This is a genomic window from Geomonas sp. Red32 (assembly GCF_023652955.1).
Lineage (GTDB): Bacteria > Desulfobacterota > Desulfuromonadia > Geobacterales > Geobacteraceae > Geomonas.
On the sequence record NZ_JAKLOY010000004.1, the window covers coordinates 284,196 to 341,866 of the forward strand.

The 57,671-nt window shown below is 62.4% G+C and carries 50 protein-coding genes (1 of these 50 only partly in view); 20 read left to right on the plus strand and 30 right to left on the minus strand.

The genetic code is table 11. The features are described 5' to 3' along the window. Positions 1–18 precede the first annotated feature (18 nt). On the minus strand, positions 19–1,932 hold the full coding sequence (locus tag L4X63_RS12920; RefSeq protein WP_250679052.1) for a fumarate reductase/succinate dehydrogenase flavoprotein subunit: 1,914 nt from the start codon (positions 1,930–1,932) through the stop codon (positions 19–21). A 10-nt stretch (positions 1,933–1,942) separates the two neighbouring features. Next, positions 1,943–2,599: a succinate dehydrogenase cytochrome b subunit gene (locus L4X63_RS12925; protein WP_250679053.1), complete on the minus strand. Its 657-nt coding sequence runs from the start codon at positions 2,597–2,599 to the stop codon at positions 1,943–1,945. Between the two features lie 437 nt (positions 2,600–3,036). On the opposite strand from L4X63_RS12925, the gene tgt reads away from it, so the two are divergent. The 3 genes from tgt (at position 3,037) to mazG (ending at position 5,460) form a co-directional block, all read left to right on the plus strand. After that, positions 3,037–4,143 (plus strand): tRNA guanosine(34) transglycosylase Tgt, encoded by a 1,107-nt coding sequence (gene tgt / locus L4X63_RS12930; protein ID WP_250679054.1) that lies wholly within the window; start codon positions 3,037–3,039, stop codon positions 4,141–4,143. A gap of 19 nt (positions 4,144–4,162) precedes the next feature. Continuing rightward, the gene (locus L4X63_RS12935) at positions 4,163–4,516 is read left to right on the plus strand and encodes a c-type cytochrome (protein ID WP_250679055.1); all 354 of its coding nucleotides are present in this window, start codon (positions 4,163–4,165) and stop codon (positions 4,514–4,516) included. A gap of 152 nt (positions 4,517–4,668) precedes the next feature. Further along, entirely contained in the window at positions 4,669–5,460 is a 792-nt protein-coding gene (mazG, locus tag L4X63_RS12940) for a nucleoside triphosphate pyrophosphohydrolase (RefSeq protein ID WP_250679056.1), read from the plus strand. A 249-nt stretch (positions 5,461–5,709) separates the two neighbouring features. Here mazG and L4X63_RS12945 read toward each other — a convergent pair whose 3' ends face one another. Continuing rightward, complete coding sequence (locus L4X63_RS12945) at positions 5,710–6,279, minus strand: methylated-DNA--[protein]-cysteine S-methyltransferase (RefSeq protein WP_250679057.1); 570 nt, start codon at positions 6,277–6,279, stop codon at positions 5,710–5,712. A 183-nt stretch (positions 6,280–6,462) separates the two neighbouring features. After that, positions 6,463–8,037 carry a murein biosynthesis integral membrane protein MurJ gene (murJ, locus tag L4X63_RS12950; protein WP_250679058.1) on the minus strand — a complete coding sequence of 525 codons (1,575 nt, stop codon included), beginning with the start codon at positions 8,035–8,037 and terminating at the stop codon, positions 6,463–6,465. A 407-nt stretch (positions 8,038–8,444) separates the two neighbouring features. Between murJ and L4X63_RS12955 the strand changes: the two genes are divergently transcribed. Then, entirely contained in the window at positions 8,445–9,935 is a 1,491-nt protein-coding gene (locus tag L4X63_RS12955) for an oligosaccharide flippase family protein (protein WP_250679059.1), read from the plus strand. Positions 9,936–10,504: 569 nt separating this feature from the next. Here L4X63_RS12955 and L4X63_RS12960 read toward each other — a convergent pair. From L4X63_RS12960 to L4X63_RS13035, 16 genes are all read right to left on the minus strand, one after another. Further along, positions 10,505–10,822: a hypothetical protein gene (locus L4X63_RS12960; RefSeq protein WP_250679060.1), complete on the minus strand. Its 318-nt coding sequence runs from the start codon at positions 10,820–10,822 to the stop codon at positions 10,505–10,507. Between the two features lie 698 nt (positions 10,823–11,520). Then, positions 11,521–11,898, minus strand: a complete 378-nt coding sequence (locus L4X63_RS12965; protein WP_250679061.1) for a hypothetical protein — start codon at positions 11,896–11,898, stop codon at positions 11,521–11,523. A gap of 231 nt (positions 11,899–12,129) precedes the next feature. Beyond that, positions 12,130–13,299, minus strand: a complete 1,170-nt coding sequence (locus tag L4X63_RS12970) for a class II aldolase/adducin family protein (protein WP_250679062.1) — start codon at positions 13,297–13,299, stop codon at positions 12,130–12,132. 31 nt (positions 13,300–13,330) lie between these two features. Further along, positions 13,331–15,070, minus strand: a complete 1,740-nt coding sequence (locus tag L4X63_RS12975; RefSeq protein ID WP_250679063.1) for an aldehyde ferredoxin oxidoreductase family protein — start codon at positions 15,068–15,070, stop codon at positions 13,331–13,333. 99 nt (positions 15,071–15,169) lie between these two features. Beyond that, a complete protein-coding gene (locus tag L4X63_RS12980; RefSeq protein ID WP_250679064.1) occupies positions 15,170–16,243 on the minus strand; it encodes a mannose-1-phosphate guanylyltransferase in 1,074 nt (357 codons plus the stop codon). 63 nt (positions 16,244–16,306) lie between these two features. Further along, positions 16,307–16,672: a cupin domain-containing protein gene (locus tag L4X63_RS12985; protein WP_250679065.1), complete on the minus strand. Its 366-nt coding sequence runs from the start codon at positions 16,670–16,672 to the stop codon at positions 16,307–16,309. Positions 16,673–16,686: 14 nt separating this feature from the next. Further along, on the minus strand, positions 16,687–17,520 hold the full coding sequence (gene rfbD, locus L4X63_RS12990; protein WP_250679066.1) for a dTDP-4-dehydrorhamnose reductase: 834 nt from the start codon (positions 17,518–17,520) through the stop codon (positions 16,687–16,689). Positions 17,521–17,629: 109 nt separating this feature from the next. Further along, positions 17,630–19,849 carry an LPS-assembly protein LptD gene (locus L4X63_RS12995; protein WP_250679067.1) on the minus strand — a complete coding sequence of 740 codons (2,220 nt, stop codon included), beginning with the start codon at positions 19,847–19,849 and terminating at the stop codon, positions 17,630–17,632. A 53-nt stretch (positions 19,850–19,902) separates the two neighbouring features. Continuing rightward, complete coding sequence (locus L4X63_RS13000; RefSeq protein WP_250679068.1) at positions 19,903–21,177, minus strand: bifunctional folylpolyglutamate synthase/dihydrofolate synthase; 1,275 nt, start codon at positions 21,175–21,177, stop codon at positions 19,903–19,905. Between the two features lie 93 nt (positions 21,178–21,270). Next, positions 21,271–21,606 carry a cupin domain-containing protein gene (locus L4X63_RS13005; protein ID WP_250679069.1) on the minus strand — a complete coding sequence of 112 codons (336 nt, stop codon included), beginning with the start codon at positions 21,604–21,606 and terminating at the stop codon, positions 21,271–21,273. Positions 21,607–21,628: 22 nt separating this feature from the next. Continuing rightward, a complete protein-coding gene (locus L4X63_RS13010; RefSeq protein ID WP_250679070.1) occupies positions 21,629–22,258 on the minus strand; it encodes a LysE family translocator in 630 nt (209 codons plus the stop codon). Between the two features lie 307 nt (positions 22,259–22,565). Then, positions 22,566–23,414 carry an acetyl-CoA carboxylase, carboxyltransferase subunit beta gene (gene accD / locus L4X63_RS13015; RefSeq protein ID WP_250679071.1) on the minus strand — a complete coding sequence of 283 codons (849 nt, stop codon included), beginning with the start codon at positions 23,412–23,414 and terminating at the stop codon, positions 22,566–22,568. 135 nt (positions 23,415–23,549) lie between these two features. Continuing rightward, positions 23,550–24,353, minus strand: coding sequence for a tryptophan synthase subunit alpha (gene trpA, locus L4X63_RS13020; protein ID WP_250679072.1), 804 nt, complete (start codon positions 24,351–24,353; stop codon positions 23,550–23,552). Positions 24,354–24,520: 167 nt separating this feature from the next. After that, entirely contained in the window at positions 24,521–26,695 is a 2,175-nt protein-coding gene (locus L4X63_RS13025) for a methyl-accepting chemotaxis protein (protein WP_250679073.1), read from the minus strand. 4 nt (positions 26,696–26,699) lie between these two features. Further along, complete coding sequence (locus L4X63_RS13030; RefSeq protein ID WP_250679074.1) at positions 26,700–27,059, minus strand: cytochrome C; 360 nt, start codon at positions 27,057–27,059, stop codon at positions 26,700–26,702. A 38-nt stretch (positions 27,060–27,097) separates the two neighbouring features. Continuing rightward, positions 27,098–28,399: a cytochrome C gene (locus L4X63_RS13035; protein WP_250679075.1), complete on the minus strand. Its 1,302-nt coding sequence runs from the start codon at positions 28,397–28,399 to the stop codon at positions 27,098–27,100. A 271-nt stretch (positions 28,400–28,670) separates the two neighbouring features. On the opposite strand from L4X63_RS13035, the gene L4X63_RS13040 reads away from it, so the two are divergent. Genes L4X63_RS13040 through L4X63_RS13050 form a run of 3 tightly spaced genes read left to right on the plus strand, consistent with a single transcriptional unit; the run spans position 28,671 to position 31,126 of the window. Next, positions 28,671–30,371, plus strand: a complete 1,701-nt coding sequence (locus tag L4X63_RS13040) for a cytochrome C (protein ID WP_250679076.1) — start codon at positions 28,671–28,673, stop codon at positions 30,369–30,371. A 7-nt stretch (positions 30,372–30,378) separates the two neighbouring features. Continuing rightward, positions 30,379–30,909, plus strand: a complete 531-nt coding sequence (locus L4X63_RS13045; RefSeq protein ID WP_250679077.1) for an epoxyqueuosine reductase QueH — start codon at positions 30,379–30,381, stop codon at positions 30,907–30,909. 4 nt (positions 30,910–30,913) lie between these two features. Further along, the gene (locus L4X63_RS13050; RefSeq protein ID WP_250679078.1) at positions 30,914–31,126 is read left to right on the plus strand and encodes a DUF2905 domain-containing protein; all 213 of its coding nucleotides are present in this window, start codon (positions 30,914–30,916) and stop codon (positions 31,124–31,126) included. Positions 31,127–31,177: 51 nt separating this feature from the next. On the opposite strand, the gene hpnI is transcribed toward L4X63_RS13050, so the two are convergent. The 3 genes from hpnI to L4X63_RS13065 form a co-directional block, all read right to left on the minus strand. After that, entirely contained in the window at positions 31,178–32,317 is a 1,140-nt protein-coding gene (gene hpnI, locus L4X63_RS13055; protein ID WP_250679079.1) for a bacteriohopanetetrol glucosamine biosynthesis glycosyltransferase HpnI, read from the minus strand. 217 nt (positions 32,318–32,534) lie between these two features. Further along, positions 32,535–33,122: a tRNA 5-(aminomethyl)-2-thiouridylate-methyltransferase MnmM gene (gene mnmM / locus L4X63_RS13060; RefSeq protein ID WP_250679080.1), complete on the minus strand. Its 588-nt coding sequence runs from the start codon at positions 33,120–33,122 to the stop codon at positions 32,535–32,537. A 7-nt stretch (positions 33,123–33,129) separates the two neighbouring features. Beyond that, positions 33,130–35,781, minus strand: coding sequence for an MMPL family transporter (locus L4X63_RS13065; protein ID WP_250679081.1), 2,652 nt, complete (start codon positions 35,779–35,781; stop codon positions 33,130–33,132). A 230-nt stretch (positions 35,782–36,011) separates the two neighbouring features. Between L4X63_RS13065 and shc the strand changes: the two genes are divergently transcribed. The 4 genes from shc (at position 36,012) to hpnH (ending at position 42,297) form a co-directional block, all read left to right on the plus strand. Continuing rightward, the gene (gene shc / locus L4X63_RS13070; RefSeq protein ID WP_250679082.1) at positions 36,012–38,054 is read left to right on the plus strand and encodes a squalene--hopene cyclase; all 2,043 of its coding nucleotides are present in this window, start codon (positions 36,012–36,014) and stop codon (positions 38,052–38,054) included. A gap of 9 nt (positions 38,055–38,063) precedes the next feature. Further along, positions 38,064–39,050 carry a hopanoid-associated sugar epimerase gene (hpnA, locus tag L4X63_RS13075; RefSeq protein ID WP_250679083.1) on the plus strand — a complete coding sequence of 329 codons (987 nt, stop codon included), beginning with the start codon at positions 38,064–38,066 and terminating at the stop codon, positions 39,048–39,050. A 176-nt stretch (positions 39,051–39,226) separates the two neighbouring features. Beyond that, positions 39,227–41,137: a 1-deoxy-D-xylulose-5-phosphate synthase gene (gene dxs, locus L4X63_RS13080; protein ID WP_250679084.1), complete on the plus strand. Its 1,911-nt coding sequence runs from the start codon at positions 39,227–39,229 to the stop codon at positions 41,135–41,137. A gap of 161 nt (positions 41,138–41,298) precedes the next feature. Beyond that, complete coding sequence (gene hpnH, locus L4X63_RS13085; protein ID WP_250679085.1) at positions 41,299–42,297, plus strand: adenosyl-hopene transferase HpnH; 999 nt, start codon at positions 41,299–41,301, stop codon at positions 42,295–42,297. Between the two features lie 63 nt (positions 42,298–42,360). Here hpnH and L4X63_RS13090 read toward each other — a convergent pair whose 3' ends face one another. From L4X63_RS13090 to L4X63_RS13105, 4 genes are all read right to left on the minus strand, one after another. After that, entirely contained in the window at positions 42,361–42,864 is a 504-nt protein-coding gene (locus L4X63_RS13090) for a hypothetical protein (protein WP_250679086.1), read from the minus strand. Between the two features lie 91 nt (positions 42,865–42,955). After that, a complete protein-coding gene (locus L4X63_RS13095) occupies positions 42,956–44,224 on the minus strand; it encodes a LysM peptidoglycan-binding domain-containing protein (protein ID WP_250679087.1) in 1,269 nt (422 codons plus the stop codon). After that, positions 44,221–44,835 carry a PAAR domain-containing protein gene (locus L4X63_RS13100; RefSeq protein ID WP_250679088.1) on the minus strand — a complete coding sequence of 205 codons (615 nt, stop codon included), beginning with the start codon at positions 44,833–44,835 and terminating at the stop codon, positions 44,221–44,223. Before L4X63_RS13100 ends, L4X63_RS13095 begins: the two co-directional genes overlap by 4 nt. Before the next feature lie 186 nt (positions 44,836–45,021). Continuing rightward, complete coding sequence (locus L4X63_RS13105) at positions 45,022–45,741, minus strand: phosphatase PAP2 family protein (RefSeq protein WP_250679089.1); 720 nt, start codon at positions 45,739–45,741, stop codon at positions 45,022–45,024. Between the two features lie 611 nt (positions 45,742–46,352). On the opposite strand from L4X63_RS13105, the gene L4X63_RS13110 reads away from it, so the two are divergent. Continuing rightward, positions 46,353–46,991: a four helix bundle suffix domain-containing protein gene (locus L4X63_RS13110; protein WP_250679090.1), complete on the plus strand. Its 639-nt coding sequence runs from the start codon at positions 46,353–46,355 to the stop codon at positions 46,989–46,991. 6 nt (positions 46,992–46,997) lie between these two features. On the opposite strand, the gene L4X63_RS13115 is transcribed toward L4X63_RS13110, so the two are convergent. Then, positions 46,998–47,729, minus strand: a complete 732-nt coding sequence (locus L4X63_RS13115) for a C40 family peptidase (RefSeq protein ID WP_250679091.1) — start codon at positions 47,727–47,729, stop codon at positions 46,998–47,000. A gap of 352 nt (positions 47,730–48,081) precedes the next feature. On the opposite strand from L4X63_RS13115, the gene L4X63_RS13120 reads away from it, so the two are divergent. Next, on the plus strand, positions 48,082–48,468 hold the full coding sequence (locus tag L4X63_RS13120; RefSeq protein ID WP_250679092.1) for a hypothetical protein: 387 nt from the start codon (positions 48,082–48,084) through the stop codon (positions 48,466–48,468). A 1-nt stretch (position 48,469) separates the two neighbouring features. Next, positions 48,470–49,132 carry a hypothetical protein gene (locus tag L4X63_RS13125; RefSeq protein WP_250679093.1) on the plus strand — a complete coding sequence of 221 codons (663 nt, stop codon included), beginning with the start codon at positions 48,470–48,472 and terminating at the stop codon, positions 49,130–49,132. Between the two features lie 88 nt (positions 49,133–49,220). Here L4X63_RS13125 and L4X63_RS13130 read toward each other — a convergent pair whose 3' ends face one another. Beyond that, positions 49,221–49,427, minus strand: coding sequence for a hypothetical protein (locus L4X63_RS13130; protein WP_250679094.1), 207 nt, complete (start codon positions 49,425–49,427; stop codon positions 49,221–49,223). A gap of 235 nt (positions 49,428–49,662) precedes the next feature. On the opposite strand from L4X63_RS13130, the gene L4X63_RS13135 reads away from it, so the two are divergent. Then, positions 49,663–49,992: a hypothetical protein gene (locus tag L4X63_RS13135; protein WP_250679095.1), complete on the plus strand. Its 330-nt coding sequence runs from the start codon at positions 49,663–49,665 to the stop codon at positions 49,990–49,992. A 137-nt stretch (positions 49,993–50,129) separates the two neighbouring features. Next, positions 50,130–50,762, plus strand: a complete 633-nt coding sequence (locus tag L4X63_RS13140; RefSeq protein WP_250679096.1) for an OmpA family protein — start codon at positions 50,130–50,132, stop codon at positions 50,760–50,762. A 171-nt stretch (positions 50,763–50,933) separates the two neighbouring features. Here the strand turns inward: L4X63_RS13140 and L4X63_RS13145 are convergent, their stop codons facing one another. Further along, a complete protein-coding gene (locus L4X63_RS13145) occupies positions 50,934–51,146 on the minus strand; it encodes a GSU3473 family protein (protein WP_250679097.1) in 213 nt (70 codons plus the stop codon). A gap of 487 nt (positions 51,147–51,633) precedes the next feature. Here L4X63_RS13145 and L4X63_RS13150 point away from each other — a divergent pair, with 487 nt between their 5' ends. From L4X63_RS13150 to L4X63_RS13165, 4 genes are all read left to right on the plus strand, one after another. Further along, complete coding sequence (locus L4X63_RS13150; protein WP_250679098.1) at positions 51,634–52,848, plus strand: hypothetical protein; 1,215 nt, start codon at positions 51,634–51,636, stop codon at positions 52,846–52,848. A 16-nt stretch (positions 52,849–52,864) separates the two neighbouring features. Next, positions 52,865–53,554, plus strand: a complete 690-nt coding sequence (locus L4X63_RS13155) for a cytochrome C (RefSeq protein ID WP_250679099.1) — start codon at positions 52,865–52,867, stop codon at positions 53,552–53,554. Positions 53,555–53,588: 34 nt separating this feature from the next. Then, positions 53,589–55,478 (plus strand): NapC/NirT family cytochrome c, encoded by a 1,890-nt coding sequence (locus L4X63_RS13160; protein WP_250679100.1) that lies wholly within the window; start codon positions 53,589–53,591, stop codon positions 55,476–55,478. A gap of 191 nt (positions 55,479–55,669) precedes the next feature. Next, a protein-coding gene (locus L4X63_RS13165) for a hybrid sensor histidine kinase/response regulator (RefSeq protein ID WP_250679101.1) crosses the window boundary here: on the plus strand, positions 55,670–57,671 show its 5' portion. 119 nt of this gene lie beyond the right edge of the window; the window shows 2,002 of its 2,121 coding nt (coding positions 1–2,002); its start codon is at positions 55,670–55,672; the stop codon falls past the right edge of the window.

The following is a 57,671-nucleotide window of genomic DNA, read 5'->3' on the forward strand; positions in this document are numbered from 1 at the left end:
GGCTGTCGTGATGGCTCATTATTTGTAACTCCTTACCGCCAGATGGACGTTCTCGAACGTCAACGGCTCCTTGTGCAGTTCGGGTTCTTTGTCGACGCCTTTGAACTCCCAGGCGCCCACGTAGCAGTAGTTTTCGTCGTCACGCTTGGCCTCGCCGTCCGGCATCTGGTGCTCGACGCGGAAGTGGCCGCCGCAGGACTCGTTCCTGTGGAGGGCGTCGCGGGTCATGAGCTCGCCGAACTCGAGGAAGTCGGCGACGCGGCCGGCGTTCTCGAGCTGCTGGTTGAGCTCGGCACCGGAACCGGTGACCTTGACATTCTTCCAGAACTCTTCCCTGAGGACCGGGATCTTCTTGAGGGCGTCCTTGAGGGTCTCCTCGCTCCTGGCCATACCGACGTCCTCCCACATGATCTTGCCCAGCTCGCGGTGGAACTCGGAGACGGTCTTCTTCCCATTGATGGAGAGGAGCTTCTTCTGGTTGGCCAGCACGTCCTCGACGGACTTCTTGCACTCCGGATGGTCGGCAGTGACCGCACCCGGCTTGGTCTTGGCGAGGTAGTTCGCGATGGTGTAGGGAATCACGAAGTAGCCGTCGGCCAGCCCCTGCATGAGTGCGGAAGCGCCCAGGCGGTTAGCGCCGTGGACCGAGAAGTTGGCCTCGCCCAGGACGAAGAGCCCCGGGACGTTGCTCTCGCAGTTGTAGTCGACCCAGAGGCCGCCCATGGAGTAGTGCGGAGCCGGGTACATACGCATCGGCTGCTTGTAGGCGTTCTCGTCGGTGATCTTCTCGTACATCTCGAAGAGGTTGCCGTAACGCTCGCGGATGGTGTTCTCGCCCACGCGCTTGATGGCGGCGGAGAAGTCGAGGTTGACACCGCGGCCGCCCGGTCCGACGCCACGGCCGTCGTCGCACTGCTCTTTGGCGGCGCGGGAGGCGATGTCACGCGGAGCGAGGTTACCGAAGGAGGGGTATTTCCTCTCCAGGTAGTAGTCGCGTTCTTCTTCCGGGATGTCGTTCGGGTGGCGGTTGTCACCTTTCTTCTTGGGAGCCCAGCAGCGGCCGTCGTTACGGAGCGACTCCGACATGAGGGTCAGCTTGGACTGGTGATCGCCGGACTGCGGGATGCAGGTCGGGTGGATCTGGGTGTAGCAGGGGTTGGCGAAGAAGGCGCCCTTCTTGTGGGCCTTCCAGGCGGCGGTGACCGAGCAACCCATGGCGTTGGTGGAGAGGTAGAAGACGTTGACGTAGCCGCCGGTGGCGAGCACCACGGCGTCGGCGGTGTGAACGCGAACCTCGCCGGTGATCAGGTCACGGACGGTGATCCCTTTAGCCTCGCCGTCGACCACGACCAGGTCGAGCATCTCGCAGCGCGGGAACATCTTGACGGTCCCGGCGTTCACCTGGCGGGAAAGAGCGGAGTAGGCGCCGAGCAGCAGCTGCTGACCCGTCTGCCCCCTGGCGAAGAAGGTACGGGAAACCTGGGCGCCGCCGAAGGAGCGGTTGTCCAGGTAGCCGGCGTAGTCGCGGGCGAACGGAACGCCCTGGGCAACGCACTGGTCGATGATGTTGTTGGACACCTGGGCCAGACGCCAGACGTCTGCCTCACGGGCGCGGAAGTCGCCACCCTTGATGGTGTCGTAGAACAGACGGTAGATGGAGTCGCCGTCGTTCGGGTAGTTCTTAGCGGCGTTGATACCGCCCTGAGCGGCGATGGAGTGGGCGCGGCGGGCGGAATCCTGGTAGCAGAAGGCTTCCACGTTGTAGCCGAGCTCGCCCAAGGAAGCGGCGCCGGCGCCACCGGCCAGGCCGGTACCGACCATGATGATCTTGTATTTACGCTTGTTGGCGGGGTTGACCAGCTTCAGGTCGAAGCGATGCCTGTCCCACGAGGTCTGAATCGGTCCTTTCGGACATTTTCCGTCGAGTATCACTTGAAACCCCCTATTTCAGTGCGCCGACAAGAATGGCGGCAGGAATCGAAATGTAAACCAGCATCAGGAAGGCAGAAACGACCTTGCCGCCGGTGCCGAAGACCGGGATGGTCTTGTCGTTGTTCCAACCCATGGTCTGCAGGAAGCTCGGGATACCGTGGGAGAGGTGCAGGAACAGCATGATCATCGCGAAGAAGTAGACGACGGCGATGCCGGCGTTGGCGAAGCTGGTGGAGACCATCTTGAAGACGTCCGGGCGGTTGATGGCGTCGAGACCGACCACCACGTCCGGGGTGAGGTGCATGGTGAACTGGGCCAGGTGGTAGAGGATGAACAGGGCCAAGAGCAGACCGGTCCAGATCATGTTCTCGGAGGCGAAGTTGGCCTTGAGCTGCTTCTTCACGGCATAGGCGCCGGGGTTGGCAGCCTTGTTCTCCAGGGTGACCTGGACGCCGTAGCAGATGTGGACGGCAATGGCCGACAGCATCACCAGGCGGAAGATCCAGACCAGCGGCGGAAGGCTGTGGAGGTGTTCGGCATACGCATTGAGCGCGCCGAAGAAAATGGTGGTGTTGCCGATCATGTGGATCAGTACGAACAGGATCAGCAACTGGCCCGTGATCGACATCAGGATCTTTCTACCTACGGTGCTAGTAAGTATTCGCATGTTTTTGGTCCCTTTGCGTTTTGTGAATCGAGTGGGTTTGAGTCTTCGGTTTGCCTTGCTATGCAGTGGCAAAACCTGCGGTCCTCGAGGACTCGCCGTTCCGCTCTAACTGGGTGGGGGGGCCCGCCAGGGGCTCAATGCCTGCATGCCATATCTCTCCTTATTCACTTATGAATTCAACACCATGTTGAGCGCGATTGTGCATATGAACCGGAGACCGATACTCGGCGCATATTAAATGCCGTTATAGCAAAATGCAACTGTTTTTTGTATACAGTACACATTTAATGTACCCCCCTGAACCATACCTCCCCCGCCGGCACCTGTAACACCGTTCTGAAATAGCGGAGGGGCCGTGGCGGTTGCATTTTATGCCTTCCTCTGTTAAGAAAGTCGGTGGCAATGGCAAAAATTTACCCTGCACAGACGGAAGGTTCATGATATTCAGACTGCTCAAGAAGGACGCTAAGACCCAGGCCCGCCGCGGCACCGTGTACACCCCCCACGGCGAGATCCAGACCCCCATCTTCATGCCGGTGGCGACCCACGCCGCCATGAAGGCGATGACCCCGCTCCAGGTCCAGGAGACCGGCGCCCAGATCATCCTCTCCAACACCTACCATCTCCACCTGCACCCAGGCGAGGCGCTGGTCGAAAAGGCCGGGGGACTGCACCGCTTCATGGGGTGGGACGGCCCGATCCTGACCGACTCCGGCGGGTTCCAGGTCTTCTCGCTCCCCAAGAAGCGGATCACCGAGGAGGGGGTCTTCTTCAAACACGAGGACACCGGCGAGGAGATCTTCCTCGACCCGGCCCGCGCCATCGGGATCCAGGAGGCGCTCGGGGCCGACATCATCATGAACTTCGACGAGTGCATCCCCTACCCTTGCGACAAGTCCTACGCGGAGCGCTCCACCGAGAAGACCCTGCGCTGGGCCAAGCAGTGCAAGGAGGCCCATACCAGGAAGGACCAGTACCTGTTCGGCATCGTGCAGGGAAGCGTCTTCGAGGACCTGAGGAAGCGCTGCGCTAAAGAGCTCGTGAAGATGGATTTCCCCGGCTACGCCATCGGCGGCGTATCGGTCGGCGAAGGGCTCGAGCTCTTGAAGCAGGTGGTGGGCTACACCGCACCCCACCTCCCCGAGGATAAGCCCCGTTACCTCATGGGAGTCGGGCTTCCCGAGGACATCCTGGAGAGCGTCGAGCGCGGCGTCGACATGTTCGACTGCGTGATACCGACCCGCTACGCCCGCAGCGCCACCCTCTTCACCAACCGCGGCAGGATCCGGCTCACCAACAAGAACTACCGCCGCGACTTCTATCCCATAGAGCCCAACTGCGACTGCTACACCTGCAGAAACTTCACCCGTGCCTACCTGCACCATCTCTTCACCGCCAACGAGGTGCTTTCCGCCATCCTGGCCAGCATCCACAACGTCCATTTCTACCTCAACATGATGGCCGAGATCAGGCGCGCCATCGAGGACGGGAAGTTCAAGGAGTACAAGGAGAACTTCCTCGCCTCCTATCTTAAGGGGAAGTAGGGGTGGGATCGACGACCCGATGAAGCGGCTATCGCGAGCCATACTGCTGGCCGCCCTGGTGGCGCTGGCGGCAAGCGGCTGTTCGAAGCGCGAGGAGAAGGCGCCGGAAGCCCCTCCCCAGGTGCGCGAGCACGAGCAGACCGGCGAGGAGATCTTCAACGAACGCTGCCGGGACTGTCACAAGGCGGGGGACCAGGGAGGAACCGCCGGTCCCGACCTCTCCAAGATCGGCGCCACCCGCGACCGCGACTACCTCCTCACCGTGATCAAGGAACCGGCCAGGATTTTCCCCGGCACCGTCATGCCCCCCGGCGACCGCCTGACCGCAAAACAGATCGACCTCCTGACCGACTACCTTCTAGGATTAAAGTAGCCTTCCGCTCCCCTCCCCCCTCCCCTCCCCTTGAGGGAGGGGGCAAGGGGGTGGGGTAGGTTGCCACGGAGTGCCGGCGCCCGGCCTCCCCCCCACCCTGGCCCTCCCCCTCATGGGGGGAGGGAACTTTTATTTTGCCTTTGGAGCCCGCCATGGAAACGACCACCCAGCTGAGATTCGACCGCCTGATGGAGATCATGCGCAAGCTGCGCGCACCGGGGGGATGCCCCTGGGACGCCGAGCAGACCCACACCTCCTTGAAGCGCTACCTCATCGAAGAAGCCTACGAGGTGATCGAGGCGATCGACAACGGCGACACCGCGCTTTTGAAGGAAGAGCTCGGCGACCTCCTCCTCCAGCCGGTCTTCCACGCCGCCATCGCCGAGGAAAACGGCGCTTTCACGATGGACGAGGTGCTGGACGCCATCAACGACAAGCTGGTCCGCCGCCATCCCCACGTTTTCGGCGAGGAGGTAATCGAGAGCAGCGAGGCCCAGGTGGCCAACTGGGAGAAGATCAAGAAGCAGGAAAAAGGGGTGGAGAGGAAATCGGCCCTGTCGGGCATCCCTCCCGAGCTTCCGGCGCTGATGAAGGCGCAGAAGATCACCGAGAAGGCCGCACGGGTGGGCTTTGACTGGGAACACACCGACCAGGTGTATGCCAAGGTGATGGAGGAACTGCACGAATTCGAAGAAGCGATGCTGTCAGGGGACCAGCAGGAGATGGAAGCCGAGCTGGGAGATCTCCTCTTCGCCATCGTCAACCTTGGGCGCTTCGTTTCCGTGGATCCCGAGGAGGCCTTGAGGAAGACCATCGCCCGGTTCACCAAGCGCTTCGGCCACGTCGAAGAGAGCCTCCACGCCCAGGGGAAGGCGATGCAGAATTCGACGCTGGAGGAGATGGATGTCTTGTGGGAAGAGGCGAAGAGGCTGGAAAAAGACTGAAAAAACTAATATTTTCCCGGTACCAAATTCTTATCCACACCTTCTGTTGAAAAGGTGTGGATAACCATGTTGAGAAATAGAGAAACTTCCGCTTTTTAAGCACTTTCCACGTTCTGCATAATTATTGGCCACGCAATTTATCTTATGTATTTTCAACAACTTACACCTCACGTCTCCCACCGGCCCCTCCGCAGGCGCGTAAACAATTAACGCAGACCAATGAGGCAAAGGGGCCAGTGGAAAAACTGTTTATAACCTGCCTGAAAACAGCGGTTTCAAAGCGCCCCGCGCGTTAAAATCCGCCCCCTCCATTACCAGAAGATCTTTCTTGGAGGCAACCCCTCCCGGAGCGGTGAACCCGGTGAGCTGACCGTTGCCGGCGAGCACCCGGTGGCAGGGAATGATAACCGGCAGACGGTTCCTGGCCATCGCTCCTCCGATGGCCCGTGCCCCCTTCGGGGAGCCGCAGGCGGCCGCCACTTCTCCGTAGCTCATCACCTTGCCGTACCCGATCCCGAAGACCCGGTGGTAGACCTCTTTCTGAAAGCTCGTGAAGCCGCCGAGATCGAGCGGCAAGTCGAAACTAACCGGCTCGCCCGCGAAGTATGCCTCGAGAAGCTTCACGCCGGTCCGGGTGAGAGCACTCTCGCCCGTGGCGAAAGGATAGCATTCCGCCGCCCAGGCTCGTGCCTCCTCTACCGTTGAGGTACCGAACGGCAGCCGGTGGTCCACCAGCCCGCTCTCGCTCGCCGCCAGCACACCGAATCCCGCCGCAGTCCTGTATATAGAATATGAAGTTACCAGCTTGCTTACTGTCATCTCGTTTTCCTCTCTTCTGAGATCGTTCCGATCTTCCGTGATCTGGCCCAGATCGAAACCTTTGCGCACCCGGCCTTCGGCCATCCTCTCACCTAAAGGGTTTCGGTCTATCCACACCATTATACTTCATTTGAGGGAGGCAACGGAAGGAAAGTTGTCGGGTAAACCCGCGGAATCGTGGAGTCAGGCAGCGGTTCTCAGCAGTTTCTTGCGCGCGAGCCCCAGCACGTCCCGGGCCTCCTCGCACGCAAGCAGGTGGGCAATGGCGAGGAAGATCCCGATGCCGGTCACGACGGCGCCCCCGAGCACCCCGGCCTTCAACAACCGCCCGCCGGTATGCGACCAGTCGATGAGGCCCACGATCCAGCGGACGGCAAGAGCCATGGGAACGGTGGCGGCGATCCCCTTCACTGCCGAAAGGATGATGGCGCGCCCGCCGAAGTGCCCGACCTTCCTCCTGAGGAACCAGAGAAGCAGGAGCATGTTCCCCAAGGCCGAGAGCGACGAGGCCAGCGCGAGCCCGCCGTGCTTCATCGGCCCCATCAAGGCCAGGCTGAAGAGGAGGTTCAACACGAAGGCGGCCAGGGCAGTTATCACCGGGGTCCTGGTATCCTTCAGCGCGTAGAAGGCGGGAACCAGCACCCGGACGAGGGCGACGAAGCTCAGACCGAGCGAGTAATAGAGCAGCGCGACGCCGCAGTTCAGGGCCTTCTGGTAATCGAAGGCGCCTCCCATGAAGAGCAGGGAAAAGACCGGCGTCGCGCAGAACATCAGGCCGGCCATGGCCGGGATGGTGATGAACAGGGTGAGCCGGACGCCGTAGTTGAGGGATTCCTTGAGCGCATCCATGTCGCCCGCCGCGGCCTGCCGGCTCATGGAGGGGAGAACGGCCTGGGCGACGGAAACGGTGAAGATCCCCTGGGGGAATTCGAAGAGCCGTTGCGCGTAATAGAGGTAGGAGACGCTCCCCTCGGGAAGCATGGAGGCGATGATCGCGCCGACCGCGATGTTGAGGTAGTAGACGCCGACGCCGAAGACCGAGGGGCCCATCAGCAGGGCGATCCTCTTCACCGCCGGGTGCCGGTAGTTGAAGTTCGGACGGATCGGGAACCCCTTCCGGTAAAGGACCGGGAGCTGCAGCAAAAGCTGCACGACGCCGCCGATGAGGACGCCGACGGCGAGGGAGACGATGGGGACGTCGAAGCGGGTGTGCAGCACCAGCGCCGCCGTGATCATCGAGATGTTAAGGAAGACCGTGGAGATGGCGGGGGTGAAGAAATGGCGGACCGTGTTGAGGATCCCCATGCAGAGCGCCACCAGGCTCACGAAGAAGATATACGGGAACATGAGCCGGTTGAGGAGGATGGTTATCCTCAGCTTCTCCGGATTGCTCGCGAACCCCGGGAACATGGCGTGTACGATTTGCGGAGCGAAGACGATGCCGACGGCGGTGAGGACGGCCATCACCATGGTGAGGACGGTAAAGCAGACGTTGGCGAGCGCCCGGGCCTCCTCCTCCCCCTTATTCGTGTACCACTCGGAGAAGGTGGGGACGAAGGCGGAAGTCAGCGCCCCCTCGGCGAAGAAGCGCCGGAGCATGTTGGGGATCTGGAAGGCAGCGAAGAAGGCGTCCGTGTAGAACCCGGCGCCGAACAGGCGGGAGACGACCATATCGCGCACCATTCCCATGATGCGGGAGAGCATGGTAGCCGCACCGATTACCCCGGCGGCCCGCGCGATGTTTTTCTTTTCCGACACTAGCCCCCCGATCGGCAACAAGCTACAAGCCGGGGAATCTACCACAGAGAGCCCGAAATTGCCAACCCCAACGGCAAACGCAGTGCCGACGTGGGAAATCCGCCCCCCCCGTTGCGAAGGTTCACGGATAGCAGGTCCCCCCCTTTGAAAAAGGGGGGACAGGGGGGATTTGTGACGTTGGCAACAGGGAAAATCCCCCTAAATCCCCCTTTTGCAAAGGGGGACTTTGAGCTTCACCGAAGTTTCCCGAAGAACCGTTGCGAAGGGGGGACAGGGGGGATTGCAACCGCGGCGCGGCGCTCTCCCGCCGCTATGACTTTGACAGCCGGCACCCCGTGGTGATATTCTGCACCGTTCACCCGCGTCAGCCGCGGGTCCGACGGCATTCACACCCGGAAAAAGGCATCATGAATCCACTGAAAAGACTCGCCAAGCAGACCGCCATCTACGGCTTGAGCAGCATCGTCGGCCGCCTCATCAATTACTTCCTGGTCCCGCTCTATACGCGCATCTTCCTGCCGCAGGAGTACGGCATCGTCACCGAGCTCTACGCCTATGCGAGCTTCCTGATGATCCTCTGCACCTTCGGCATGGAGACCACCTTCTTCCGCTTCTCCGAGAGCGATCACGAGAGCGAAAAGGTCTACTCGACCTCGCTGCTGCCGGTCATCGCCGTCAACCTCGTCTTCATCGCCCTCGGCATCGCCGGCTCCTCGTTTATCTCCGACAGACTCCACTACAACAATCACCCGGAGTACATCGTCTACTTCGTGCTGATCGTGGGGCTCGACGCCATCGCCTCCATCCCCTTCGCCAGGCTGAGGCAGCAGCACCACGCCATGAAGTTCGCGACGCTGAAGCTCGTCAACATCATGATCAACATCGTCTGCAACTTCTTCTTCCTGCTGCTTTGCCCGTACCTGGTGCGGCACGGCTACCAGCTGCCGTCCGTGCTCTATCATCCCGGTGGCGGGGTGGGCTACGTCTTCCTGTCGAACATGATCGCCAGTGCCGTGACGCTGCTGATCCTGTACCGCGACGTGATCGCGGCCAAGTTCGGGTTCGACCGCCAGCTCTTCAAGGAGATGTTAGGGTACACCCTGCCGCTGCTTCTGGCCGGGCTTGCCGGGATGGTGAACGAGACGCTCGACCGGATCCTGCTCAGGTTCCTGATCGTGGTACCGGCAGGAGCGGGTGATGCGGCCAAGTACGTGATGGCGCAGATCGGCATCTACGGCGCGAACTACAAGGTCTCCATCCTGATGACGCTGTTCATCCAGACCTTCCGCTACGCCGCCGAACCGTTCTTCTTCGGCCACGCCAAGGAGCAGGGATCGCGCGAGACCTTCAGCAAGGTGATGACCTACTTCGTCCTTTTCGGGCTCGCCATCTTCCTAGGCGTCATGCTGAACATCGACATCATCAAGCATTTCATCGGCAGGAAGTTCTATCCCGGGATCGGCATCGTCCCGATCCTGCTGCTGGCGAACCTGTTCCTGGGCGTCATCTTCAACCTGTCGATCTGGTACAAGCTGAACAACAAGACCAGGTACGGGGCCTACGTCACCATCTTCGGCGCGATCGTCACCATCGCGTCCAACATCGTGCTCATTCCGCGGATGGGGTACGCCGGGGCGGCCTGGGCGACCTTCATCTGCTATTTCCTGATGATGCTCCTCTCCTACTTCTGGGGGCAGAAGTACTACCACATCGACTACGAGACCGGCAAGATCGGCTGCTACTTCGCCTTCGCGATGGTCCTCTTCTTGGTTACCAAGCTATGGCCGTTCCATGGAGGGGTGGCGATGCTGGCCGCCAACAACGCTCTTTTCGCGCTATTTGTGGGAGTGGTTTTGTACCGGGAGAATCTTTGGCAGCTGCTGGTGAGGAAGGGTTAACAGGTCAGCCACCAGGCGTTTTAGGTGCTTCCCTGGCACGATCACTGCTATAATGAGTCGGGTACATCCAAGGTAGTAAATAACACGCCTGGAGGTAAAACATGAGAAAAGTCCTGGCAAGTATCCTCAGTTGTCTCATTTCCCTCACCTTCTCAGGGCTGGTGTTTGCGTCGAGCAGCAATCGCTACGGCACAGAATCTGACCTTCCGAGTGCCGCCCCCGGTCAAGGGCTTTCAGTCGAACGTGGATCAACCGTGAGCCCGTCCAGGGTGGGGGCCGACCAATATAACAGCTCCGATACGACTACCCGGCATATGGAAAGCGGGACGGAGGGCGGTGCCGGCGGCAATGTGGGGAACAGCACCACTCCATGCTACAACGCGCCTGCACCGGGAGCCACCGTACCGTCAGGCGGGTACTACTACATTGCCCCCGCACCATCCGGGACCGGAAACTATAACATCACCCCTGCACCGTCCGGGACTGGGAGCGGCAGCTATTAATCAAAATTAGGCACAGTATCGACAACCTGGGGCCGCATCTTCGGATGCGGCGCTTGTTTTTGAAGGTCATTCAAGCCCGTGTTCTCGCCGCAGGTCATGGTACGACACCCGCTCGTCAGATTCAGCCAGCGCAGCCTTGGCAGCCTCAACGTCCAGACGATCCTCGATTGCCTCAAGAAGTTCCAGATCTTCAATAGGGATGATCGCCACCATTTTTTCCCCCGCCGTGTTAAGACGAACCCGCTCAATCAGTTCTCGATCATTTACGAAGGAAGGGTGCCCGTGATGTCCTCCGCCCCACCCGTTCCCCAAGAAGATGTCGATCGGTGTGGGCTGCTCGATTTTTTTGAAGGAGCGGTCGGTACCGACCGAGGGTCTGATCAAGATCCTCCCGGCGGGCTAAAAGGCCTGAACCAAGGGCACCGTCGGTATCGACGAACGGCCGGTCGGTATCGACCCAGGCCCCCCCGGTTCGACCAAGGGGCTGGCCGGTATAGACCAGCAGTCGGCGATACCGGCCAAGGGTACCGTCGGTACCGGCCAAGGGTACCGTCGGTAGCGGCCAAGGGTACCGTCGGTAGCGGCCAAGGTCTGTTCGGTGTCGGCCAAGGTCCGTTCGGTGTCGGCCAAGGGCCCAGCCGGTAGCGACCAAGGGTGGGCTCGTTATCGATCTCGGTCCAGTCGGAACCGATGGATGGTTCAGGTCGGTATCAGCCAAGCGTGCGGTCAGTCGGCCCAAGGGTCCAGTCGGTAGCGAGCCGTGACTGACCGGTACCATCAACGGTGCGGTCGGTATCGACGATGGCGCAGTCGGTATCGAGCTTGGGCCGGTCGGTATCGACGAGGAGGTGGTCGGAATCAACTATGGCTCTGACGAAACCAAGGTGGGGAGAAACGGTTTCGGCGGAAGTTTCGGTGGGTACGAGGGGGGGGCGGTACGATCATCGCTTTTACCTGAACCCAAATAGACCCCGGGGGATATCCCACCGGGGCCGCAAAAGACAGCCATCAGATCGGCGAGAAGAGTCCGAGATCGACGCGCAAGCCAGATCAATGGGCCCCTTCTCACGCCGTTACGCCTGCTACGTTGGAACGGGCTCAACTATGACGGGCTTGGCGGCTTTCCTCCAGGTAGACCGGCACAACTCGACACCCGCCTGCTGCAAAACCAACAGATCATCGTCATCGGCGACAGCTTCCAGATAGTGGATGATCCGCTTCAGCATCGCCTCCAGTTCCTTCTGCGCTTTGTCACGCAGAGCCTTCTGGACTCGGTCGCCGTTCATGGCCGAATCTATCAGGGACTGAAAGAGGATGAGAAGCGCGCTCAACTGTTCCACGGACGGAACCTTACCTGACCGGGTCTGAAAAAGCGCCAGGGAGCCTAAAGCCTTCAGGTACCTCTGGCCTAGCCCCAGCAGTTCACCAGGCCGTTTGGGCAAACTGCGTTTAAGACGCATACTGCCTCCTCTTACCCAAGTTGGATTTGACTGCCTCGCGTCGATCTCCCTAATCGTATCCCGAAGGGCCTCTTTTACAACTACCTGATTTTAAATAAGTTTGACACGGAAGACTCCTTCATGAGCAACCGATCCTGTTGGCTTTCAGATTGGCACCGCACGGGGGAGTTGTTGAAAATCCAAACGCTGCAGGGCTCTCCGGGGAGCGTTGGTTGCTGAGTGCAGAGCGGTTTAGCTGATGGGGGCGGGGAAGTCGAGCCTGCGGAAGAATTCGGAACGGCAGAAGTTTTCCACGTCGACCATGGCGGCGAAGGCGTCGCGGAAACCTTCGCCGATGGTGAAGACGCCGTGGCCGTAGACGATGGCGCTCCCGGTGCGGCCGATGACCGGGGGGACGCGCTTGGCGAGGCCGCCGGCACCGATCTCCCCGGCTACCACGGGAGTGCCGCCGAGAGTGCGGACGTGGGGGCAATCCTTCCAGCAGTCGGTGATGGTGCAGCCGCTGGTCTCGCAGAGCATGCTCATGATGACGGCGAACTTCGGATGCCCGTGGAGGATGACGGTGGCACCGGTCTCTTCGAAGATCTTGCGGTGGGCCAGCAGTTCGCTGGAGGCGGTGATGCCGGTGGTGGAGGTGTTGCCGGTGGGAACGGGATCGATGCAGCCGGCCAGCTCGTCGAGGCTCGCAGCGGTCTGGGAGATGTAGATGACCCCGCCTGCCTGCACCGAAATGTTGCCGAAGAAGGAATCGACCAGCCCCCGTTCCACGGTGTAGCGCCCTACCCGCTCGATCTCGTTCAGGATGTCGTCCCGATGGCCGGAAAGCTCCTCGCGGAACTCCAGCCCCTCGGCGGAAAGCGGACGCAGCCACTCGTTTCGGAAGCTGTCAAAGGACTCCTGTTCGCCGGGAAGCCGGAATCCTTCCGCCAGCAGGTCCTGGAGGTACTTCACGAAGGTGGAATGGAAAACGGAGGAATAGTTGATGTAGGCCTGTTCGACGGTGATGGCGCCTACCGCCACGATCCCCACCCCTTCCACGATGACCCCCTTGCGGCTTCCCAAAAGGCGGGCGATCTGGGCGGAGGGATCGGCGGCGAGTTCCTCGCGGCGCAGGAACGGGATATCGTGCAGGAAGGTCCTTGTCTCGGTGTCCTGGGGGAGGATGCAGGATTCGTCTGCCGATGCCCGGCCAATCAGGAACTCGGCGAAGGGAAGCGACGGGCGCGCGACCACCAAGGCCAGCGAGTTGAGCTTGGATAGGATAGCCCCGGCCAGGGCGGCAAGGTCGTCGGCCCCCGCGGTGAGAAGGACGTCGTCCTGCGCGGCGATGGCGATCCGCTCCGGCATGGCGGAGCGGTCGGAGACGAGCTTGGAGGTATATTTGGCGATCTGATCTTTCATGTCAAAGCTTCATGTCCGTTTCGTACGGCAATCACGGTTGGCGCTCCAGGAAGGAGGGGTCGGCGAAGGTGCCGTCTTCGTTGAGGCCGCGGATGCGGTAGTACTTCTGCAGCTCCTCTTCGAACCGCTCGCGGTCGATGGGGGGGACGTCGATCCCGTCCCCGGAGGTGCCCGGCTCGGTGAAGAAGCGCCCGGGGAGCTGGTCGTCGGCCAGGCTGAAGCCGTTCTCGCAGTTGTAGAAGCGCTCGGTGAGGTAGATGCGTTCGCCGATGGTCTTCAGCACTTCCGGTCCGTACTCAACGCCGGTCACCGCCGAGAGAAGCTCGCCGTACTCCTCGAGGGTGGCGCCGAAGAAGGCGAACTTGCAGGCGACCAGTGAGTCGACGGCGGCGTTCACGTCCTCGGCGATCTTGATGATGCGGGCCTTTCCGGAGAAGGAGAAACGGTCGGTGGGGACCGGTTTTCTCAGGATCTCGTGCGAGATGGGATAGGCCCTCAAGTGGCACCCGCCGCGGTTGGAGGTCGCGTAGGCGAGCGCCATCCCGTAGGCGCCGCGCGGATCGTAGGCGGGAAGCTCCAGGGACTTCACCGTCATGGAGAGCTCGGGGCGGTGCCGCTGCTCGGCGAACTTCCGCGACCCGAGGCTCAACAGGAGCCCTTCGGCCCGCCGGAAGGCGATGTCGTAGAGAAGCCCGGGGACCTCCTCGACGGCGGGGAACCTCCCCCGTTCCTCGCCGAAGGCGGACAGGGTGGCGGCGGCCGAAATGGTGTCCATCCCGAGCTCGTTGCAAAGCGAGTTGGCGCGGACGATCGAGTGGAGATCGGAGATCCCGTTAAGAGCGCCGAAATGGTTGACGGTCTCGTACTCGGGAAGCGGCTCGTGGTCGGGGGTGCTCTTCTTGCACTGGATCGGGCAGCCGTAGCACCCGTCCTTCTTGGCGTGGAATTCCTTGCGGATCGCGGGGCCGGAGTAGTTTCCGGAATCGGCGAAATAGGTGGACTGGAAGTTGTTGGTGGGCGCCATCCGGCGCTGGGCCATCAGGTCGACCAGGGCGGGAGTGCCGTACTCGGCGATTCCCAGCTCGCCGAAGATGACCGGCGAGGCACGGAACAGGCGCATGACATCGTTGCGGGCCTCGTTGAACCGTTCAGGGGCCGAGATAGCGACGGGAGCGGTGCCGTTGACCGTGATCGCCTTCAGCCCCTTTCCCCCCATGACGGCGCCGAGACCGCCGCGGCCGATGGAGTTCCCCTCCCCCATCATGATGTTGGCGAAGAGGACGCCGTTCTCGCCGGCCGGGCCGACGGCGGCGACACTTCCCTTACCCTGCAGAAGAAGGACCGTCTCCTTGATCCCCTTTCCCCAGAGCTCGCCCGCCGGGCAGAGGGAGGCGAGGTCGCCGTACACCGAGAGGTAGACGGGCTCCTTGCTCTTGCCGGTGATGAAGATGGCGTCGAGCCCGCACCCTTTCATGCGCCAGGCGAACCGTCCCCCCGCGGAGCAGTCGTAGATGGTGCCAGTCAAAGGGGAGCGGGAGACGCAGGCCATGCGGGCGGCGGTAGGCGAGGAAGTCCCGCAGAGGGGGCCCACCGCGAAGATGAGCGGCATCTCCGGGTCCATCGGATCGAGGCGGAACCGATCACGCATCAGGCGCACCCCGAGGCCGCGGCCACCGAGGTAGGCGTGCAGCAGATCGACGGGGATCTGCTCGCGATGACACTGCCCGGTGGTCAAGTCGACCCGCAGGATTTTTCCGGTCCAACCGTACATAACGATTCCCTACTGGTTAAGGCTTCCCTCGCGAGGGAGGGGGGAGGGAGGATTTAAATGGGGCGAGGGTATACTCTCCGGACCGGGGACGAAACGTTGCTAGAGGTACCCGGTCTCGCCGCGCTTTTCCAGCTCCTCTACTACTTTCTTCACATCCTGGGCGGCGGACTTGGAGCAGACCATGATGGCGTCGGGGGTGTCGACCAGGATGAGATCCTTGACCCCCACGAAGGCGACCAGCTTGCCGTTGCCGCTGGCCAGACAACCTTCGGAGCCGATGGAGACCGAGCCGTGGGAGTTGATGACCACGTGCCCTTCGGCATCCCCCTCCATGACTTCGGGGAGCGCACTCCAGGAACCGACATCGCTCCAGCCGAAAGAGGCGGGAATCACCTGGACGTCTTCCGCCTTTTCCATCACGCCGAAGTCGATCGATTCTCCCTTGATCCCCGCATAGATGGCTTCGATCTGCGGCTTAAGGTCGGAGATCTCCCAGACCTCCTCGCCGAAGGTGAGCTTGGCGAGTGCGGCGCAGAGCTCGGGCATGAAGGCGCCGATCTGGTCGAGGATGGTGCAGGCCCCCCAGACGAACATCCCGCTGTTCCAGAAGAAGCGGCCGGTGGCGAGAAACTCCATGGCCCGCTCCAGGTTCGGCTTCTCGACAAAGCGGCGCACGGCGATGGCGCGCCCTTCTCCCTTCCCCTCGGCCTCGATATACCCGTAGCCGGTCTCCGGCCTGGTGGGGGTGATGCCGAGGGTGACCAGGGTACCGCTCTCGGCGACGGAGCGGGCCTGGACGAGGGTGCCGCGGAAGACTTCCTCATCGAGGATGTAGTGGTCGGCCGGGAGCACCGCCATGATCCCGTCGGGGTCGAAGCGGGCAATGAGGGAGGCGGCAAGGCCGATGGCGGGGGCGGTATTGCGTCCCACCGGCTCCTCGATGACGTCGACCGGGACTCCCGTTATGTACTCGAGCTGCTTCCTGGTCTCGGCCGCCTGCAACACGTTGGTGACCACCATGATCCGCTTGGGATTCATCGGGAGCACGCGCTCTACGGTCCGCTGCAGCATCGACTTCCCGCCGAACACCGACATCAGCTGTTTCGGGGTGCTCTTGCGGGACAAGGGCCAAAACCTGGTGCCGGATCCGCCGGCAAGGATGACGATATACATGTTGCCCTCCTGGGATACCAATCGAAAGCGCCCACCCTACAGGAGGACTGGGGGAGTTATACGTTACGCGGTCTGCGACCCGGTCGGCTCCACACGATGGTAGTCGTCCTGGAACCGGACGATGTCATCCTCGCCGAGGTACTCGCCGCTTTGGACCTCGATGATGACCAGCGGGATCACGCCGGGGTTCTCCAGCCGGTGGCTGGCCCCGATCGGGATGAAGGTGGACTCGTTGACGTTGACGATCTTGACCTCGTCGCCGCAGGTGACCTTGGCACTTCCGGAGACCACGATCCAGTGCTCACTGCGGTGGTGATGTTTCTGCAGCGACAACCGCTGCCCCGGCATCACTTCGATCCGCTTGATCTTGTATCCGCTGTTTTCGTCGAGGACCGTGTACTTGCCCCAGGGGCGCTCTCCGCTCTCCATGCTTCCTCCGGATGTTATTTGTTGGGACGCAGCTCAAGGTAGCGCTTGAGCGCCTCCTGCCAGGGCTGCGGTGTGAAACCGGTGTCCTGGATAAGCCTGGCGCAGTCGAGGGTAGAGTAGAGGGGACGCGGCGCAGGACGGCCAAGTTGTTCCGTGCTCATGGCGTTGACGGTGACCTCGACGCCGGCCAGGCGGAAGATCTCCTTGGCGAAACCGTTCCAGGAAACGAACCCGGAGTTGGCGGCATGGTAGATCCCCGTGCAATTCTTCTCGATGAGGGCCTTGAGGGCCTGGGCGAGATCGTAGGTCCAGGTGGGGGACCCGATCTGGTCGTCGACCACGCTCAGCTCTTTGCGGTCGGTGGCGAGCTTCAGCATGGTCTCGACGAAATTCTTCCCGGCGTGGCCGTAGAGCCACTGGGTGCGGACGATCAGGTGGTCGTGGGCCAGCGCCGCGTTCATCTCGCCCGCCAGCTTGGATTCGCCATAGACGCTGAGCGGACTGGGGGGGTCGTACTCCTCGTAGGGAGCGCCCTTGCTCCCGTCGAAGACGTAGTCGGTGCTGACCTGCACCAGCTTGGCGCCGAGCTCGCGGCAGAGCATGGCGAGAAAGCCCACCCCCTCGCCGTTGACCTGCATGGCGGTCTCCGCCTTCGACTCGCACCCGTCGACGTCCGTGTAGGCGGCGGCGTTGATCACCACCCTCGGCTTCAGGGTCATCAGCACCCGCTGGACGGAAAGGAGGTCGGTGATGTCGATCTGGTCGACATCCACCCCGCGCGCGGCGTCCCCGTAGAGGGCCATCAACTCCTGTCCAAGCATGCCATTGCAACCGACTACCAGTATCATCAATCCTCCACAGAGAAACAGGTTCCAGGTTCTACGTTAAACGCCGCAGAACACAAAGTTATTAGATACACCGTTAAAAGCAGTTATGTCAACATCTTGTGCCCGCAGGCTAGAAGGTACGGATAGGGCCAGGAGAGCCGACACCGTACAGGGTGAAATTGACCGTGAACTCCTGGTTGCTGGAGACCAGGGTGCTTCCGACCCGGTCGGCATAGGCGGCGATCACGCTCCAGCACTGGCGCTTGTACTCGAGCGAATAGCGGGACTCGAGGAAGGCACCGCGGTCGAAGGAGTAACGCCCGAGGACCGAGGCGGTGATCTGCCTGGTGAGCGGGAAGGAGAGCCGCCCCTCCATGTACTCCAGCTGGTCGTGGCTGGAGCGGTAGGAGATCCCCGCCTGACTGGTCCCCTCCCCTTTCCAGTCCATGGAGAAGTCGAAGGAGGAGAAGTTGTTGTCGACCGGGTTGTACCGGGTATCCAGCCCGAAGGCGACCTCCTTGACCGGATTCACCCTTCCCTCCACCCAGAGATCCCCGAGATGGTGCCCGGGGTCCACCAGGGTGAGGAGGTCGCGGGGAACGCTCTGGGCGGGGATGGAGCCGGTGGCCGGGACCTCGCGGGCGAACTGGCCGCTGACCTGGTAGAGCTGGGAGAGGCGCAGCGAAGCGAGGTCGCGGTACTCGGGAGTGCCGTCGGCCGCGGTCGACTTCCCGGTCAGCACGTTGGAAAGCGACCACCCCACGCTGTTCTGGGCCAGCACCCGGTCCTCGTAATCGAAGAAGGGGAGGTCCTCGTCCCCGCGGCGCTGCACCCACCCGTACTCCAGGGAGGGAATCAAGAGGTGGCGGTAGGTGCCGCCGTAGACCCGCTCCAGGGGTAGGGAGAGGACAGCCCCGGCGTCCGCCTGGCCGAGCTCCTCGAAGCCGTCGGAGGCCTGGGCACCGTAGATGTTGTAGAGCCGCTGGCGGTAACCGCCGTAGAGGGAGAGATCGAGACCGGCGGGCTTCGCGTACCAGGTCGCTCTCGGGTGCAGGACCACCCGTTCGCCGGTGGTTCCGACGGAGCGCTGGAAGTTGATGAAGCTCGAGTCCATGGAGAGGAAGAAGGGACCGGCCTTTTCGCCGGCAGCCACAAACGACACCGCGGGGAAGCGCTGGATGGAGGCGTCGTTATTGGAGGCGACCAGGTCCTGGGTGTAGCGGACCTCGCCGCTCACCCCGTAACGCTCCCAGCGGTGGTCGAAGAAGATGCTCGACTCGAGGAGCTGCCGGTTGTAGTCGCCGGCGATCTCGCCGTAGTCGAGATAGTAGGAGCGATCGGTGATCAGGTGGATGCTGGAGGCGAACATGGTGTTGGGGGAGACTACCTCCAGGTGCCGCTGGTCGATCTCGCCGCGGGGGCGGTCGGCCTTGGTGTCGTAGATGCCGAAGGTCTGGAAGCGCCCTTCGCCCCCCTTGGGACGGGCATAGCGGTAATCGACGGCAAGCCCCGCGCCGCGCGAGCTCTCGAGGTCGAGGCCGAAGGTAACGTCCTGGCTCTCGCTGACGGCCCAGTAGTAGGGGATCTGGATGTAGTACCCCTTCTTGCTCGAATGGCCGGGCTTAGCCATCAGCAGGCCGGACTGGCGGTCGGTCTTGACCGGGAAGATGAGAAAAGGGCTGTAGAAGATGGGAATGTCGCCGGCATAGAACACGGCGTCCCGGGCGGTGGCGAAATCGTCGAGAGTGACGTCGATCTTCCTCGCCTGGAAATGCCAGCTTGGATCGTCGCCGTCGCAGGTGGTGAAGCTCCCCTTTTCCAACCGGTAGCTCTCTTCGCCGGTCTTCTCGAGCTTCTCTCCGCGCACGTAGAAATTGCCCCGCTTGATGAAGAGGTCGCCGGGGGTCATCTCCCCGGTGTCGGAAAGGAGGTTGAGCGAAAGGCGGTTCCCCTTCAGGGTGTCGCCGCTTTTTTCCAGGAGGATGTTTCCCTGCGCCAGCGCATCGCCGGAGTTGCGGTTATAGGTCACCTGGTCGGCCTGGAGGGAGACGCCGTCGCGAACCATATGGACGTTGCCGCTGGCGCGGTAGGTGTCGGATTTGGTGTCGAGTTGCAGGTCGTCGGCCTGGAGAGTCACCTGGCGCGGATCTACGGCGGCGGCAGGGGCGGCGGCAGGGGCGGCGGCAGGGGCGGCGGCAGGGGCGGCGGCAGGGGCGGCGGCAGGGGCGGCGGCAGGGGCGGCGGCAGCCCCTTTGGGGGACGGGGTGGTGCCCGCGGGTACATCGGCACCCCATACCGGCGCCGATACCAAAAGATAAAAAAGGAGCCAGGCGGCTCTTCGAACTAGCATCGCTCTCCTAAAAAATGCACACCCCGTTCGGGGTACACGGCGCTCCCGGAGTACTACCCCCGGAAGGCCTCAAAAGGCCGCGAAAGGAGATGACCGCGCGCTTCCCCGACGGTGAAGAGCGAGCCGCAGATGACGACCAGCCCGTCTGCGCCGGCCAGTTCCCGCGCGCGCTCGACTCCCCCGGCTACCGAACCGCCGATTTCCACGGCGGCGCCTTGCCTGCGGCAGCTTTCCGCCAGCTCAGCCGCCGGCAACGCGCGTTCCAGCGCCGGCGAGACGGTAACGACAAGATCGGCCAGCGGCAGCAAGGCGCTCAACAGCGGTTCACGATCCTTGTCGGCCATGACGCCGATGACCATGACGAGTTTACCACGGGGTATCTCGGCCAGCGCGTCGGCCAGGGCCTCGGCTCCCGCGGGGTTGTGGGCGCCATCGAGAAGAATCCGCGGCTCCCCGTCGAACATCTCCATCCGGCCGGGCCAGGACGCATTTTCCACGCCCCCCACGAGGGCTGCGCGTTCCAGGGGAAAGCCGATCCCCGAGAGCACCTCGGCGGCAGCCAGCGCGGTGGCGGCGTTGCAGCTCTGGTAGCGGCCATGGAGGCCGGGGACCACCTCGTGCAGGGTCACCCCCACCCCACGGTACTCGAGCTTCCCCGCTTTCCAGCAGGCATCGAAATCGGAGCCGCAGCGGTAGAGAGTGGCGCCTATCCCGGCGGCCTTGGCAGCGATGGCTTCCCCGGCACTGGATACCTGGCGGGCGGAAACCAGCGGCGTCCCGGGTTTGCAGATGGAAGCCTTCTCGGCCGCGATCTCGGGCACATCCGCCCCCAGGTACTCCACGTGATCGAGGGCGACCGGGGTGATGACGGTCAGCAAACCGTCCAGGATGTTGGTGGCATCCCGGCTCCCCCCCATCCCCGCCTCGAAGACCGCAATATCGACTCCCTCCTCGGCAAAATAGAGGACCGCCAGGGCGGTGATCATCTCGAAGAAGGTAGTGTCCGGCGGAGCGGCCGCCATCACCCTCTGGGCCAGGTGGACCACCGAATCCTCGGAAATCTCCCGGCCGTCGATGCGGATCCTCTCGGTGAAGGAGATCAGGTGGGGGGAGGTGAAGAGACCCGTGCGGTAGCCGGCGGTGGTGAGGATGGAAGAGAGGAAGGAGGCGGTGGACCCTTTGCCGTTGGTGCCTACCACGTGAACCGCGGGCAGGTTCTTCTGCGGATCGCCCAGCGCGGCCATCAGCCTGGAAATTCTCTCCAGCCCCGGCTTGATGCCGAATCGGCCGAGAGCGTATATGTGAGAGAGGATTTCGGCGTAGGTCATGACAGCGGGCGATTATAGGTAAAGACAGTGCAAATGTCTATAACGTCTTCCCCTTTCCGGGATGGCGCCGGTCTTCTAACGGAAGTTAGGCGCTCACGGCTGGTGAACGGTGAGATTGAGGGTGACCATGACGAGATCGTCCTCGCCGGTATTTCGGTAGGAGTGCAACTCCCCCGGCTCGATGCCGGTCACGGTCCCCGCCTCGAGAACGAGATCCTTACCCGCGACCTGTGCGGTTCCCTTTCCGCTCAACACGAGCATCAGGTGGCCGTAGCGGTCGGCGTGGGGGCGGAATTCGCCCCCCGGCTCTACCCGGGTGTACACCGCCTTGGTGTCCCCGTCCAGCAGCGTCCGCCCCCAGACCCCGGTGGTCAGGTTGGCCCGCACCGGCTCCCAGGGCAATTCGTCCAGCTTCGTATAAAAGCTCATTTTCTTCCCCCTATTTGATCGATTACCAGCGTTCGGGCCAGGCAAGCCTCAGGCCGAGGGCAATGAGGACGGTGCCGGCAACCTGGCCGATACGTCCCTGGGAGGCCGAGGAGCGCTTGATCCAGCGGCCGATTTCGCCGGAGAGCAGGGCCACGGAACCGAAGCTAAGCATGGTCAGCACCACGAAGGTGGTCCCGAGGGTCAGCATCTGCAGGGCGACGCCCCCCTTCTCGCGCTCGAGAAACTGCGGGAAGAAGGCGAGGAAGAACAGGGCGACCTTCGGGTTCATCACGTTGGCCAGGATGCTCTGGCGGAAGATGACCCGGCACTCGAGGCGGGCGAGGCTTGCGTCGGGAGAGAGGGCGGCGCCGCTTCTGAGCATCCTGACGCCAAGATAGATGAGATAGGCGGCGCCGGCCAGCTTGATGCAGGTAAAGGCGACTGCCGAAGAGGCGATCAGGGCCGAGAGTCCGACGATGGCGAAGAAGGTGTGGACGAAATTGCCGAGGGCGAAGCCGGCCGCGGCGGAAAGGGCGGCCTTCTTCCCCTGCGCCATCCCGCGGGTCATCACGTAGAGGATGTCGGGGCCGGGGGTGAAGGCGAGGATGACCGAGGTGGCGGAGAACATGGCGAGATGCGAGAGAGAAATCATGGCGATCCTTTTTACCCCATCCTTTGCGAAGGTTCATCGCGAAATTTCGGGGAAGCTCTCAAGTCCCCCTTTGGAAAAGGGGGATTTAGGGGGATTTTCCCTGCAGCCCACGTCGCAAATCCCCCCTGTCCCCCCTTTTTCAAAGGGGGGGACCTTTTATCCCGAGGGGGGAACCAGAGCTGACGCTCTTCCTGTGGCCTGACGGATACGGGTTCTAGGGAAAACCGCAAATGCAAGAGGGCGCCGCCGGTGTTACCGGGGCGCCCTCGCTGGTGCTTCAGCCGTGCGGCGTTCCGGCCACCTGCGGCTACTGACGGTACAGCATCTTCAGGATGCTGGAAAGCTGCTGCTTCATCTTGCTCCGCTCCACGATGACGTCCACCATGCCGTGGTCGAGCAGGTACTCGGCGCGCTGGAACCCTTCCGGGAGCTTCTGCCGGATGGTCTGCTCGATGACGCGGGGACCGGCGAAACCGATCAGCGCCTTCGGCTCGGCCATGTTGATGTCGCCCAGCATGGCGAAGCTGGCGGTGACCCCGCCGGTGGTCGGGTCGGTCAGGATGGAGACGAAGGGAAGCCCCTGCTCCTTGAGCTTGGCGAGCGCCGCGGAGGTCTTGGCCATCTGCATCAGCGAGAGGATGCTCTCCTGCATCCTCGCGCCGCCGGAAGCGGAAACGATGATGACCGGGGTGCGCTTCTCGAGCGCGCGCTCGATGCCGCGGGTGATCTTCTCGCCGACCACGCTCCCCATGCTCCCCCCCATGAAGGAGAAATCGAACACGCAGATCTCGGCCGGAGTGCCGTCGATGCGGCCGGAGCCGCAGATGATGGCATCCTTGCTCCCCCCCTTGGCCAACGCGGCGTCGATACGGTCCTGGTAGCTCTTGGAGTCCTTGAAGTCGAGGCAGTCGATCGACACCAGCCCGGCGTCCGACTCGACGAAGCTCCCGAGGTCCATCAGGAGCTCGATTCTCTTCCTGGCGGAGACCCGGTAGTGGTGGTTGCACTTCGGGCAGACGTTGAGGTTGTTCTCTATGTCCTTGGTGTAAACGGTGGCGTTGCAGCTGACGCATTTGGTCCACAGCCCCTCGGGTACCTTCACCCGGGGATCGGACGACTTCGCCTTCGGCGGATTGTCTCTTTTAAACCAAGCCATATTTTTGTCCTCTTAAGGGGAGATCCCCATCCTTTTCGTGTTTAAAACTGGCCGTGTTTTTTACCAGATAGAACAAGGCATGTCAAACAAAAGGGTACGCGCATTCCGCTAAGTTGCGGAAATCTCTATAGGTCACTAGGCGGAGGCCGAGCGGACCCCTTCTTTTAGCGCGGAAACGAAGGCCGCAAGCTCCTTGACGAGCTCGGCTCCCCGGTACTTCTCGAAGAGCTTCACGAGGGCGCTGCCGACCACGACGCCGTCGGCGTTCTTGGCCACCGCCCCCGCCTGCGAGGGGTCGGATATGCCGAAGCCGACCACGAGCGGCAAGGAAACGGCGGCACGGACCTCGCTCACGCGGGAGGCCAGGGTGTCGGCCACCGAGCTGCGGGCACCGGTGACCCCGGTCACCGAGACGTAGTAGATGAACCCGCTCCCCAGCCGGCAGACGGTGTCGATCCTCGTCTGGTCCGAGGTCGGGGTGAGGAGGAAGATGATGTCGAGGCCGTGGCGGTCGGTCGCCTCCTTCAGCTCGGCCGACTCTTCGGGGGGGAGATCCACCACCAGGAGGGCGTCTACCCCCGCCGCCTGCGCGTCGGCCGCGAAACGGTCTGCTCCGTAGGCGAAGATCGGGTTGTAGTACCCCATGAGGAGGATGGGGATCTGGGTCCGGGTCCTGAGCCTCTTGACGAGCTCCAGGATGGCCGGCAGGGTGGTCCCCCCGGCCAGCGCGCGCTCGGAGGAGAGCTGGATGGTGGGGCCGTCGGCCATGGGGTCGGAGAACGGCACACCGAGCTCGATGATGTCGGCTCCCGCCTTCTCCAGCTCCAGCACCGCCTGTTCGGTGGTGGCGAGGTCGGGGTCTCCGGCGGTGATGAAGGTCACTAGGGCCTTTTCCCCCTTCTGTTGCAAGGTCGTGAACGTATCGGCAATCCTGCCCATGGTTGCTCCTATTTGATCGCCGGCGCCTCACAGCGGAAGCGGCGTGATTCGGTGGAATGAAAAGCAAATCCCCCCTGTCCCCCCTTTGACAAGGGGGGGACGAATGGGGGGGATTGCCTTAACGACGGTGATGATGTGGTGGGCGTCCCGGGAGCGTTGCCCGCGGCTTAGATCTTGAAGCCGTCGATCTCTTTTCTCAGCATCTCGGTCTGGCGGAAGAGCTTGTTGACCCCCTCGTCCATGACGCGGGTGGCACCGAGGTTGGCGTCGGTAGCGGCCTGGATATCGTCGACCGAGCTCACGATCTGCTCCGAGCCGCGGGTTTGCTCGTCGCAGGCCCTTTTTATGTGGGAGATCATCTCGGTGATGCTCTCGGTGCTCTTGGCGATGAGGCCACCCACCTTGTTCTGCTCGCGGGTGGAGGAGAGCACCTGGGAGGTGAGGGTCTTCATGTTCTCCACCGCCCCCATGATCATCTCGCTCCCCTGCCCCTGCTCGCGGGTCGCCTTGGCGATCTGGGAGACCATCTCGGAGACCTGCTCCATGGCCTCGCGGATCATCTGGCTCCCTTTGGCCTGCTCGACGGTGGTGCGGGCGATCTCGGCCACCTGCGCGGTCGCCTCGTTGACCCCCAGCACGATCTTGTGGAGCGCCTCGCCCGACTTCTCGGAGAGGATCTCGCCGTCGCTGATGCTCTGCTCGGCCTGCTCGATGGCCTCGACGGCCCGGGCGGTCTCGTCCTGGACGCCGCGGATCACCTGGGCGATCTCGCGGGTGGAGGCCGAGGTCCTTTCCGAGAGCTCCTTGATCTCGTCGGCCACCACGGCAAAGCCCTTGCCGTGCTCGCCCGCCTGCGCCGCGATGATGGCGGCGTTCAAGGCCAAAAGGTTCGTCTGTTCGGCCACCTCGTCGATGACCGAGAGGATCTCGCCGATGTCGGTGGCCCGCTCGGAGAGGGTGGTGATGACCTCGCCGGTGATCTGGGAGGAGCGCTTGATCTCCTGCATCCCGTTGATCATCGCATCCACCGACTCGCGGCCGGTCTCGGCGTCCATGCGGACCGCGGCCGAGATGGAGGCGGTCTCGTTAGCGTTTCTCTCCACCTGCTTGATGGAGCTGTCCATCTGCATGACGGAGGAGGCGGTGGCGGTGGCGACTTCCATCAGGCTTACCACGCCGTTGCCGACTTCCTTGATGGAGACCCCCATCTCGACGATCGAGGAGGAGACCTCGTTCACCGACTGGGAGAGGTTCTCCATGCTCTGCACGACCTCCTCGACGCTGGAAGCCATCTCCAGGATGGAGGAGGAGCTCTCCGAGGCCGAGGCCGAGAGGGAATCGACCCCTTCCGCGACCCCCTTGATGGAGGTGTTGATCTGTACGATGGCCGCCGAGGTCTTGGCAACGCTATCCGCCTGGGTCTTGGCCGAAGCCACCACCGAGTGGGAGGCCTTGGACATGGTCTCCGAGATGGCGGCCAGCTCGGCCGACGAGCGGGAGACCTTCCCCATCATCCCCGAGAGCTTGCCGGTCATCTCGTTGAAGTCCGCCCCGAGGGTGCCGATCTCGTCGTAGGCATCCATCTCGACCTTGCAGGTCAGGTCCCCTTCCGACCCCTTGTTCACCGCGTCCAGCAGGGTCTTGACGCGGAGGACGATGTTGCGGGTGATGGAGAGCCCCAGCCCCACCGCCACCGCGATGGCGATCAGGATGACCAGCGCGAAGGCGATCACCGAGGTCTGCTGGATCTGGGTGACCTGGGCGTTGGCCTGGTTCATCTGGTTGCCGACTTCCAGCAGGATGTCGTCCAGATCGGCCTTCGCCTTGTCGTTGGCGTCGGAGATGTCCTCGTTGGCCAGCTGGTGGAGGGTATCGTCGGTGAGCGAGGAGCCGCTCCCGAGGATGGCACGCTTGTGCTCGACGAGCTTGTCGGCCACCTTCTCGAACTCGTCCCAGCTGGCGAGGAACTTCTTGGTCCGCTGCTCGATGGAACCACCCTTGACGGCGGGCCTGATGCCGAGCTTGACGTTGCCGTTCAAAAGCACCTGGGCCTGGCTCTGCAGCAGGTCACGCTTGGTGTGGTAATCCTCGACGTAATCCTCGAACTTGTCCTTCTCGGAACGCACCAGGGCGGCCTGCATCAGGCTCACGTGGCAGTACTTCTGGGTCACCGCCATCAGCAGAACCTGCTTCTGCTCCTTGGAGAGCTGCTCGAGGATGTTCTGGATCTGCCCCCCTACCCGTTTCACGGTGACGACCCCGAAGCTTCCGGTGATCACCACCAAGAGGGCCATGACCATGAAGGCCATGAGCAGGCGGCTGCGCAGCTTTAGTTTCTTCATGAAATCAGCGCTCCGCTTCGCTCAGAAGGTAGTTCATGAGATCGACGGCCTGTTTAACCTGGCCCTTGGTCATGTTGGAGTCGGGCTTCCTGAGCATCTTGATGCCGTAGGCCTTGGTGGCGCTGCGGTCGAAGGGCTGCCCGGAGATGGGGGCCACCCCGGTCTGGACGGCAACCACCAGCCGCTCGAGGGTGTGGCACTTGACGCACTTAACGCGCACCACGTCGTAATTGGCTTTCATGGCCGGGGGAAAGCTGGAGGGGTCGAACTGCCGTTCGGCACCCCTGCCGACGACTCTAAGTCCGGCCTGCGCGGCGGTGGCCGAAAGGGCGATGAGAAGCATGGTGACCAGTACCTTCTTCATGTGGTCTCTCCTTTTTAAGTAGCGGTACCCGCCGGGCGCTAGAGGCTGAAAGCCAGCGAGGCGAGGGCGGTCCGGTTGATGCCGGTCGGGGCATCGGTAAAGATGTACTCAAGCGTCAGCTTGGTGTTTTGCAGCGGGGTGTAGGCGATGGCCGGGATGTAGCGCCTGGTGGCACCGTCCACCCCTTCCTGGAAGTCGTAACGGAAAAGGGGGACCAGGTTGATCGGGGCGCCGAGGTAGTACTCCCCTTCGGCGCTGACGGCGTGGGTCTCCAGCGCGCTCGGGGTGGCTAAGAAGAGCGGGTTGGCGTCCCGGCCGAAGCTGCCGCTCCCCTTCAGGTGGAGCCGCTTGTAGAGGATGTCGATCTCGGCGCCGGCCCGGTAGAAGCTGTTCATGTTGCGGGCGATGCCGATCTGGTCGAAGTCGCCGTTACGCCCCTTGTACCCGTAGGCACCCAGGGTGATCGCCAGGTAGTCCCAGACGCTCTCGTTGTCGAGATCGATTTCGGGCTCCTCCCCCTTGTAGTCGGTCCCGCCGATCTTCAAGGCCAGGCGGCCGTAGCCGTCGTTTTGGTTCTGGCCGTTTCTGTCCACCACGCCCCCCGCGAAGAAGAGCCGGTTGCCGAGCACCCCGTTGATCTCCAGGGCGTCCTCCGGCGCATCCACCGAGAAGGGGGAATTGCCGACCAGGTAGGAGGTGGAGGCGAAGGGGGGGACGACGATGACCTTGTTGCTCCGCTTCCAGAGCGACACGTTCGGTTCCATCCGCCCCACTTTCACGTTGACCGGGGTCCCGAAGGCCTCCCTCCAGATGAGGAACAGCTCGCTTATGTTCGGGTTGTTGTTGGGGGGGGTGTTGGCATTGACGGTCGGGTTGTTGGCGACGGGGCCGGTCTGGGCGCCCTGGGTGTACAGGTTGTAGGTGGCGAAGAAGGCGGCCGCGTCGCGGAAGGTGCCGCCGGCCTGCAGCCTCAGGGAGCGGCTGGAGAGGTCGAGCTCGTTGCCGTCGAAGGCGTCGCGGTCATAGGCCGCGTCGATGGTGGCGGTGAAGGAAACCGGGATCATCTCCGGCAGGCCGGAAAGCCACGCCCATTCGCTCTTGGAGTCTTTTCCCTCGGCCGTCTTGGCAGCGCCCTTCTTGCCGGGATAGACGTAGTTGTTCTTCAGGAAGGCTTCGCCGAACTCGTTCAGTTCGGGATAGACGGTGTGGCAGGTGGAACACTCGGTCTTGTGCTGACGGCTGAAAGCGGGAATGGCATCCGCCCGGTCCGGCTTCACGAAAGGAGCAGCAAGCACCCCAGCAAGAATTACAATGGCAACGCGGCTTTTCCGGAGCAACATGGCGGTCTCCTGATGCAATTAACGATGTCTCAAAAAATTAAAACAATCTCACTTAAAAACCGCGGAATGGGCCAGCCCGCGGGACAATAGACACCCGTTAAATAATCAGGGGCGATTATTACTATATTGATAGTGTGAAGTCAACTTAACAAAACACGGGTCTCAGAAATCATTTTTCTTGCCGGTGAAGGCTTACTCATATTTTTGCTTACTATTTTGTGCTTGTTGATGATATATATAGCGACCAAATCGCTGGAGGGAGGCTTTTTCCATGTTTTTGAAATGCATTGTACTGCTGATGTCGATGACTTTTCTCCTTTCCGGCTGTGGAAGCGGCCCGAGCACCGTTCAGCCGACACAGTCAAAACTGAGTATCTCCCAGCCCTGCATGCAGGTCGCCTGTCACGGCGCGATGACCTCGCCGGCGACCGGGGCACTGATCGTCAACGAGTGGCTCGCCTCCACCCACAACACCAACAACGGTGCGGGGTGCGCCGATTGCCACGAGCCCGATGCGGGGCACCCGAACCTCTGCAACAAGTGCCACGCAGGCGGGGGCTTCTCGGTGGTGATCAACCCGGATGCCTCGGGCAAATGCGGCAAATGCCACGGCCTTAACCACCCCAACGACATCATGGTGGCCCTCACCCCCAAACACTTCGGCAACATGACCGCGAGCTTCTCCCAGAACAACTTCCGCGCAAGCTACGTCAGCTCGCTCTACATCAACAACTGCAACAAGTGCCACAACCCGCACGACCCCACCAGCGCCCGGGCCATCAACTCCGACTGGGCCGCTTCCGGGCACGGCAACGTGACCAAGGCACGCACCAACTACGACTTCAAGACCCGCGGGAGCTACCAGCCGGCCGCCACCACCTTCCAGTACTACTGCGTGCGGTGCCACACCACCACCGGCTTCATCAACTTCGTCAACAGCGGCTTCACCAGCCTGGTACCGTTCGCGGGCCCCGGATATGCGGTGGTGCAGAACGCGCCGGTACAGGTGCCGCCGGGGCAGACCCAGCCGGCAGACAGCCCCTCCCCGGACAAGACCAAGGAGGTCACCGGCTGCGACGCCTGCCATGACAACGGTAACGGCCGCGCCTACGGCTACCAGGTACGGCAGGTCCCGGCGGCGGTGATCTACTACAACTTCTCCTCCTCCAATACCGCCCCGACCATCGAGCTCAACAACAAGCCGACCGTCTTCGCGGACCTCGGCGACTCCAACGTCTGCATGCCGTGCCATACCGGCCGCGGCATCGGCAGCATGGTCAAGGACATGGCCGCCGCCGGGACCGACTTCAGCAACACCAACGCGCCCAGCGCCCACGACCGCGCTTCCGGCATCACGCTCTTGCAGGTAGGCGGCTACGAATTCCCCGGCCTCAACTACACCAATGCCGGGTTCCAGCATTCGCTGGTCGGCCAGGCCAACTACAAGGGGACCGGGACCAGCGGTCCCTGCATTACCTGCCACATGAAAAACAGCGATTCGCACCTGTTCCTGCCGGTCACCTTCGACAGCACCGGGACGACGGTCACCGCCCTTCCGTCCGGCTGCGCCTCCTGCCACACCGGCGCGAACAGCCTCGACGTCACCACCTACAATACCCGTAAGGCGGGCTTCCAGGCGGCCATGGCGATCCTCAACAAGCTCCGCACCGGCAAGGTCGTCTCGCTCTCCAACCGCAACTCCAACTACAACGCGGCCTGGCCCGGCGGCGGCGCCAACACCATGGGGGTCGCCTTCAACTACGGCTGGCTCTCCAACGACACCGGCGCTTTCGCCCACAATCCGCTCTACGTGAAGCGGCTCATCTACGACAGCATCGACTGGATCAACTACGGCTCGTTCGGTAACGACGTAGCGGCGGCCATCAACAGCGTGGCGGTCGGCGGCACCATCACCGCGGCCACCAAGACCAACGCCATCACCTACCTCATGCCGAACGGAACCCGTCCGTAAGGGGAACATGAAACTACTTCTGCACATCTGCTGCGGCCCCTGCGCCGTCTACCCAGTCAAGGAACTGAGGTCAGGCGGCGCAGAGGTCACCGGCTTCTTCTTCAACCACAACATCCATCCCTACACCGAGTTCCGCGCCCGAAGAAACGCCGTCCGCGAATACGCCGGAATGATCGAGCTCGAGGTCATCTACCGCAACGAGTACCTCCTCGAAGAGTTCCTTGCCAACGTCGCGGGGAATCCGCAATCGCGTTGCGGCTACTGCTACCGCTCCCGGCTGGAGGAGACCGCCAAGACGGCGGCCGAACTAGGCTTCCCCGCCTTTTCCTCGACGCTTCTCTACAGCAGGTACCAAAATCACGATCTGATCAGGGAGTTCGGGGAGAAACTGGGAGAGCACTACGGGGTGAAGTTCCACTACGACGATTTCCGGCGTGGCTGGCAGGACGGGATCGATCTCTCGAAGGAGATGGGGCTCTACCGGCAGAAGTATTGCGGCTGCATCTACAGCGAAAAAGACCGGTATGTGAGAAAATAGGGACATGCCCCAGTTCGGCAAATCACTCATCATTCTCGGTCTCGTCATCGCCCTCATCGGCGTGATCCTGACCTTAGCCGGCCGCATCCCCTGGCTGGGACGGCTTCCCGGCGACATCTACGTGAAGAGGGAGAATTTCACCTTCTACTTCCCCCTCGCCACCAGCATCATCGTCTCTATCGTCCTCTCCTTCATCCTCTGGCTTTTCCGGCGGTAAAACACCTTGCACCTCCCCCCTTTTACAAAGGGGGACTTCATGGCAGTTCCCCTACCCTATCTCGACGATCTTCCCGCCCCGGTTCAACTGGAACAGGTGTCCCCGCCACAGCACACGGTTTCCCACCAAAGAGAGCGCCCAGACCCCGAACGAAAACGCGTCCCGGACCGGCAACAGCCAGAGCCAGCCAGGGAGCAGACGGTCTTTCACGTAGGTGCGGCTATAGCCCAGGCAGCAAAGGGAGCGCACGGCGTAGAGAAGTGCGGCCGCCGCGAAACCGGCCGCGGAGAAGCCGGAGACGAGCAGCGCCAGCAGCGCCCCGGGAAAGGGGAGCGTGATGCCGGAGGCCAGGTAGCCGCCGGGACGGGAGACCCGCATGGTGCGTCCCCAGCGAAGCTGACGCACGAGCACCTCGGAGACCGATTCGCTCCCCTTCATGATGCTCTCGACGAAGTGCGGGGAGAGCTCCAGCTTGAAGCCCGCGCGGTGGATCATGTTGCCGAGCTGGTAGTCGTCGGCCAGGTAGTCGACCAGCGCTTCGAAGCCGCCGATCTTGTCGAGCGCGCTCTGGCGCACCGCCATCGATGCCCCCAGGGCGAAACTCAGCCCTTCCAGCTTGACGGCCGCCATGACGTTGGGGACCATCTCGCACGAGAAGCCGAGCGCCTCGATGGCACAGCCGGCACCCTGGACGCCGGAGGTGCGGTAGAGGGAGGTGACCAGCCCGACCTCGGGGTCGGCGAAGGGGGCCATGACCTCACGGAGGTAGGTGGGACGGACGCGGATGTCGCTGTCGCAGACGATGAGGAAGGGATGGCGGGCCTTGGCGCGGGCGTGCATGAGGTTGCATACCTTGTAGTTGGCCCCGTGGATGCCGCCGTCGATGACGAGCTCGATGTCGACCTCGGGGAAGGCGGCCACCACCTCCCTGATCACCGAAATGACCGGATCGGTGGTGGAGGCGACCGCGAAGACGATCTGGTACTCGGGGTACTCCTGGCGGCAGAAGGAGGAGAAGTTTTCGAAGCTCTCGCCGTCCATCCCCTTGACGGGCTTGAGGATGGAGACCGGCGGGGTGAAGTCGGGAAGCGCCTTGCGGCTGCCGAAGAAGCTCCGGCCGCAGTAATAGGTCAACCCGGCATAGACCATGGCCGGTGCAGTAACAACGAATGGCAAAATCTCTCTCAGCATCGGCTCCTCAATCCTCTTCCACACTCAGCCTTCTTCCCGCTCCGCCCAAATCAATCACCGAGGCTCCTCCCAGGTGGTGGAAGCAGCGTCCCCCCCTTGTCAAAGGGGGGACAGGGAGGATTTGCCTTTAGTTCTTTGCCTTTAGTTCCTAGCATTTCCTGAACGCCAGCGTCCCCCACCCCCTCGCCCCCTCCCTCCAGGGGAGGGGGAAGGTTGGCTACACTTTTTCCACCCAGACCAGGTAGGGGGCCACGTTCGAGCGGTTCAGCTGGCGGCTCGTCCAGACGTTGAAGCGCCGCGGATCGAGCGCGGCGGCCCATTCCTCGACTGCTGCCGCCTCTTCCGGTCCGCCGGGATGGCCGGTATAGAGCGCGGCGGTGACGATACCGCCAGGCTTCAGCAACGCCGCCGCCTGGCCGAGCGCCGCCACGGTCGATTCCGGGGAGGTCACCAGCGCGGGGTCGCCGCCGGGAAGGTACCCGAGGTTGAAGACCACGGCGGAAAGCCCCTCCGGTACGAACCCGGCAAGCCCCTCGTGCCCCGCCTGAACGAGCTCGACCCTGCGTGAAAGCCCCTTCTCCTCCAGCAGCGCCCGGGTTGCCTCGATGGCCACCGGCTGCAGATCGAAGGCCCAGACGCGCCCCCCCTCCCCTACCAGCTCGGCCAGGAGCGCGGTGTCGCCGCCGTTGCCGCAGGTGGCATCGACGGCCAGCTCCCCCGCGCCAACGTGACCGCGGAGCAGGAAATGCGAGAGCGGCACCGCCCCCCGCAACTCTCCCCTGGCTTCCCTTACCTCCGCCGCCACGGCCGCCCTACTTCTTCCCCGCCAGTTCGAGGACGGCGGGGAGGGTGATCATGAAAGCGATCTGGCAGGCGACCATGCCGAGCGACATGACGGCGCCGATGGAGAAGACCCCCTGGTGGTGCGCCACCATGAGGGCACCGAAGCTCGCCATGATGGTCAGGGTGTTGAGGAGGACCCCCACCCCGGTGCTCGAGGTGATCACGGTGGCGGCACTCTCGTCCTCGCGCCGGAAGCGGTTGATGATGTAGATGCCGGAGTCGACGGCGATCCCCAGGACCAGCGGCATGACGATGATGTTGGCCGAGTTGAAGCTGATCCCGAAGATCCACATCCCCGCCACCATGAAGAGGATCCCCACCACTAGCGGCACGAGGCCGATGAGGGCGAACTTGATGCTCCTGAAGGCGATCAGCAGGATCCCGACGATGGCCACGAAGGCGTAGATGAAGGCCATCCGGTAGGCGTCGCGCATGATGGTCATCGACTCGTACACCATGACCGGCTCCCCGGTGGCATGGGGCTCGATCCTTCTCACGTCGTCGAGGAAGGCCTTGAGCGGCTTCAGGTCGAAGATCTCGTTCTTGGGCGCCACCTGGAGCATGAGCTTGCCGGTCTTGCCGACGAAGCGCGCCCGCAGATCCGCCGGGATGTCCTTATCGGCGATCGGGTGGGCGTTCAGGCTCTGCTTTAAAAGGGCGATCTTTTGCGGGAGCTCGGCGAACATCCCCCCCTGGAAATCCTGCAGCATCCCGACCGCGTTCTTGTCCCGCTCCTTGTCGAGCTTTGCGAAGAAGGTGTCGAGCACGGTGAGGAATTTCCCGACCGGTTTGGCCTCCGGGCGCCGTTCCTTTTCGAGCTTCGCCTTCACCTTCACCACCGCATTCCTGAAATCCTCGAAGACCCGGGGGAGCTCCATGAGAGAGAGCTCCGGCTCGTAGGTCTGCGGCTTGACCTGGTCGAGCTCCTGCCGGATGGCGGCCAGCTCGGCGAGCTTCTCGGGCTGCTGGTCGGGGACGAAGGTGTTGATGCTCACCACGTGGTCCACGGTGGGAAGCGCCTCCAGCTTCCTGGTCTTTTCGGCGGCCTCGGCGGGGTTATTGGCGGTGACCACCGCGAAGTAGCCGGCGTTCTCCTTGCTGCTCATGAGCTTGTAGGCGTAGGTCACCGACTGGAGCCCCTTGGCCTGCAGGTTCATCAGGTTGTAGTCGAAGGAGATCCGCGACAGCGGGTAGAGGGAGGCGGCGCAGAGAAGCGCGGTGGCCGCGATCACGAAGCGGGGATGGCCGAACAGAAGCATGGAGAGCCGCGAAAAGCGCGGGGCGGCCTCGACCGGGGCAACCCGGCGCGGCTTTCTCCAGCGGGCCAAAAGGACCAGCATGGCGGGGAGCACGGTGAAGGTCACCGCCACGCAGATGGCGACGCCGCCGGCGGCGATGATCCCCAGTTCGGCGATGCCGCGGAAATCGGTGAAGACGAAGGTGAGGAAGGCGGCGGCGACGGTGGCGGCGGCCATCACGATGGCCCAGGCGTTACGCTCCAGGCCGGTGCCGATGGCGTCCAGCTCGTTTTGCCCGAGGCGGAGCTCCTCCTGGTAGCGGAGCACGAGCTGGATCCCGTACTCGATCCCGATCCCGATCAGCATGATGGCGAACACCATGGAGAGGATGTTCAGGTGCCCGACCGCGCCGGTGGCGAACCCGAAGGAGAGCGAGATGGCGACCAGAAGCGAGATCATGGCGGCGAAGACGTTGAGCACCCCGCGGAAGGCAAGGAGCAGGAGCACCACGGTAAGTGCCAGCGACACCACGGTGGCGATGGAGATGTCTCTCTGGCTGGTGGTCATCTCCTCGTTCTCGAGGACCGGGGAACCGGTGAGACCGACGGACACCCCCTTGAACTCGGGAAGCTTCTGGAGCTTGGCCACCTCGGCGCGCACCTTGGCGATGGCGGCCTGGGCCGGGACGAAGCCGGTCATCTTCCTCACCGGGAGCGCGGTCAGGATCTGCTGCTTCCCTGCCTTGGCGAAGGCGGAATCCTGGCTCATGAACATCCCCTCGATGGAGGGGGGAGCCCCGCCGGCCGCACCGAAGGTGGAGAAGCCGGTCCCCAGCTTGTCGAGCATGAAGACGATCTCGGGGAGCTTCGAGTTGTCCCCGGCGGCGTAGGCGTCCATGGTCCTCGTCATGTAGGTGAAGAGGGTCTGCACCGACGGCGACTTGGAGAGCTCCTTCAGGGCCGGGGTGGCCAGGGCGATGTTCCGGTGGAGCTCCTTGATGTCGGAAAGCGGCATGAAGAGCAGGCCGTTGTCCCGGAAGAAGGGGAGCGCGTAGGGATAGAAGATCTGGGCGAAGTGCTCCTTGTCGGCGGAAAGGGCGTCGAAGAGCTTCTGGCCGAAGGCTCCGGCCTTCTCGGCGTCCTGGCTTTCGATGACCGCCACGATGTCTTCGGGGTCGCCGAACTCGGCACGATAGGCCTGATAGTCACGGTTGAAGGATGTGTTCTTCGGCATCAGGTCATCCCGGCCGGTGAGAAACTCCATACGCTGTGACGTATACACAAGAGAGATCGCCGACAGTACCAAGGCCACCAACACTACCAGCCAGGGATGTCTCGACGAGAGGGAAAAGAGTGCGCTCCGCGATTTCGCGTTTCCGTTCATAGTTATCCTGCCTTCCTTTGCCCCGGGTCAAAGAGAAGCAACCTAGCACACCGTTGGGTGCTAAATCAAGATTCGGCAGCGAAACCGCCGATTTAATAGATAGATAGGCAATCCGCAATTAAAAAAGGGTGTACCTTTGAGCAAAGTTATGATATTTCTGCCAGCTTGTAACTAGCATTAAAACCGATACACTGCATGAACTTACGCCAATCCACCAAAAGGAGTTTGTGGTGACATCCCCCTTCAAGCACCCCATATCACCCGCACTGACTTCATTCAACGGGCCCGCCGTCGAACCGGAGAAGGTCGTCGGCCAAAGCCAGGGAGCCAAGGTACACCGGCTTCCCCCTTCCATCTGGAAGCGGAAGCCGGGGAGCGCGCAGACCCAACTCGACGTAGCGATCGAAGCAAGCAGGGATTTCTTCTTCAGAGAGCAGCTCCCCCAGGGGTACTGGTGGGCCGAGCTGGAATCGAACACCACCATCACCGCCGAATACATCATGCTGTTTCACTTCCTGGGTCTGGTCGACCACGAGAAGCAGCGCAAGATGGCCAACTACCTCCTCTCCAAGCAGACCGAAGACGGTTCCTGGACCATCTACTACGGCGGCCCGGGCGACCTCTCCACCACGGTGGAGGCCTACTTCGCCCTGAAACTCTCCGGCTATCCGGCGGAGCACCCCGCCATGCAGAAGGCGCGCGCCTTCGTGCTGGAACACGGCGGGATCATCAAGACCCGCGTCTTCACCAAGATCTTCCTGGCACTGTTCGGCGAGTTCGCCTGGTTCGGGGTCCCGAGCATGCCGGTCGAGCTCATGCTGCTTCCCAACTGGGCCTACTTCAACATGTACGAGCTCTCCAGCTGGGCCCGGGCGACCATCATCCCGCTTTCCGTGGTGATGACCAACCGCCCGGTGAAGAAGCTCCCCCCTTCCATGCGCGTGCAGGAGCTCTTCGTGAGGCCGCCGCGCCCCATCGATTACACCTTCACCAAGGAAGACGGGATCCTCACCTGGAAGAACTTCTTCATCGGCGTGGACCACATGCTGAAGGTCTACGAGAGAAGCCCCATCCGTCCCTTCAAGAAGCGGGCGCTGGCGGTGGCCGAGAAGTGGGTGCTCGATCACCAGGAGACCACCGGCGACTGGGGCGGCATCCAGCCGGCCATGCTGAACGCCATTCTCTGCCTGAACGCGCTCGGCTATCCGAACGACCACCCGGTTATCGTGCGCGGCATGGAGGCCCTGGCCAACTTCTGCATCGAGAGCGACGACCAGCTCGTCCTGCAGTCGTGCATCTCCCCGGTCTGGGACACCGCGCTGGCCTTGAAGGCACTGACCGACGCCGGGGTCCCCAACGACCATCCCTCGCTCGTCAAGGCTGCCCAGTGGCTGCTCGACAAGGAAGTGAGAAAGCCCGGGGACTGGAAGATCAAGTCCCCCGACCTCGAGGCGGGCGGCTGGGCCTTCGAATTCCTCAACGACTGGTTTCCGGACGTCGACGACTCCGGCTTCGTCATGATGGCCTTGAAAGGGATCAAGGTCAAAGACCGGAAGCACATGGAAGGTGCCATCAAGCGCGGCATCACCTGGTGCCTCGGGATGCAGAGCAAAAACGGCGGGTGGGGCGCCTTCGACAAGGACAACACCAAGTACCTGTTGAACAAGATCCCCTTCGCCGACCTGGAGGCGCTGATCGATCCCCCCACCGCGGACCTGACCGGCCGCATGCTGGAGCTGATGGGGAACTTCGGCTACTCCAAGAACTACGACGCGGCCGTCCGCGCCCTGGAGTTCCTGAAGATCACCCAGGAACCGGAAGGGTGCTGGTGGGGACGCTGGGGGGTCAACTACCTCTACGGCACCTGGTCGGTCCTTTGCGGCCTGCAGGCGATCGGCGAGGACATGACCCAGCCCTACATCCGTAAGGCGGTGAACTGGATCAAGTCGCACCAGAACATCGACGGCGGCTGGGGCGAGACCTGCGAATCGTACCACGACCGCACCCTGATGGGGATCGGCGAGAGCACCGCCTCCCAGACCGGCTGGGCGCTTTTGGCCCTGATGGCGGCGGGCGAGGCGAACTCGTCGGCAGTGACCCGCGGCGTCCAGTACCTGATCTCCACCCAGAAGGCCGACGGCACCTGGGACGAGACCCAGTACACCGGCACCGGGTTCCCGAAATACTTCATGATCAAGTACCACATCTACCGTAACTGCTTCCCGCTGATGGCGCTCGGCACCTACCGCGAGCAGACCGCGGGCAAGGAGTAGGCGTACCGCGTGAAAGCGTTCGTCACCGGGGCCACCGGTTTCATAGGTGCCAGCATCGTCCGGGAGCTTCTGAAGGACGGTTACGAGGTGCGCGTCCTCGCCCGCCCCGGCTCCGACCGGAGAAACCTGGACGGTCTCGAGGTGGAGATCTTCGAGGGGGACCTCTCGGACCAGGCTTCGCTCACCCGGGGGCTTGCCGGCTGCGGCCAGCTCTTCCACGCCGCCGCCGATTACCGGCTCTGGACCAAAACGCCGGCCTCCATGTACGATGCCAACGTCGGCGGGACCACCAGGATCCTGGCCGCCGCGCTGGAAGCCGGGGTCGGGAAGGTGGTCTACACCTCCAGCGTCGGGACGCTGGGTAACCCCGGGGACGGCACCCCCGGGACCGAATCCACCCCGGTGGATTTCGGGCAGATGGTCGGGGACTACAAGAAGAGCAAGTTCCTGGCCGAGCGTGCCGCCGAGGAATTCATCGCCAAGGGGCTTCCCCTGGTGATCGTGAATCCCTCCACGCCGGTGGGGCCGATGGACATCAAGCCGACCCCGACCGGGAAGATCATCGTCGACTTCTTGAACGGCAAGATGCCGGCCTATCTCGACACCGGACTGAACCTGATCGATGTCGAGACCTGCGCACGCGGGCACCTGCTCGCGGCGGAGAAGGGAAGGATCGGGGAGAAATACATCCTCGGCAACGAGAACCTGACCCTCGCCCGCATCTTCACCCTGCTTTCCGGGATCACGGGCTTGAAGGCCCCCAAGGTCAGGCTCCCCTACTACCCCATCCTGGCCGCCGCCTACCTGAACGAGGCGATCTCGGCGGTAACCGGGAAGGAACCGCTCATCCCGCTCGCCGGGGTGCAGATGGCTAAAAAATTCATGTACTTCGACCCGTCCAAGGCGGTAGCCGAACTGGGGCTCCCGCTCACCCCGATCAAGGGGTCCTTGGAGCGCGCGGTCGATTGGTTCCGCAGCCACGGCTACGCCAGGTAGCTTGGCCTGCGGACCGGCTTTCGGGGAAACCTCCTGTCCCCGTTAAAGAAAGCCGGATAAGAGGCGTCCACGGGAGGACGAACGGGACGGGCTTGGCAGGTGCCGGCCCCCTTGCAGCAACATCCCCCTGGATACAGGCGTCCACTTTTTTTCTTTTCTCTAAGTAGGGTCGATACATGTACAAGCTCCTTTCCAAGATCAATGGTCCCGGCGACCTGAAGAAGCTCAAGACCGACGAGCTGGTGAAGCTCGCCGACGAAGTCCGCGAGTTCCTTCTGGAGACCGTCCCCAAGACCGGCGGGCACCTCGCCTCCAACCTCGGCTGCGTCGAGCTCTCCATCGCCCTTCACTACTGCTTCAACTCTCCGGTGGACAAGATCGTCTGGGACGTCGGCCACCAGGCCTACACCCACAAGATCCTCACCGGCCGCCGCGACCGCTTCCACACCCAGCGCTGCTACAAGGGGCTGAGCGGTTTCCCGAAGCGCTCCGAATCTCCCCATGACGCCTTCGGCGTCGGGCACTCCTCGACCTCGATCTCGGCAGGGCTCGGGATGGCGGCCGCCCACTCCCTTGCCGGCGACGACAGCCGGGCCATCGCGGTGATCGGCGACGGCTCGCTCACCGGCGGGATGGCCTTCGAGGCCCTGAACCAGGCCGGGCATCTCAGAAAGAACCTGATCGTGGTCCTAAACGACAACGAGATGTCGATCTCCAAGAACGTGGGGGCGCTCTCCTCCTTCATCTCCCGGAAGATGACCGGCGGCTACTACCGCGGCCTCAAGAAGGAAATGGAAGGGCTGATCTCCGCCATCCCGGCCATCGGCGGCAACATCCTGCACTTCGCCAAGAAGGCCGAGAACACCCTGAAGGGGTTCCTGACCCCGGGGACCCTGTTCGAGGCGCTCGGCTTCGAGTACGTAGGCCCCATCCCCGGCCACGACATCCCGACCATGATCGGCGTCCTTGAGAACGTGAAGAACCTGGAAGGCCCGATCCTTCTCCACGTGATGACCAAGAAGGGGAAAGGGTATCTGCCGGCCGAGCAGACTCCCGACAAGTTCCACGGGATCGCCCCGGTGAAGCCCGCCAGCGCGGCCCCCGCCAAACCGGCCCCCCCCTCCTACACCCAGGTGTTCGGGGAGACGCTGGTGAAGCTCGGAGCGGCGGACAAGAAGATCGTCGCCATCACCGCCGCCATGCCCGACGGCACCGGGCTTTCCCCCTTCGCCAAGGCCTACCCCGACCGCTTCTTCGACGTCGGCATCGCCGAGCAGCACGCCCTCACCTTCGCGGCCGGGCTTGCCGCGGAAGGGTTCCGTCCGGTGGCGGCCATCTACTCGACCTTCCTGCAGCGCGCCTACGACCAGGTGTTCCACGACATCTGCCTGCAAAAGCTCGGCGTCACCCTGGCGCTCGACCGCGCCGGCCTGGTCGGCGACGACGGCCCGACCCACCACGGCGCCTTCGACATCTCCTACTTACGGCACCTGCCGGAACTGACCGTGATGGCGCCCAAGGACGAGAACGAGCTGCAGCACATGCTGAAGACCGCCGTCTACCTCGGGCGTCCGGTTTCCCTCCGCTACCCGCGCGGCGCGGGCTACGGCGTGGAGATGGACAAGGAGATCAAGGAGCTGGAGATCGGCAAGGGGGAGGTGCTCGTGGAAGGGAGCGACGTCACCCTGGTTGCCATCGGCTCCACCGTCTATCCTGCCCTGGAGGCCGCCAAGCTCCTCAGGGAGAAAGGGATCTCCGCCGGGGTGGTCAACGCACGCTTCATCAAGCCGCTCGACACCGCGCTGATCCTCGGCGAGGCGACAAAGACCGGCTGCATCGTCACCGTCGAGGAGAACTCGCTGCAAGGGGGCTTCGGAAGCGCCATCCTCGAAGCGGTCTACGACTCCGGGCTCTCCTCCATCCGTGTCAAGCGGCTGGGGATTCCGGACCATTTCGTCGAGCACGGCAGCCAGGCGGAGCTCAGGAGAGACCTGGGGATCGACGGCGCCGGGATCGCGGAATCCACCGAAGCCTTCGTCAGGAAGGCGGAAGAAGGCGGCCGTCAGCACCTGGCCCGCGTGAAGTAATCCAGTACGGCAACAAAGAACGACGGGACCGGTCATAGGGCGCCCCATTAACCCTTTGACTCGTCCCGTTTTATCGTGTAAAAATGCGCCGCGCTTTTCCCGAAAGGGAGCCCGGCCTGAAATGGCACTCAACGACTCGAAGTAGGTAAGGAAAGAAAATCATGCGTTTCCCGATGCGACTCAACTATGACCTGACCAAATACATCGTCTCCAACAAGATGAAGAAGAACGACAAGTATCCGCTGGTGCTGATGCTTGAGCCGACCCATCTTTGCAACCTTGCCTGCTCCGGCTGCGGAAGGATCCGCGAGTACGCCGACACCATCCAGGCGATGATGAGCCTCGAAGAGTGCCTGGCGTCCGTCGACGAGTGCCCGGCACCGGTAGTTACCATCACCGGCGGCGAGCCGTTCCTCTATCCCCACATCTTCGAGCTGATCGAGGCGGTCCTCGAGCGCGGCAAGCACATCTACCTCTGCACCAACGCGCTGTTGCTCGAGAAGGCGCTCGACAAGATGAAGCCGCACCCGAACTTCGTCCTGAACGTCCACATGGACGGGATGGAAGAGACCCACGACCGGATCCTCGAGCGTCCCGGCACCTTCAAGATCGCCATGAGCGCCATCAAGAAGGCCAAGCAGCTCGGTTTCAGGCTCTGCACCAACACCACCATCTTCAAGGAGACCGACCTGGTCGAGATCGAGATGCTCTTCTCGCACTTGAAGGAGATAGGAGTGGACGGTTTCCTGGTGGCGCCGGGCTTCGGCTACGAGGCGGTCGGCGAGAAGCTTTTCCTGGAGCGCCGCGAGATCCAGAAGAAATTCGAGCAGGTCTTCGAGATGAGCAAGCGTTTCCCGTTCTTCTCGACCCCGATGTATCTCCGTTTCCTCAAAGGGGAGAAGGAGCTCCAGTGCACCCCGTGGGGGAACCCGACCAGGAACCCGCAGGGGTGGAAGGCTCCCTGCTACCTGATCACCGACGCCCACTATGGAAGCTTCAAGGAGATGATGGAGAAGACCGAGTGGGACAAGTACGGGGTCGGCAAGGATCCCCGCTGCGCCCAGTGCATGATGCACTGCGGCTTCGAGCCCACCGTCGTCGCCGAGATCGGCAAGAGCTGGAAAGACATGTGGGAAATGTTCCTCTGGAACCTCAGCTAGTTCACTGATCCCATCAGTACACATAAAAGCCCGCCACCTCCAAGAGGTGAGCGGGCTTTTCTTTTAAGGACTGTGTGTTCCTTCCGCCTTTAATTTCTTTTTTATGAAGGCGCGTGCTGCTTTTATAGTTTCAATTTCTTCCTTCTCTAGAAGATCTGTCAGCTTTTCATCTATGGCGAGCGTTGCATTTCGAAAATCCAACTTCAGTACCACAGGGACCACAAAGGGTGGGGGTTTGATAGCTCTTGCGTAATACAGACCAATCACTCGGATACTCCCGTCTGGATAGCTATCAGAGAATGAAAGTGCATCGACGTATTCGCACTGCCATGGCCGTTTCTCTATTTCAGGGCCAATGACATCTACGACAGGAATCACATTATAATCATTTAATAACTGAATGGAGCATACACGATACATACCAGGCGAATTTATTAATGCCGAAAGGAAATAAAACGATCTAGGACCTACGGTGATTTGGAAGGATTGGTCTTTATCAACCTCAACCTCAGCACTAGGATCATGCCCTTTCACTTGGCTGCGAATATTGCTTTCGGCCTGATACATTACATCGCGGCTGATTCTGCTTACTGATTTCACAGGCTCTGCAACAGCCTCACTACAGAGGCAACTCAGAAGCAGTAGTAGAGATACTATTCTAATGTCTCTGCTTAGCATATTTTTCGTAGGCCTCCTTCAGGATGTGGTCGTAGTTGAATTTACGATACGACTTGCCGTTGTACTCGCGAGCAATAGCTTCCCATTTCTTGGAAATAAGCGCCGCCTTTAGCAATTTGTTTGAGGAGCTAAAGTTTACAAACGCTTTCAGGTGCTCCTGCTCAGACCGACACATTGCGGCCACAAATTCTTCGACGGTTTTGAATCCAGCAAGTTTGTGGCCTTCACCTAGGATCTGGAATTTCCCCCAAGAGCAAGCTTTCAGTGCTGCAGACTTGTCCAAATTGTACGCCTTGGCCAACCGGGGAAAGCTATTACCATAAATATCGTCCCCTACTTTTTCGCCTTTCTTACGCTTTCTGTGAGCTTTATTTGAAGAAATATCTGGATTTTGACTATTAAACCTTCCGAAAGGTGAGGTATTCCTTGAAAAGACATGACGTTCATAGAGAATCCTTGGTCTGTTCTTGTTGTCAAAGCCTTTTCCACCTTCGATCTTGGCCACGGCCTTAATAACCTCAACTTCGCACCCTATAGCCTTTGCAGCGTTACGATAGTCTTCCTCGGTTATGGTCTCTCCCGTAAACCCTTTCAAGAAGTCCAACGACGCCTGATCGTTTGTCACCTTGCAGACAGGCAATCCTTTTGCGGTTGCTGTTTCTACGGTTTTCGGCCCCTTACCATCACCGTATTCCGCCTGAACTTTTCCTGTAGCCAGTGTTTGAACCGGGTTCTCAGGCGGCTTCACGGGTTTCGCATCGGCCGTCTTAGTTTCACCTACAGGGAGGCCGGAGGCGTCTTTTGGATGCGGCTTCGTTTGCCCCTCCAACTTCAGTTTAGGGCTTATCACGGTGACCAGTTTGTTTCCCCAGTCTGAGACAACCTCCGTGACTTGCTTCAGCGACCCATCCAGCCGGGCGAGATATAACCTTACAACCTGGTCGGGGCTTTCCGTCAGCACCGTTGGCAACTGACCTGAAGCCCCGCTGGAAAGAACTTTCTTCTCCTGACCGTACTCCACTTGTGCTGTCGCGTTTCGGATGGGGTTGCGATCCATGTCCACCAGTTGGAAGGTCACCCCCATAACGGCTTTCGCAGCGAGAGCTATCTGCTGTCCAGCTTTAATCTGGTTAGGGTCCGGTATACCGTTAATCTTACATAGGTGGTCAACTGTCGTATGGTGGGATTTGGCAACTGCGCTCAAAGTATCGCCCTCTTTGAAGACGTAGAAATCGCTTGTGTTGCTCACCCTTCACCTCCCTCATCGAGAGCATCTGTGTCATCGACAACTTCCATCTCCTCTATAACTTCCCACTCCTCAGCACCAATAACCCAGGCTATTACGTCTCGCTGCTCCGTTGTAAAGAACCTGCTACTCACCCCACGTTCGTCAGTCGAGACTGTCGTGACGTACTCCCCTTCCGTGGTCGTGATCTCTATGGGCAGTCCGGCATACTCAATACCATTATGGTTGCCGGCGGCGAGCATTTCGCTGAGGTCAAATGCGAGACTGTGATTCACCCCGTCCTGCGTTGTCTCAGCGGGTACGGTCGCTAACCCACCCGGAGTTCTGCCAATGAAAACATTTGAAGATCCACTGGTAATCTTGCCACCATGCGCCGTTGAGCAACCAACGAAGGCTGCCGGTTTGCCATTGATCAGAACACAATTGCTCCCCTCAATTATCGTGTCCCCGCAGGCTATCCGGTCTCCGACTCGCGCCGCAGGCTGGTTGTCGTGGTAGGTGTTAGGGGAACCGGAAACGATGGACGTCTCCCCATGGATTGGGCAGGAGACGCTGTCACCGATACGTGCAGCTGGCCGCCCACTCAGTGCGTCACAATTGAAATAAATTGGCATATGCGGCTCCTCACAGGCAGTCACAAACCCTTAAAGATTGACAAATTCTAATCACACTTCCATGGCTGTCAAGAAGGTGAAGTAGCAGACTCCGACGACTCAGAGGGACGCTCACCTTACGCCCCACATAAAAGCCCGCCACCTCGAAGAGGTGAGCGGGCTTTTGTTCGTCGGGACTACTACGCTCTACAGATGCAGCTTGGTCATGACACCGGACGTTATGTGCAGCGTGGTGGAGAGGGTCTTGTTCACCCAGGAGAAGGAGCAGGCGAGCTGGTAGGTGTAGAAGAAACAGCAGGCGTAGAAGAGGGAGGGGGAGCTAGCAGTCAGCTTCAGGATGGGCGGGGCCAGCTTTCCACGGACGACGGGATGGCATGCCAACCAGGTGACGGAACCGCCCAGCAAGCCCCCCGCGATGATGTCGGTGGGGTAGTGAAATCCGAGATACATCCTCGGAATGGAGATGAAGAGGGTGACGTAGAGAAAAGCGATGATGCCGATCCTGCGGTTGACGAGGAAGAGGCCGGTGACCAGTGCATAGAAGAGGGCGGCATGGTCGCTGGGGAATGAGTTCCAGTGCACAAGCTCCGTCACCGAGACGGTGTAGGGAAGCTGGAGATGGAGGGCGGAGAGGTGCAAAGGCCGGGCACGGAACGGGAGAACCTCGCTCGACAGCCGCGAGACAAGCACGGCGGCGACCGCCGAGAAGGCAACGCAGATGAGCTTCTGCCGGTTTTCTTCCTGGCGCTCGCTGGGGAGGAACCACGCCCACCAGAGAAGGAGGGCCACCGGCCCCCCCTTTTGAAAGTCATCGGCGGTCAGCCAGTGTACCCAGAAATCGAAGGTCCAAGAGTGGTGTGCGAAACCGTTGAGAAAGTGCAAGATCCCCGCATCGAAGAAATTCATTACAAAGCCTCACTTTCTGCCAATCCTCTACAAGGCACTGCTTTAGCTCATATAACTCCAAACTGGTGCCACATCAGGCACTGAAAATGTAAGAGGTGATTCACTGTATCGTTTACAAAACAGTACCATAACTCTTACCTCTGTCAGCGGCCTCTGTCAATGCGGACGGCCCTATGACATCAATTTATTTTAACAGTGACAGCCTAAGTCACAGCCACCAGGGCTGTGAGAGTGGCTGTGACAGGCACAGCTAACTCTGCCCCGCCGGATGGTTGGTGGTCGTTGACAGCCACGACAACCTGCGGTTTGCTTTTCGTGGACGCTGGTGGACGCTGGTGGACGCTGGTGGACGCTGGTGGACACTGGTGGACACTGGTGGACGCTGGTGGACTCGGGTGGACTCGGGTGGACTCGGGTGGACTCGGGTGGACTCGGGTGGACTCGGGTGGACTCGGGTGGACTCGGGTGGACTCGGGTGGACTCGGGTGGACTCGGGTGGACTCGGGTGGACGGAGGGTGGACGGAGGGTGGACGGAGGGTGGACGGGGGGTGGACGGGGGGTGGACGGGGGGAGCTCTGTCGAGCCAGGTGGAAACTGACGGGAGGATGAAATGGACGAGCCGCTTATTCCGCAGCACGGCGGGTACCGTAAGCTGGTGAGCTTCCAGGTGGCGCAGGTGGTCTACGACTTCACGGTGCGCTTTTGCGACCGCTTCGTCGAGCGGCGAAGCCGCACTCACGACCAGATGGTGCAGGCGGCCCGCTCGGGGGTGCAGAATATTGCCGAGGGCAGCCAGGCGTCGGGGACTTCGAAGAAGACGGAGCTGAAACTGACCAACGTGGCCCGCGCCAGCCTTGAGGAGCTCCGCCTCGACTACCAAGACTTCCTGCGCCAGCGAAACCTGCCCCTGTGGGACCACCATGACCCGCGCCGCCAGTCCTTGGTCGACCTCCGCCCCCCAGACGCCGACGCCGTCGCCGCCTGGGTCAACGCCCAACACCACACCACACCACACCACACCCCGCCGTCCACCGGGTCCACCGGGTCCACCGGGTCCACCGGGTCCACCGGGTCCACCGGGTCCACCCACGCACCGCTTGCCGAAATCGCGGCCAACGGCGCCCTAGTCCTCATCGCGGTGGCGTGTAGCCTGCTTGAGCGCCAGCTTGCCACCCAAGCCTCCGCCTTCGAGTCCAACGGCGGCTTCACCGAACGCCTCTACCGAGTGAGGAAAGCCCGGCTGAGCTGACGAAAGTTACACTACCCGCCGCGCCCCCATGAACCTCGACTGGTAATAGCTGCTGTTGATGTCGGAGACGGTGACCTCGCCTTTCCCGGAGGAGGCGTGGATCATCTTTCCATCGCCCAGGTAGATCCCGACATGGGAGGGGTAGGAGGCATAGGTGTGGAAGAAGAGGAGATCGCCCTTCTTCAGCTCGCCAAGTGGCACCCCCTCTCCCAGGTGCGCCTGCTCGCGCGCGGTCCTCGGCAGATCGACCTGGTGCTCGCGGAAGACCTGCTGGACGAAACTGGAACAGTCAATACCGTCCCCCCCTTCGCCGCCGAAACGGTACGGGGTCCCCAGGAAACGCTCGGCGGTGGCCTCGATCCCGGTAGGGTCTCCCGCACCGGCCAATACACCGCTCCCCACCGGCTCGGCCGGCTGTTCTCCGGCAGGCGGCAGCGGAACCGGTCCGGACGCGGTCTGCCAGCCGGTGAAATTGCGGGGAAGCCCCCTCCCCCACGACTCCAGCACGCTGCCGCCGGTCACCGCGGAGTGATCGCCTCCGCCGATCGACAGGGTGCTCTGCATCATCTCTATCCGCAGCATCTCGGCAGCCACCTGCTCGGGCTTCAAGGACGCGGTCTCTCCGGCGCCCACCGAATCGAGCAGCGCCTGAAAGCGGCCCTCCTGGCCCCGGCTCCCCGCCGCCTCCGCTGCCGGGAACGGCACGGTACTCACCACCTGCAAAGGATCTACCTTCATCTCCGTCTTCACCTCGTCCGCACCCCGTGCCGGGGCGCAAAAAGAGCGGGTTTTTTTGACACCGGCAAAGCCCGGGTGTCAACTGTCCGTCAAACTTCCCGTGCAGGTTGAGGGCGCACCCGCTGTTTCCGGGCCCCCCCCTACCGCTGCTGCGGGCGGACTCCTAAGAGCTGCAAAAATCCGACCAACGGCAGGAGGCCCGGTGCCCGGGAATTTCTCCCGCCACTGCGGATGTTATTGACCTTGAGCCGATTTTAGTCTAAAACGTTGGTCTACAATTAGGACCATACCGTGCCCGGCAAGGAGGTATGGAACCGGCGAAGCCGCCGGTGAGGAAGTATCAGGAGGGGCTATGCGGCGTTTTGCAATGATAGTGACGGCAGTGATCTTTTCGGCTACCGCGGCGTGGGGAGCGGCTGGCAAGGTTCCCAAGGACATCTCCGAGCGGATCAAGATGAGCACCGAACGGGTCGAAAAGCTCAAGGCCGGTAAGGTCGGCGAGTATGCGAAGGATATGCTGGACGCAGCCTCCACCAGCCTGGTGGTCGCCCAGGGGGCGGTCGCCAACGGCAACGAGAAGCTCGCCACCCAGCAGGTCGAGAGGGCCGAGTTGCAGGCCACGGTAGCCGAGGCCCAGGCGAGCGAAAAGGAGCTGGCCGAGGAGATCGCTCTCAACCGGGTCCAGCTCAAGAAGCTCGAATCGCAGCTCGAACACTACCTGGCACCGGAGGAGAAATAAGATGCGCCGACTGATCGCCATTTGCCTGGTCGCCCTGCTCATTCCGGTGGCGGCCTTCGCCGACGAAAAATCCAAGGCCCAGAAGGAGCTGGAGACCGCCAAGGTCGCCATCGACGCCTTCGCCAACAAGTCGGGTGACAGCAAGCTCGTGACCGCCGACGTGGAGGCGGCCCGCGCCATGCTGAAGAAGGGGGAGGATGCCTTCAAGGAGGGCAAACCGATGTTCGGCGACCTCAAGCCCGAAGCCGGCCGCGACGTCAAGCACTTCGCCGCCATGGTGGAGCTCTACCTGACCATGGGGCAGACCAGGCTCGACAAGGAGAAGGATGCCGAGGAACTGAAGGTGATGACCGCCCAGATAACCAAGCTCAAGGCGCGGGTCAAGGTCTTCGAGGACCGAAACGCCGAGCTCGAGAAGCTCCGCTCGGACGCCATCCTGTGGGATACCGCCATCAAGGACATGGAATCGGTCAAATCGGAGAATGCCAAGCTGAAGGAGAAGAACAACAAGCTGATCCTGGAGAGGAAGAACATGACCGCCGAGATCGAAAAGCTCAAGGCGGAAGTGGAGCAGTACAAGCCTGCGGCCCCAGTGGCGGCGCCTTCACCGGCTCCCGCTCCGGCGGTCCCCCCCGCCGACGCACCGGTGGAGCCTCCGAAGTAGGTGAAGCAGGAGTAGTTACCAAAGGACAACATAAAAGGCGGGGATGCTTCCCCGCCTTTTTCATTTCGCCCGGTACCCGGCCCGCCGCTCAGTCCCCGAACGCCTCATCGTTGGCGATCTGCGGCCCCCCCTGCTGCGCCTTGGTGACGGTCCCCTGGTACAGGATGTACTGGCGCTGGCAGGCGCACGAGTAGATGAGCTTGACGCTCCGGTGGTCCTGCACGTAGCTCGGGTAGTCGTTGCGGAGCCCACATTCGCAGATGAAGCCGTTCTCGTCGTTTACGATCGCGCCCATGCCTCCCCCTAACCCACCGAAATAACATAAAAAGCCAGCCGCGCCCGCGGAGGGGCACGGCCTGCAGCATCCCCGCCGGGGCGGCCCCGGCCGGGTAACTGGCGTACGGTACCTTAAAATTTAACTATAAGCAATAATTATGTATACGATTCTAGGGAGCGGGGTACGAATGTCAACGCGGGGGAGGAAAATAACCTATTGCCTGCGAAGCGTATTTGGTGTAAATCTTCGCCTCATGAGAAACTTGCTGGAGCGACATATCGGCAGAACCGGGCACCTCTCCCTGGTGGTCCTCCTCTGCCTGCTGCTGGCCGTCATCTGGACCGGCACCCCGGACTCCGGCCGGGCACATCACGTCAAGCCGCACCCGCGGGCCGTCCTCGAGGTGGGCGGAACGATCCGCCAGGAGGCCTCCGCCCGCGAGGTGGTGGCTTCCCGCGAGACCCTCATCCCCTCCCCCGGCGTCACCGCCAGCGAGCGTCCCAACCACTTCTCCCGGGTCACCGAGCCCTGCTGCTCCTTCGTCCCATCCCAAAGCGAGGCGCGAGCCCCCCCTCGCGCCTGAAAAGCACCGCAGCCCCTCCCCTATAACCCGACGCCACCGCACCTAGCCGGTGCCCGCGGCCGCCCATTGGCGGGCGCCCCCGGGATATTTGCGTCTTTCTCCAACTTTCAACCATGGACAAAGGAGTACCGTACGCTATGAACAGCATCTGCAAATCGACCATCTGCTTTTTGGCCCTCGGCGTGAGCGCCCTGGCCGGCTGCGCCAAGGAGCAGGCGGTCAAGGCCGACCAGGCCATCGCCCCCGCCATCCAGGCCCCGGCCCAGTCTCCGGCCGCCAAACCGGCCCCCCAGGCCTCCACCCAGCCGGGCGACGCCACCTCGATCAACGGCGGCCAGCTGCGGGAAGGGACCGCCCAGAACCAGCCGGTGGACAACGGCCAGGGAGGCACCGCGAACGGCGGGAGCGCGGCGGCAGGAACGGGAGCGGTCAAGGCCGCCCTGGAGAAGATCTACTTCGACTTCGATTCCTCATCGCTTACCGGGCCGGCACGCGGCTCGCTGACCAAGGACGCCGAACTGATCAAGCAGGCGGCCGGGCGCAAGGTCCGCATCGAGGGGAACTGCGACGAGATGGGATCGGATGACTACAACCTGGCGCTGGGAGACCGGCGGGCCAAGGAGGCGAAGAAGTACCTGGTAGCGCTCGGGATCCCCTCGGATACGGTATCGACGGTGAGCTACGGGAAGGAAAAACCCGCGGTGGCGGGACACGATGAGGCGGCCAGGGCGAAAAACCGCCGGGACGAGATCCTCTTCACCGCCAACTAACCGCTCTTGACGGTGCCCCGGGGTCCGCCCCGGGTGCGCGGCCGGATTGCCTGACCAAGGGCAATCCGGCTTTTTTTTATCCGGCCCCGGTGCAGACTGCCGGACCGGCTGGCTCTATGAAAGGGGGATGGTACGCGAAAGCGGGGAGGTGCGGGCCGGAAACGTGCGCGGTCACCCGGCGTTCCGTTTGTACAGGAAATCGCTCCACCGCTGGCCCGGCCTGGAAAGGGGCTGCTGGCTCTTCCTGATGGGGTCCCGCCCGATCTGGACCCACCCTTCGGTGCGGCGAAAGGCGACGATCCTGTTCTCGCGGATCAGGTACTCAAGCATGTAGGCGGGGACCATTCTCTCCTCCCCATTGGTAAAGACGACTGAAATTCCCATATCGGCGACTCCGTTGCCCATGTGCTCAGGAAATCACTCACCTCCGGAAAATCCCTCCTCGCCTCCCTGGGGACAAACCGATTCTAAATCACCCCCGTGGCCTCCTCAACATAATATCCGCTAATCATCCCGGTGCCTCCTCCATCTTCATCAGTATCCCCCTTTCCCTCCGTTCATGGGAACGAAATGATTCCCGCCGCCTTGCCATCCCCGATTTTATTGGTACTTTCTAACAAGTGTTTTTTAATAAAACTCCCGGAGGTGATCTCACATGATTTTTGCTCCTCCCAACACGTCCTAGCCCCCCCCACGCAACCTCCTCACCGGAGCGCCTCGCCAAAGCCTCACCGGTCGCCCTACCGCCCAGTAAACCGGCAATGCCAGCGGAACCGGCAGCGACAGCCGGCCCGATTCCTCCTCAAGGGAAAGGAGAGGCAGGGGATGCACTGCAGATGATGCGATCACGTTTGGAAAGGAGGCTAAATTAATGGGGATGAAAGGTCTTTCAACGACGCTTCTCTGCCTGCTCCTGCTCCCGGCCGCGGCCGGTTGGGCGGGTGAGATCCACGGCAGAAGTTCCACCCAGTTCCAGTCGTTCAACAACGAATTGACCGACGACCGGCGGGAGATAGAGCTTGCCGAGTACCTGCGGTTCGCGGCGACCGGGCTGGACAAGGAGGGAAAACTGACCGTCCAGGGGTACGGCCGGGTCAGCCAGGACTTCACCAACGGGCAGGGTACCAACGGCAGGCTCTACTACCTCTACGCGGAGTACCGGGACTTCCTCAACAAGATCGACACCCGGGTAGGGCGGCAGTTCGTCAACTACGCGGCCGGCAGCACCATCATCGACGGGGCCCAGATCGACCTGAAGAACGTTGGTCCGGTGGCCTTCAGCGTGATGGGGGGGCGCGACGTGATCTTCGGCTTAAACGGCGAGGCGAGCAGCACCTCCAACGCCGCCTTCGGCCTGGCCGCCTACCTCTCGGGCTTCCGGCATACCGACGCCGAGGTGAGCTGGTTCCGGAAGTTCGATCACGGCGACTGCTCCCGCGACATCGTGGGGGGGACCATCAAGCAGTACCTCCTGAGCAACCTGAAGCTCTACGGCAACACCCGCTTCGACCTGGTCTCCGAGACCTTCAACGAGGTCTTGGGGGGGATCAAGTACTTCCCGACCTCCAGCCTGATCTTAACCGGGGAGTACTACCAGAGCTACCCGCAGTTCGACACCACCTCCATCTACTCGGTCTTCGCCGTCGACCGCTACCAGGAGTACGTGGCCAAGGCCGACTACACCATCAACGACCGGATCTCGGTGAACGGCGGCTACACCCACGAGGAGTTCGGCGAAGGGGGGGAGGCCGACGTCTGGCACGCCGGGATCGGGGTGCGCCCGATCGAGCCGGTCCGCCTGAGCGTCGAGTACGACCAGCGCCACGGCTACTACGGCCGGGTGGGCGGGGTAATCGCGGAGATCGGCTGGGACATCGACAAGAACTCCCTGGTCGAGGGGGGCATCAACTGGGATGCCTACCGGAGGGATTCGCTGACCGGCGAGGAGATCGCCCGCCGCTACTGGCTGGGAGGGAGGTACCGCCTGGCCAAGAACATGGCGCTTTCCGGGCGGATCCAGGATGACGTCAACATCCGGTTCGAGAGCAATTTCTCCGGCCGGGTGGTCTTCGATTACGATTTCTAGAAAGGGGGGTACACCCGTGAGGAAACTGTTATTTCTTTCACTCATCGTGCTCTTGTCGGCGCTCTTCACCCAGCAGGCCCTGGCCCAGAAGCAGGGGAACAAGGAGAACCACCGGGACTACGCCGACATGAAGATAACGGAGTGCAACGACTGCCACAAGGGAGAAGGGGTCTCCCCCAACCACGACGCCGACTGGATCCGCAACCACCGGGTGACCGCCAGCAAGGCCGGCCACAACTGCGCCCAGTGCCACACCCAGGCCTACTGCCTCGACTGCCACCAGGGTGGCGGCATCACCGCCGATCTTTCCACCGCCCAGTTCGGACGCGACTACATCCCGAAAAGCCACCGTTCCGACTTCGTCAACATCCATCCCCTGAAGGCGCTCGACAACCCGCAGACCTGCTACCGCTGCCACGACAAGAGCTACTGCCAGGCCTGCCACGACCGCTTCCCGAGGGGGTCGATGCGGATCAAGTCGCACCTCCCCACCGGCTCCAACAGCCAAAGCTACGTATGGACCAGCGAGCACTCCACCGAGGCCCGCAGAAACCTCCAGTCCTGCCAGTCCTGCCACCCGGAGGGGGATGTCTGCCTGAGGTGCCACAGCGCCACCTCCGGGGCCCGCATCAACCCCCACCCCCGCGACTTCCAGGGGGGAAACATCAGCGCCCGGACCAAGAGAACCTGCAGGATCTGCCACTAGCGATCGGTCATCACCTACAAGGAGGATCTAACGCATGAAAACAGTGAACCTCGTTGCAGCAGTGTTGTGGGCTTGCATGTTGGTCGTGGCCGGTTGCGGCTCCGATCACCGGGAAAGCGGCTCGTCGCCGCAGCTTAGGGCCTCGACGGGCTGCATTGGCTGTCACTCCGGCACCACGAGCCACGTGACCGGCAACTCGGTGGTCACCGAATGGATGGCCTCGGCCCACTCCACCGCCGCCGGCGGGGCCGGCTGCGACGACTGCCACCACGTGGACGGGCATCCCTTCAACGGGAGCATCCCGCCCCTCCCCACCGACCTGGTCTGCGTCCAGTGCCACACCAACACGGTCACCATGGCGACCCAGAATGTCCACTTCGCCAACAACTCCGCCTCCTACCTGGGGCTGCCGCTCTCCCGCCTCTCCCAGGCCATCGTCAACCCGGCCACCGGCGACCGGAGCGCCTCGGCCTGCAACGGCTGCCATAACCCCCACGACCCGACGAGCCTGTTGCCGGTCAACCGCCAGTGGGCCGCCTCCGGCCACGGCGACACCACCGACGCCCCGTTCAACGAGGAGCCTTTCATGAAGGTCAGCGGCGGGGTCTGCAGCCGCTGCCACACCGCCACCGGCTTCCGCTGGTACATGACCGCCGGTGCCCAGCGGGTCATCACCACTGCCACCCTCGGGGCCTACAGTTCGGCCAAGGAGGCCGTCGCCTGCTGGGCCTGCCACTCCAACTACAGCTGGCGCAGGATCTCCAGCGATCCGGCCGTCACCAACTTCCAGACCTACTCCACCCCCTACGTCCGCTTCGACGGCATCACCAAGCGGATCCCGGGGACCAACTTCCCGACCGCCGACATCGGCGATTCCAAGGTCTGCGTCCCGTGCCACGCCGGCCGCACCGGCGCCCGGGTCGGGGCCGCCGTCTCGGCCACCCGCACCTCGGCCCCCTTCGATCCCCACTACTTCCCGGCCGCGGCCACCATGTACGGCAAGATCGGCTTCATCAACTTCTCCACCCCGGGGGCGCTGGCCGGTGCCTACGGCAAGAGCCTGATCACCAACAACGACATCTCGGGCGGGGTCACCAGCACCCACAGAAAGCTCGGGACGCTCGACATCGTCACCGACTCCCGCTTCTCGGTCACCAACCCGGCCCCGGCCAACCTGCAGTCCAACGGCCCCTGCGTGACCTGCCACATGACCGCCGGCCACACGCTGACCTTCGACGATCCGGCCTTCACCCAGAACAGCTACGACCAGATCTGCATCAACTGCCATACCGAGGAGAACGGCATCACCATCAACGCCGCCAACTTCCGGACCGCCTTCCTGGATGAAAACCGCGACGAGATGTTCGCCGCCCTGGCGCTCGCGGTCCGCTTCCTGGAGAACAACTTCGGCATCACCATCAACCTGACCGACAACGAGGCGCTGGAGACCCCGACCGAGGTGAGCTTCGTCCAATACCCGATCGCGGACCCCAACAACCCGGTCTCCCTCTCCAACACTACCAACTGGAGCGCCTACGTGACCACCGGCCGCGGCGCGGCCCTCTCCGACGCCCAGGTCTACAAGCTCAAGGGGGCCATGTTCAACATCATCCTCGCCTACAAGGAGCCCGCCTCCTACGTCCACGCGAGGACCATCACCCGCCGCCTCCTCTACGACTCCATCGACTTCCTGGACGACATGTCGATGGACCAGTCGGTAAGTGCCAGCGCGGTCGCCCAGTCGTTGATCGCCGATGCCGCAACGAGCCAGGTCTCGGTCTTCGGCCGCTTCCAGAAAGGGCCCAGCGCCTTCACCGGGCCGATCGAGTCGAGCCCGCTCACCCCGGGGACCACGGCCCCCATGACCTACGTCAACGGCTTCAACCGGACGACCGGCGCCTGGTCGGTCCCCGAACGGCCGTAAACGCCCTTCCACCCGGAAGGGGCGGGAGGGAGCCGGTTTCCTTCCCCTAGCACCGGAAAGCCCCGTCTCGAAAGAGGCGGGGCTTTTTCATTGTGAGGGAGAAACTCCGATCCCCATTAAAGTTAGCGCTCGTCCCGGCCGATACCGTTACCAGGGGATTTGCTCCCCCACCCTGCGCATCCAGAGGTCCCGTGAAACAGCCGAACATCTCACCAGCGAACCTGCCTTCCCTCACCAGGACCATACCGCTCCTGCTCCTCGTGCTGTTCGCAATCGAGATCCTCCTCATGTACCTGATCCCGCTGCTGGTCCCGGACCGCCTCCCCTGGCTGCAGAATCTGGCCGACGCCGGGCTTCTCACCCTGCTCTTCGCCCCCCTCCTCTACCGCTTCATCTGGAAGCCCCACCGCGACGTCGCCTCGCTGCAGATGTCGCTCACCGACGAGATCCTGGCCCACCTGGTGGACGGCGTGGTGCTGGCCGACAACAGCGGGACCGTCGTCTCCTTCAACGCGGCGGCCGGTACCATCTTCGGCTACCGCCCGGACGAGATGACCGGCGCCCCCCTCTCCACCATCCTCGGGAGCGCGCTCGACGGGGAGATCCGGCTTCCGGAGGGGGACCAGGAGGTCCCGCGGGCGGCGGTCCGGGAACTGACCGGCAGCCGCAAGGACGGCTCGGCGGTACCGGTTGAGCTCTCGCTGAGCCCGGTCCGGATGGGAAGGGCCTGGCTCTGGCTCGCCATCGTGAGGGACATCTCCGCCCGCAAAAACTCCAGCGAGCAGATGGAGCAGACCCTCTCGCTGCTGAGAGGGACCCTGGAGTCGACCGGGGACGGGATCATGGTGCGCAACCTGGAGGGGAAGCCGGTGATCTACAACCGGCGGTTCACCGAACTCTGGCGGATCCCCCCCGAGGTGATGGCAAGCGGCAACGATCTCTTGATCCGCTCCCACGTGAAGACGCAGGTGAAGGATCCCGACGCCTTCATGTCGCTCACCAACCGCCAGTACGAGGCGATCGGCCTGGAGAGCCGGGACCTGATCCAGTTCCAGGACGGCCGGGTCATGGAGCGCTTTTCCGCCCCGCAGGCGATCGGCGAGGAGATCGTCGGGCGGGTGATCTGCTACCGGGACATCACCGAGCAGACCGCCCTCGAACAGCAGCTCAGGCACGCCCAGAAGATGGAGGCGCTCGGCACGCTGGCGGGCGGGATGGCCCACGACTTCAACAACATCCTGACCGTGGTGATGGGGTTCGCGCGGCTGATCGCCATGGACCTGCCGAAGGAGCACCCGTTCAGGCACCCGGTGGACCAGATCATGAACGCCTCCGAGCGGGCCCTGGCCCTGACCGGAAGCCTCCTGGCCTACAGCCGTAAGCAGCCGATGAGCCCCACGCCGATGAAGCTCAACGACCGGCTCAAGACCACCCAGAAGTTCCTCGCCCGGCTGATCGGGGAGCACATCGAGCTCGTCACCCGCTTCTCGAGCGAAGAGCTCACGGTGATGGCGGACGGCAACCAGCTCGACCAGGTGCTGATGAACCTCTCCGCCAACGCCCGCGACGCTATGGGGGGAAAGGGGTGCCTGGTGATCGGGACCCGGCGGCTGGAGATCGGGGAGGATTTCGTGCGGCTGCACGGGTACGGGAAGGCGGGGAGCTTTGTGCTGTTGTCGGTGTCGGACACCGGCGCGGGGATGGACGAGGCGACCCGGGAGAAGATCTTCGAGCCCTTTTTCACCACCAAGCCGTCGGGCCAGGGGACCGGGCTCGGGCTCTCCATCGTCTACGGCATCGTCAAGCAGCACCAGGGGTACATCACGGTCTACAGCGAGCCGGGGCAAGGGACCACCTTCAACATCTACCTCCCGCTGATCGACCTCGCCCCGGTGGCCCGCGCCGAGGAGCGGAGGGAGGCCCCGGGGGGGAGCGAGACCATCCTGGTGGCCGAGGACGATCCGGGGGTGCGGACGCTGTTACTGAGCGTGCTGACCGGGGCGGGATACCGGGTCCTGGAGGCTGAAAACGGCGCGGAGGCGGTGGAGCGCTTCCGGGAGCACCGGGAGGAGATCGACCTCCTCATCCTCGACGTGGTGATGCCGGGGAAAAACGGGAGGGAGGCGCTGGAGGAGATCAGGAAGGCCGCCCCCGGGACCGGAGCACTCTTCATAAGCGGCTATACGGCGGACA

Excerpts from the sequence above, each read along its gene's own strand:
- L4X63_RS12925 (WP_250679053.1), bottom strand. The coding sequence starts at position 2,599 with ATGCGAATACTTACTAGCACCGTAGGTAGAAAGATCCTGATGTCGATC.
- tgt (WP_250679054.1), top strand. The coding sequence starts at position 3,037 with ATGATATTCAGACTGCTCAAGAAGGACGCTAAGACCCAGGCCCGCCGC.
- L4X63_RS12935 (WP_250679055.1), top strand. The coding sequence starts at position 4,163 with ATGAAGCGGCTATCGCGAGCCATACTGCTGGCCGCCCTGGTGGCGCTG.
- mazG (WP_250679056.1), top strand. The coding sequence starts at position 4,669 with ATGGAAACGACCACCCAGCTGAGATTCGACCGCCTGATGGAGATCATG.
- L4X63_RS12945 (WP_250679057.1), bottom strand. The coding sequence starts at position 6,279 with ATGACAGTAAGCAAGCTGGTAACTTCATATTCTATATACAGGACTGCG.
- L4X63_RS12955 (WP_250679059.1), top strand. The coding sequence starts at position 8,445 with ATGAATCCACTGAAAAGACTCGCCAAGCAGACCGCCATCTACGGCTTG.
- L4X63_RS12965 (WP_250679061.1), bottom strand. The coding sequence starts at position 11,898 with ATGCGTCTTAAACGCAGTTTGCCCAAACGGCCTGGTGAACTGCTGGGG.
- L4X63_RS12970 (WP_250679062.1), bottom strand. The coding sequence starts at position 13,299 with ATGAAAGATCAGATCGCCAAATATACCTCCAAGCTCGTCTCCGACCGC.
- L4X63_RS12975 (WP_250679063.1), bottom strand. The coding sequence starts at position 15,070 with ATGTACGGTTGGACCGGAAAAATCCTGCGGGTCGACTTGACCACCGGG.
- L4X63_RS12980 (WP_250679064.1), bottom strand. The coding sequence starts at position 16,243 with ATGTATATCGTCATCCTTGCCGGCGGATCCGGCACCAGGTTTTGGCCC.
- L4X63_RS12985 (WP_250679065.1), bottom strand. The coding sequence starts at position 16,672 with ATGGAGAGCGGAGAGCGCCCCTGGGGCAAGTACACGGTCCTCGACGAA.
- rfbD (WP_250679066.1), bottom strand. The coding sequence starts at position 17,520 with ATGATACTGGTAGTCGGTTGCAATGGCATGCTTGGACAGGAGTTGATG.
- L4X63_RS12995 (WP_250679067.1), bottom strand. The coding sequence starts at position 19,849 with ATGCTAGTTCGAAGAGCCGCCTGGCTCCTTTTTTATCTTTTGGTATCG.
- L4X63_RS13000 (WP_250679068.1), bottom strand. The coding sequence starts at position 21,177 with ATGACCTACGCCGAAATCCTCTCTCACATATACGCTCTCGGCCGATTC.
- L4X63_RS13005 (WP_250679069.1), bottom strand. The coding sequence starts at position 21,606 with ATGAGCTTTTATACGAAGCTGGACGAATTGCCCTGGGAGCCGGTGCGG.
- L4X63_RS13010 (WP_250679070.1), bottom strand. The coding sequence starts at position 22,258 with ATGATTTCTCTCTCGCATCTCGCCATGTTCTCCGCCACCTCGGTCATC.
- accD (WP_250679071.1), bottom strand. The coding sequence starts at position 23,414 with ATGGCTTGGTTTAAAAGAGACAATCCGCCGAAGGCGAAGTCGTCCGAT.
- trpA (WP_250679072.1), bottom strand. The coding sequence starts at position 24,353 with ATGGGCAGGATTGCCGATACGTTCACGACCTTGCAACAGAAGGGGGAA.
- L4X63_RS13025 (WP_250679073.1), bottom strand. The coding sequence starts at position 26,695 with ATGAAGAAACTAAAGCTGCGCAGCCGCCTGCTCATGGCCTTCATGGTC.
- L4X63_RS13030 (WP_250679074.1), bottom strand. The coding sequence starts at position 27,059 with ATGAAGAAGGTACTGGTCACCATGCTTCTCATCGCCCTTTCGGCCACC.
- L4X63_RS13035 (WP_250679075.1), bottom strand. The coding sequence starts at position 28,399 with ATGTTGCTCCGGAAAAGCCGCGTTGCCATTGTAATTCTTGCTGGGGTG.
- L4X63_RS13040 (WP_250679076.1), top strand. The coding sequence starts at position 28,671 with ATGTTTTTGAAATGCATTGTACTGCTGATGTCGATGACTTTTCTCCTT.
- L4X63_RS13045 (WP_250679077.1), top strand. The coding sequence starts at position 30,379 with ATGAAACTACTTCTGCACATCTGCTGCGGCCCCTGCGCCGTCTACCCA.
- L4X63_RS13050 (WP_250679078.1), top strand. The coding sequence starts at position 30,914 with ATGCCCCAGTTCGGCAAATCACTCATCATTCTCGGTCTCGTCATCGCC.
- hpnI (WP_250679079.1), bottom strand. The coding sequence starts at position 32,317 with ATGCTGAGAGAGATTTTGCCATTCGTTGTTACTGCACCGGCCATGGTC.
- L4X63_RS13065 (WP_250679081.1), bottom strand. The coding sequence starts at position 35,781 with ATGAACGGAAACGCGAAATCGCGGAGCGCACTCTTTTCCCTCTCGTCG.
- dxs (WP_250679084.1), top strand. The coding sequence starts at position 39,227 with ATGTACAAGCTCCTTTCCAAGATCAATGGTCCCGGCGACCTGAAGAAG.
- hpnH (WP_250679085.1), top strand. The coding sequence starts at position 41,299 with ATGCGTTTCCCGATGCGACTCAACTATGACCTGACCAAATACATCGTC.
- L4X63_RS13090 (WP_250679086.1), bottom strand. The coding sequence starts at position 42,864 with ATGTATCAGGCCGAAAGCAATATTCGCAGCCAAGTGAAAGGGCATGAT.
- L4X63_RS13100 (WP_250679088.1), bottom strand. The coding sequence starts at position 44,835 with ATGCCAATTTATTTCAATTGTGACGCACTGAGTGGGCGGCCAGCTGCA.
- L4X63_RS13105 (WP_250679089.1), bottom strand. The coding sequence starts at position 45,741 with ATGAATTTCTTCGATGCGGGGATCTTGCACTTTCTCAACGGTTTCGCA.
- L4X63_RS13110 (WP_250679090.1), top strand. The coding sequence starts at position 46,353 with ATGGACGAGCCGCTTATTCCGCAGCACGGCGGGTACCGTAAGCTGGTG.
- L4X63_RS13115 (WP_250679091.1), bottom strand. The coding sequence starts at position 47,729 with ATGAAGGTAGATCCTTTGCAGGTGGTGAGTACCGTGCCGTTCCCGGCA.
- L4X63_RS13120 (WP_250679092.1), top strand. The coding sequence starts at position 48,082 with ATGCGGCGTTTTGCAATGATAGTGACGGCAGTGATCTTTTCGGCTACC.
- L4X63_RS13125 (WP_250679093.1), top strand. The coding sequence starts at position 48,470 with ATGCGCCGACTGATCGCCATTTGCCTGGTCGCCCTGCTCATTCCGGTG.
- L4X63_RS13130 (WP_250679094.1), bottom strand. The coding sequence starts at position 49,427 with ATGGGCGCGATCGTAAACGACGAGAACGGCTTCATCTGCGAATGTGGG.
- L4X63_RS13135 (WP_250679095.1), top strand. The coding sequence starts at position 49,663 with ATGAGAAACTTGCTGGAGCGACATATCGGCAGAACCGGGCACCTCTCC.
- L4X63_RS13140 (WP_250679096.1), top strand. The coding sequence starts at position 50,130 with ATGAACAGCATCTGCAAATCGACCATCTGCTTTTTGGCCCTCGGCGTG.
- L4X63_RS13145 (WP_250679097.1), bottom strand. The coding sequence starts at position 51,146 with ATGGGAATTTCAGTCGTCTTTACCAATGGGGAGGAGAGAATGGTCCCC.
- L4X63_RS13150 (WP_250679098.1), top strand. The coding sequence starts at position 51,634 with ATGGGGATGAAAGGTCTTTCAACGACGCTTCTCTGCCTGCTCCTGCTC.
- L4X63_RS13160 (WP_250679100.1), top strand. The coding sequence starts at position 53,589 with ATGAAAACAGTGAACCTCGTTGCAGCAGTGTTGTGGGCTTGCATGTTG.